Source organism: Microbacterium sp. MYb72 (assembly GCF_002979415.1).
GTDB lineage: Bacteria > Actinomycetota > Actinomycetes > Actinomycetales > Microbacteriaceae > Microbacterium > Microbacterium natoriense.
Genome location: NZ_PCOT01000003.1, coordinates 1 through 56,066, shown reverse-complemented (window position 1 = coordinate 56,066; position 56,066 = coordinate 1). Strand labels below are relative to the sequence as shown.

Annotated in this window: 53 protein-coding genes, 3 tRNA genes and 1 pseudogene (1 of these 57 running past the window's edge); 11 read left to right on the top strand and 46 right to left on the bottom strand. The window is 68.3% G+C overall.

Going from position 1 to position 56,066, the window contains the following annotated elements; translation table 11 throughout:
• A protein-coding gene (locus tag CQ047_RS02375) for an MBL fold metallo-hydrolase (protein WP_258132444.1) crosses the window boundary here: on the bottom strand, window positions 1-664 show its 5' portion. It extends 89 nt beyond the left edge of the window; 664 of the gene's 753 nt are visible here — the first part of the coding sequence; its start codon is at window positions 662-664; the stop codon falls past the left edge of the window.
• A gap of 70 nt (window positions 665-734) precedes the next feature.
• Between CQ047_RS02375 and CQ047_RS02370 the strand changes: the two genes are divergently transcribed.
• Window positions 735-1,694, top strand: coding sequence for a GlxA family transcriptional regulator (locus CQ047_RS02370; protein ID WP_105672674.1), 960 nt, complete (start codon window positions 735-737; stop codon window positions 1,692-1,694).
• Window positions 1,695-2,018: 324 nt separating this feature from the next.
• Here CQ047_RS02370 and CQ047_RS02365 read toward each other — a convergent pair whose 3' ends face one another.
• The 6 genes from CQ047_RS02365 to CQ047_RS02340 all read right to left on the bottom strand — a co-directional run bounded on the left by CQ047_RS02365 (window position 2,019) and on the right by CQ047_RS02340 (window position 7,116).
• On the bottom strand, window positions 2,019-2,687 hold the full coding sequence (locus CQ047_RS02365) for an endonuclease/exonuclease/phosphatase family protein (RefSeq protein WP_105672673.1): 669 nt from the start codon (window positions 2,685-2,687) through the stop codon (window positions 2,019-2,021).
• Window positions 2,688-2,730: 43 nt separating this feature from the next.
• Window positions 2,731-3,612: a hypothetical protein gene (locus tag CQ047_RS02360; RefSeq protein ID WP_105672672.1), complete on the bottom strand. Its 882-nt coding sequence runs from the start codon at window positions 3,610-3,612 to the stop codon at window positions 2,731-2,733.
• 173 nt (window positions 3,613-3,785) lie between these two features.
• Window positions 3,786-4,631: a tRNA pseudouridine(38-40) synthase TruA gene (gene truA, locus CQ047_RS02355; protein WP_105672671.1), complete on the bottom strand. Its 846-nt coding sequence runs from the start codon at window positions 4,629-4,631 to the stop codon at window positions 3,786-3,788.
• Window positions 4,632-4,640: 9 nt separating this feature from the next.
• Window positions 4,641-5,114 carry a ribonuclease E activity regulator RraA gene (gene rraA, locus CQ047_RS02350; protein WP_105672670.1) on the bottom strand — a complete coding sequence of 158 codons (474 nt, stop codon included), beginning with the start codon at window positions 5,112-5,114 and terminating at the stop codon, window positions 4,641-4,643.
• A complete protein-coding gene (locus CQ047_RS02345) occupies window positions 5,114-6,652 on the bottom strand; it encodes an APC family permease (protein WP_105672782.1) in 1,539 nt (512 codons plus the stop codon). Before CQ047_RS02345 ends, rraA begins: the two co-directional genes overlap by 1 nt.
• 98 nt (window positions 6,653-6,750) lie before the next feature.
• On the bottom strand, window positions 6,751-7,116 hold the full coding sequence (locus tag CQ047_RS02340) for a helix-turn-helix domain-containing protein (protein ID WP_105672669.1): 366 nt from the start codon (window positions 7,114-7,116) through the stop codon (window positions 6,751-6,753).
• Between the two features lie 94 nt (window positions 7,117-7,210).
• Here CQ047_RS02340 and CQ047_RS02335 point away from each other — a divergent pair, with 94 nt between their 5' ends.
• Window positions 7,211-8,056 carry an SDR family oxidoreductase gene (locus tag CQ047_RS02335; RefSeq protein WP_105672668.1) on the top strand — a complete coding sequence of 282 codons (846 nt, stop codon included), beginning with the start codon at window positions 7,211-7,213 and terminating at the stop codon, window positions 8,054-8,056.
• Between the two features lie 254 nt (window positions 8,057-8,310).
• Window positions 8,311-9,846: an APC family permease gene (locus CQ047_RS02330; protein ID WP_105672781.1), complete on the top strand. Its 1,536-nt coding sequence runs from the start codon at window positions 8,311-8,313 to the stop codon at window positions 9,844-9,846.
• A gap of 15 nt (window positions 9,847-9,861) precedes the next feature.
• Here CQ047_RS02330 and CQ047_RS02325 read toward each other — a convergent pair whose 3' ends face one another.
• The 25 genes and pseudogenes from CQ047_RS02325 to CQ047_RS02205 all read right to left on the bottom strand — a co-directional run bounded on the left by CQ047_RS02325 (window position 9,862) and on the right by CQ047_RS02205 (window position 25,293).
• Window positions 9,862-10,203 carry a hypothetical protein gene (locus CQ047_RS02325; RefSeq protein WP_105672667.1) on the bottom strand — a complete coding sequence of 114 codons (342 nt, stop codon included), beginning with the start codon at window positions 10,201-10,203 and terminating at the stop codon, window positions 9,862-9,864.
• Window positions 10,200-10,826 (bottom strand): Asp23/Gls24 family envelope stress response protein, encoded by a 627-nt coding sequence (locus tag CQ047_RS02320; protein ID WP_105672780.1) that lies wholly within the window; start codon window positions 10,824-10,826, stop codon window positions 10,200-10,202. Before CQ047_RS02320 ends, CQ047_RS02325 begins: the two co-directional genes overlap by 4 nt.
• A complete protein-coding gene (locus CQ047_RS02315) occupies window positions 10,823-11,389 on the bottom strand; it encodes an RNA polymerase sigma factor (RefSeq protein WP_105672666.1) in 567 nt (188 codons plus the stop codon). The genes CQ047_RS02320 and CQ047_RS02315 overlap by 4 nt, the downstream gene beginning before the upstream one ends.
• Window positions 11,390-11,500: 111 nt before the next feature.
• Entirely contained in the window at window positions 11,501-11,767 is a 267-nt protein-coding gene (locus CQ047_RS02310; RefSeq protein WP_105672665.1) for a GlsB/YeaQ/YmgE family stress response membrane protein, read from the bottom strand.
• 54 nt (window positions 11,768-11,821) lie between these two features.
• Window positions 11,822-11,995 carry a CsbD family protein gene (locus CQ047_RS02305; protein ID WP_105672664.1) on the bottom strand — a complete coding sequence of 58 codons (174 nt, stop codon included), beginning with the start codon at window positions 11,993-11,995 and terminating at the stop codon, window positions 11,822-11,824.
• Between the two features lie 61 nt (window positions 11,996-12,056).
• Window positions 12,057-12,278 (bottom strand): hypothetical protein, encoded by a 222-nt coding sequence (locus CQ047_RS02300; RefSeq protein ID WP_105672663.1) that lies wholly within the window; start codon window positions 12,276-12,278, stop codon window positions 12,057-12,059.
• Between the two features lie 24 nt (window positions 12,279-12,302).
• Window positions 12,303-12,917, bottom strand: a complete 615-nt coding sequence (locus CQ047_RS02295; RefSeq protein WP_105672662.1) for a hypothetical protein — start codon at window positions 12,915-12,917, stop codon at window positions 12,303-12,305.
• The gene (locus CQ047_RS02290; protein ID WP_105672661.1) at window positions 12,914-13,480 is read right to left on the bottom strand and encodes a DUF6286 domain-containing protein; all 567 of its coding nucleotides are present in this window, start codon (window positions 13,478-13,480) and stop codon (window positions 12,914-12,916) included. The genes CQ047_RS02295 and CQ047_RS02290 overlap by 4 nt, the downstream gene beginning before the upstream one ends.
• Window positions 13,477-13,824, bottom strand: coding sequence for a hypothetical protein (locus CQ047_RS02285; RefSeq protein WP_146114254.1), 348 nt, complete (start codon window positions 13,822-13,824; stop codon window positions 13,477-13,479). Before CQ047_RS02285 ends, CQ047_RS02290 begins: the two co-directional genes overlap by 4 nt.
• On the bottom strand, window positions 13,821-14,012 hold the full coding sequence (locus CQ047_RS02280; RefSeq protein ID WP_105672659.1) for a DUF2273 domain-containing protein: 192 nt from the start codon (window positions 14,010-14,012) through the stop codon (window positions 13,821-13,823). Before CQ047_RS02280 ends, CQ047_RS02285 begins: the two co-directional genes overlap by 4 nt.
• Entirely contained in the window at window positions 14,009-14,455 is a 447-nt protein-coding gene (locus tag CQ047_RS02275; protein WP_105672779.1) for an Asp23/Gls24 family envelope stress response protein, read from the bottom strand. The genes CQ047_RS02280 and CQ047_RS02275 overlap by 4 nt, the downstream gene beginning before the upstream one ends.
• A 662-nt stretch (window positions 14,456-15,117) precedes the next feature.
• Entirely contained in the window at window positions 15,118-16,029 is a 912-nt protein-coding gene (locus tag CQ047_RS18640; RefSeq protein ID WP_146114253.1) for a hypothetical protein, read from the bottom strand.
• Between the two features lie 49 nt (window positions 16,030-16,078).
• Window positions 16,079-16,687: a hypothetical protein gene (locus CQ047_RS02265; protein ID WP_105672657.1), complete on the bottom strand. Its 609-nt coding sequence runs from the start codon at window positions 16,685-16,687 to the stop codon at window positions 16,079-16,081.
• A gap of 704 nt (window positions 16,688-17,391) precedes the next feature.
• Window positions 17,392-18,352: pseudogene (locus tag CQ047_RS02260) on the bottom strand (IS481 family transposase).
• Between the two features lie 94 nt (window positions 18,353-18,446).
• Window positions 18,447-18,713: a hypothetical protein gene (locus CQ047_RS02255; RefSeq protein ID WP_146114252.1), complete on the bottom strand. Its 267-nt coding sequence runs from the start codon at window positions 18,711-18,713 to the stop codon at window positions 18,447-18,449.
• A 226-nt stretch (window positions 18,714-18,939) separates the two neighbouring features.
• A tRNA-Met gene (locus CQ047_RS02250) sits at window positions 18,940-19,013 on the bottom strand.
• Between the two features lie 34 nt (window positions 19,014-19,047).
• Window positions 19,048-19,119, bottom strand: a tRNA-Thr gene (locus CQ047_RS02245).
• Window positions 19,120-19,187: 68 nt separating this feature from the next.
• On the bottom strand, window positions 19,188-20,207 hold the full coding sequence (locus CQ047_RS02240) for a M23 family metallopeptidase (protein WP_258132442.1): 1,020 nt from the start codon (window positions 20,205-20,207) through the stop codon (window positions 19,188-19,190).
• Window positions 20,208-20,494: 287 nt separating this feature from the next.
• On the bottom strand, window positions 20,495-21,286 hold the full coding sequence (locus CQ047_RS02235) for an inositol monophosphatase family protein (protein WP_105672654.1): 792 nt from the start codon (window positions 21,284-21,286) through the stop codon (window positions 20,495-20,497).
• Entirely contained in the window at window positions 21,283-22,320 is a 1,038-nt protein-coding gene (locus tag CQ047_RS02230) for a hypothetical protein (RefSeq protein ID WP_146114251.1), read from the bottom strand. Before CQ047_RS02230 ends, CQ047_RS02235 begins: the two co-directional genes overlap by 4 nt.
• 70 nt (window positions 22,321-22,390) lie before the next feature.
• Complete coding sequence (locus CQ047_RS02225; RefSeq protein WP_105672653.1) at window positions 22,391-23,188, bottom strand: enoyl-CoA hydratase/isomerase family protein; 798 nt, start codon at window positions 23,186-23,188, stop codon at window positions 22,391-22,393.
• Between the two features lie 46 nt (window positions 23,189-23,234).
• Window positions 23,235-23,726, bottom strand: coding sequence for an FBP domain-containing protein (locus CQ047_RS02220; protein ID WP_105672652.1), 492 nt, complete (start codon window positions 23,724-23,726; stop codon window positions 23,235-23,237).
• 22 nt (window positions 23,727-23,748) lie between these two features.
• A complete protein-coding gene (locus tag CQ047_RS02215) occupies window positions 23,749-24,174 on the bottom strand; it encodes a hypothetical protein (protein ID WP_146114250.1) in 426 nt (141 codons plus the stop codon).
• A gap of 179 nt (window positions 24,175-24,353) precedes the next feature.
• Window positions 24,354-24,791 carry a hypothetical protein gene (locus CQ047_RS02210; protein WP_105672650.1) on the bottom strand — a complete coding sequence of 146 codons (438 nt, stop codon included), beginning with the start codon at window positions 24,789-24,791 and terminating at the stop codon, window positions 24,354-24,356.
• Between the two features lie 49 nt (window positions 24,792-24,840).
• Window positions 24,841-25,293: a hypothetical protein gene (locus CQ047_RS02205; RefSeq protein ID WP_105672649.1), complete on the bottom strand. Its 453-nt coding sequence runs from the start codon at window positions 25,291-25,293 to the stop codon at window positions 24,841-24,843.
• Between the two features lie 133 nt (window positions 25,294-25,426).
• Here CQ047_RS02205 and CQ047_RS02200 point away from each other — a divergent pair, with 133 nt between their 5' ends.
• Window positions 25,427-26,029 carry an HD domain-containing protein gene (locus CQ047_RS02200; protein ID WP_105672648.1) on the top strand — a complete coding sequence of 201 codons (603 nt, stop codon included), beginning with the start codon at window positions 25,427-25,429 and terminating at the stop codon, window positions 26,027-26,029.
• 136 nt (window positions 26,030-26,165) lie between these two features.
• Complete coding sequence (locus tag CQ047_RS02195; RefSeq protein ID WP_105672647.1) at window positions 26,166-26,429, top strand: hypothetical protein; 264 nt, start codon at window positions 26,166-26,168, stop codon at window positions 26,427-26,429.
• Window positions 26,430-26,456: 27 nt separating this feature from the next.
• Here the strand turns inward: CQ047_RS02195 and CQ047_RS02190 are convergent, their stop codons facing one another.
• The 7 genes from CQ047_RS02190 to amiA form a co-directional block, all read right to left on the bottom strand.
• Window positions 26,457-28,088 carry an ABC transporter ATP-binding protein gene (locus tag CQ047_RS02190; protein WP_105672646.1) on the bottom strand — a complete coding sequence of 544 codons (1,632 nt, stop codon included), beginning with the start codon at window positions 28,086-28,088 and terminating at the stop codon, window positions 26,457-26,459.
• The gene (locus CQ047_RS02185) at window positions 28,085-29,722 is read right to left on the bottom strand and encodes an ATP-binding cassette domain-containing protein (RefSeq protein WP_181155810.1); all 1,638 of its coding nucleotides are present in this window, start codon (window positions 29,720-29,722) and stop codon (window positions 28,085-28,087) included. Before CQ047_RS02185 ends, CQ047_RS02190 begins: the two co-directional genes overlap by 4 nt.
• Window positions 29,719-30,732: a hypothetical protein gene (locus CQ047_RS02180; protein WP_105672645.1), complete on the bottom strand. Its 1,014-nt coding sequence runs from the start codon at window positions 30,730-30,732 to the stop codon at window positions 29,719-29,721. The genes CQ047_RS02185 and CQ047_RS02180 overlap by 4 nt, the downstream gene beginning before the upstream one ends.
• A gap of 17 nt (window positions 30,733-30,749) precedes the next feature.
• Window positions 30,750-32,150 carry a YcaO-like family protein gene (locus CQ047_RS02175; RefSeq protein WP_105672644.1) on the bottom strand — a complete coding sequence of 467 codons (1,401 nt, stop codon included), beginning with the start codon at window positions 32,148-32,150 and terminating at the stop codon, window positions 30,750-30,752.
• Window positions 32,147-33,124: a CocE/NonD family hydrolase gene (locus CQ047_RS02170; protein ID WP_105672643.1), complete on the bottom strand. Its 978-nt coding sequence runs from the start codon at window positions 33,122-33,124 to the stop codon at window positions 32,147-32,149. Before CQ047_RS02170 ends, CQ047_RS02175 begins: the two co-directional genes overlap by 4 nt.
• Window positions 33,121-33,921: a hypothetical protein gene (locus tag CQ047_RS02165; RefSeq protein WP_105672642.1), complete on the bottom strand. Its 801-nt coding sequence runs from the start codon at window positions 33,919-33,921 to the stop codon at window positions 33,121-33,123. Before CQ047_RS02165 ends, CQ047_RS02170 begins: the two co-directional genes overlap by 4 nt.
• Before the next feature lie 85 nt (window positions 33,922-34,006).
• Window positions 34,007-34,105: a streptamidine family RiPP gene (gene amiA, locus CQ047_RS19030; protein ID WP_254408313.1), complete on the bottom strand. Its 99-nt coding sequence runs from the start codon at window positions 34,103-34,105 to the stop codon at window positions 34,007-34,009.
• A gap of 116 nt (window positions 34,106-34,221) precedes the next feature.
• On the opposite strand from amiA, the gene CQ047_RS02160 reads away from it, so the two are divergent.
• The 5 genes from CQ047_RS02160 to CQ047_RS02140 are packed head-to-tail and all read left to right on the top strand — an operon-like array spanning window position 34,222 to window position 40,104.
• On the top strand, window positions 34,222-35,427 hold the full coding sequence (locus CQ047_RS02160) for a hypothetical protein (RefSeq protein WP_105672641.1): 1,206 nt from the start codon (window positions 34,222-34,224) through the stop codon (window positions 35,425-35,427).
• Entirely contained in the window at window positions 35,424-37,133 is a 1,710-nt protein-coding gene (locus tag CQ047_RS02155) for a prolyl oligopeptidase family serine peptidase (RefSeq protein WP_105672640.1), read from the top strand. Before CQ047_RS02160 ends, CQ047_RS02155 begins: the two co-directional genes overlap by 4 nt.
• On the top strand, window positions 37,130-38,260 hold the full coding sequence (locus CQ047_RS02150; protein ID WP_258132441.1) for an iron ABC transporter permease: 1,131 nt from the start codon (window positions 37,130-37,132) through the stop codon (window positions 38,258-38,260). Before CQ047_RS02155 ends, CQ047_RS02150 begins: the two co-directional genes overlap by 4 nt.
• On the top strand, window positions 38,257-39,036 hold the full coding sequence (locus CQ047_RS02145; protein ID WP_105672639.1) for an ABC transporter ATP-binding protein: 780 nt from the start codon (window positions 38,257-38,259) through the stop codon (window positions 39,034-39,036). Before CQ047_RS02150 ends, CQ047_RS02145 begins: the two co-directional genes overlap by 4 nt.
• 39 nt (window positions 39,037-39,075) lie before the next feature.
• Window positions 39,076-40,104 (top strand): ABC transporter substrate-binding protein, encoded by a 1,029-nt coding sequence (locus tag CQ047_RS02140; protein WP_219844578.1) that lies wholly within the window; start codon window positions 39,076-39,078, stop codon window positions 40,102-40,104.
• A 124-nt stretch (window positions 40,105-40,228) separates the two neighbouring features.
• Here the strand turns inward: CQ047_RS02140 and CQ047_RS02135 are convergent.
• Window positions 40,229-40,313 (bottom strand) — tRNA-Tyr (locus tag CQ047_RS02135).
• Window positions 40,314-40,432: 119 nt separating this feature from the next.
• Window positions 40,433-41,350: a PfkB family carbohydrate kinase gene (locus CQ047_RS02130; protein ID WP_105672638.1), complete on the bottom strand. Its 918-nt coding sequence runs from the start codon at window positions 41,348-41,350 to the stop codon at window positions 40,433-40,435.
• Between the two features lie 83 nt (window positions 41,351-41,433).
• Between CQ047_RS02130 and CQ047_RS02125 the strand changes: the two genes are divergently transcribed.
• Entirely contained in the window at window positions 41,434-42,030 is a 597-nt protein-coding gene (locus tag CQ047_RS02125; RefSeq protein WP_105672637.1) for a hypothetical protein, read from the top strand.
• A 286-nt stretch (window positions 42,031-42,316) separates the two neighbouring features.
• Here the strand turns inward: CQ047_RS02125 and rpoC are convergent, their stop codons facing one another.
• The 5 genes from rpoC to CQ047_RS02100 form a co-directional block, all read right to left on the bottom strand.
• Window positions 42,317-46,192 (bottom strand): DNA-directed RNA polymerase subunit beta', encoded by a 3,876-nt coding sequence (gene rpoC / locus CQ047_RS02120; RefSeq protein ID WP_105672636.1) that lies wholly within the window; start codon window positions 46,190-46,192, stop codon window positions 42,317-42,319.
• 86 nt (window positions 46,193-46,278) lie between these two features.
• Window positions 46,279-49,779, bottom strand: a complete 3,501-nt coding sequence (locus tag CQ047_RS02115; protein ID WP_105672635.1) for a DNA-directed RNA polymerase subunit beta — start codon at window positions 49,777-49,779, stop codon at window positions 46,279-46,281.
• A 218-nt stretch (window positions 49,780-49,997) separates the two neighbouring features.
• Entirely contained in the window at window positions 49,998-50,606 is a 609-nt protein-coding gene (locus tag CQ047_RS02110) for a hypothetical protein (protein WP_105672634.1), read from the bottom strand.
• A 180-nt stretch (window positions 50,607-50,786) separates the two neighbouring features.
• Window positions 50,787-54,731 carry an NACHT domain-containing NTPase gene (locus tag CQ047_RS02105; protein ID WP_146114249.1) on the bottom strand — a complete coding sequence of 1,315 codons (3,945 nt, stop codon included), beginning with the start codon at window positions 54,729-54,731 and terminating at the stop codon, window positions 50,787-50,789.
• Between the two features lie 152 nt (window positions 54,732-54,883).
• The coding region (locus CQ047_RS02100) for an ABC transporter ATP-binding protein (RefSeq protein ID WP_105672632.1) at window positions 54,884-56,066 on the bottom strand (1,183 nt) is incomplete at its 5' end.

Genomic DNA, 56,066 nt, shown 5'->3' with positions numbered 1-56,066 from the left:
GGGTCTCCGAGAAGTGGAACCATCCCTCTGCGTGCACGGGCACGATGATCGCGCCGGCCAGCGCCTCGGCCGCTTCGAGCGCGGTGCGGGCGTTGAAGGTGAGGTCGACGTCGCCGAACCTGCCGACGTTGGCCGCACCGGTGAAGAGCACGGCGACCTCGATGCGCGGGAAGCGCTCGGCGATCTCGCGCACGAGGGCGACGGAGGCGTTGTCTCCCGACACGTACACGGTCGGCTCGCCCGCCGCCTCGAGGATGAAGCCGGTGACGACGCCGGTGAGCGCCTCGGCTCCCTCCGGACCGTGCAGCGCCGGCACCGCCGTGATCACGGCGTCGCCGACGCGGTGCTGCTGCCACGGGTCGAGACCGATGACGTGCGGGATGCGCTGGGCCGAGTCCGGTGTGCCGAGCACCAGGGGGACCTCGGCGAGCAGCGCGCGCCCCGCGGAGTCCAGGTTGTCCTCGTGCTGGTCGTGGGAGAGCAGCACGACGTCGACGGGGCCGAGATCCGCGGCGGCGACCGCGGGGCCGACGAGCTTGTGCAGCGTGATCGGACCGGGGTAGGCGCCGGGCTCGTCGAACGTCGGGTCCGTGAGGATCGAGAGTCCCGCATAGGTGAAGTGGAGCGTCGGGCCGCCGATCAGAAGGGCTGGGATCTGTGTCATGGCATCAGTCTTCGGCATCCGTCGCGGTCGATCCAGTGGCCTTGAGGAATCTCTTCGATAGGATCAGGCCATGAGGAGACGAACCGTCGCGGTGCTCGCATTCCCGCAGATCAGCCCCTTCCACCTGTCGGTGCCGACGCTCGTGTTCGGCGGCGCGGGGCTCGACGGCGTCGAGGGCCTCTACGACGTCGCCGTGTGCGCGGAGCACCCAGGGTCCATGCCCACCGGTGCGGGGTACGCGATCCAGGTGGACGCGGGGCTGGAGACGATGTCCGTCGCCGACCTCGTCGTCATCCCGAGCTGGCGCGAGGGCATGACGCCCTCCCCCGCCCTTCTCGACGCCGTCACGTCGGCCCACGCCCGCGGCGCCAGGGTGGTGGGGCTCTGCCTCGGGACGTTCGTCGTGTCGGCATCCGGCATCGCCGACGGCCGGGAGGTCTCCACGCACTGGGCCGCCGCGGCGAGGCTGACCTCGGAGCAGCCGCAGGTCGAGGTCCGCGACGACGTGCTGTGGACCGACCTGGGCGACGTCATCACGTCGGCCGGCGCCGCAGCCGCCCTGGACTGCTGCCTGCACATCGTGCGCTCCGACCACGGCGCCACAGCCGCGACCGCCCTGGCGAGGGCGCTCGTGCTGGCGCCGCACCGCACCGGCTCGCAAGCGCAGTACATCCCGGCGCCGGTGGTCGCGGCCTCCGCGGACGATCCGATCGGACGCGCGATGATCTGGGCGCGGGCCCGCCTCACCGAGGTCTTCGATCTCGACGAGTGGGCAGAGGCCGTGCACCTCTCGCGGAGGACGTTCACGCGGCGATTCCGCGAGCGCACGGGCACGAGCCCGCAGCAGTGGCTGCTGGATCAGCGGGTGGACGCCGCCCGCACCCTGCTCGAGAGCTCGGACGAGTCGGTCGACCGCATCGCGGAGCTCGCCGGATTCGGAAGCGCGGTGTCGCTGCGCCTGCACTTCCGTCAGCGCCTGGGTGTCAGCCCGGCGGCGCACCGCTCGACGTTCCGGGTCGGGGCCGCATGAACCGGGGCGTGTCTCACCGGCCTGCATCGGGCGTCTTTGCGAAGCTGGTGTCGTCTGCGCACCGAGGGAGGACTCGCCCATGAGGGAACGGCTGATCGTGACGGCGTGGTTGTACGGCGGACCGGCGCATGGAGACTCCATGGACGTGCCCACACCGCTGCCCGCGACCCTCGGCTCGGATCGTTGGGGCGATGGCGTGTATGCACGAATCGGTCCCGAACTCGATGAGCTCGGGCGTCATCAGACGACGTGGTGCTACCGCTGGAGAGATGATCTGGAACTCGACGCACCGCGCGAGTAGCGACGGTCCTCGTCCGATCCGCCTCAGTCGAGTCGTGCGGTCACCAGGATCGGGCGATGGTCGCTCATGCCCTGAGGCAGGGTCGTGACACGTTCGATCTCGAACCCCGAAGAGGTCGCGAAGTCGTAGTGCCCGCGGAACACGCGATACCGCGTGTACGTGTGATCGTCGCTGAGGGTGAGCGCGTAGCCGTGCTCACGCACGGCGTCGCCGAGGTTCTCCTTGAACACGGGGTAGTTGTAGTCGCCGACCATGAGCTGCGGGAGTCCGGCGCCGAGCGCGGCGAGCTGGGTGAGCGCGGCGCGGATCTGATGCCTCCGCAGCGAGTTCAGCGCCGTGAGCGGTGCCGCATGGAAGGACGCCACGATCAGCTCGCGTCCCTCGTCGATCTCGAGCAGTCTCACCCCGAGAACCCTCTCGTGGGCGGGTTTCGCGATGCGGTCGTGCAGCGACTTCTTCAGCTCGAGGGTCTTCACGCCCAGCACCCGGAACGTGCTCGCGCGGTAGTACAGGGCGAGGCCGAGGCGATTGCCCTGGGTCGCCTCGGCGAGCACGAGGTCTCCGATGCGCTCGGGGAGCTCCTGCACATCGCACTCCTGCAGGCAGAGGACGTCGGGATCGTGCACGCCGACCAGCTCGACGAGCTCGCTCGCGGCGCGATGCTTCTGGAGGTTGTAGGAGATGACCTTCATGACACTGACACGCTACCCGTCGGTGCTGAGCGGTCGCGATGAATCACCTGTCATAGCCCCAGCGGATGCCGAGCATCCCCGGGCCGAAGCCGTGCCTGGCGAGGTGCACCGACCCCGACCTCACCGCACGCGCCGTGGACACGTACTCCTCCCCCGTCTCGATGAACTCCTCGCACCAGCTCGGCACGGCATCAGGATGGAAGCGCACCCAGATCAGCGTCTCCCTCGCGGCCCTCGACGTCGCGTGCCAGACGGACTGCCGTGGCGGATGCCCTGGCGGATAGGTCTCGGTGAACTCGATGAGCGTCGTGCCGCCCGTGGTGATGGGCTCGTCGAGGGCGATCACCACCCCGGAGAGGAGACGCCCCGGATGCAGGTACTCGCGGTCGACCCAACCGCCGATGACGTCGGAGAACACCGACATGACGTCGCTCTCGACCGGGGTCGCGTCGATGAGGGGGATCTCGGTGATCGTGCCCTTGGTCGACTGCACGAGGGCCCTCGTGACCACGCGCTCGACGGCTCCGTCGCGACCGACGTGCGCGACGTACTGGGTGGACAGATCCCGCAGCGACTCCTGAGGAGCCGACCGCAGCGCGACGAGGGTCTCCTCCGCCTCGCGCTGCACCCTCTCCTCGTCGAACGGGAGCTTCGGGGGCGCCACCGTCCCGAGCCGCGCCGAGGGCCCGAGCAGGCTCGTCAGGTGGCCGCGGTCGAGGGCGAGGCGATCCTCGATGCCCTCGACGACGCTCAGCGACTGCGCGCCCTCGGGCTGCCGCGCCCCCGATCGCCAGTAGCTCAGCGTCGCCATCGACACCGGGTTGCCGTCGTCGTTCAGCAGCGCCTGCAGACGCGCGAGCGACATGCCGCGTTCAGAGATCGCGACGCGCAGTGCGGCCGCGAACGCCGATGTCCGATCCGTCACAGTTCTCCCTGCCGTCGTGTGAAGGAGCCTCGTCTACAGTCAGCATACGGATTCGCGCTCGCCTCCCCTCAGAGCGGCGGCCCGTCATCACCGTCAGACGGCTGGGGCCTTCGGGTGAAACGTCCGTTGCGGCTGCCCTTCTTTGGGGGAAGGACAGCCGCAACGGAGCCCCGTCAGTCGTCGGACGTGCGGCGTGCGCGCGTCTGCTCGGCCCGCGTCGACAGCAGCTCGTCGGCCGGATAGCCGACCTCGGTGAGGGTCAGGCCGCGCGCGGCGAGCACCTTGAACTCGCTCGTCCTGGCGAGGGCGTCGCGCAGCACGGCGACATCCGCCACGTCGAGTCGCCCCTCGCCGACCGCGGCGCACGCTCCGACGAGGGCGCGCACCATGCTGTGGCAGAACGCGTCGGCCTTGAGCTCCGCGACGAGCACGCCGTCGGCATCCCGCGCCCAGCGGTACTCGAGAAGGGTGCGGATCGTCGTGGCCTCTTCACGGGGCTTGCAGTACGCCGCGAAGTCGTGGAGGCCGATCAGCGTCTGCGCTGCGGCATCCATCGCCTGCTCGTCCAGGACGCCTCGATGGGTGGTCGTGTTCAGCCGGCGCAGCGGATCGTAGCCGGAGGCCTCGTCGGCGAGCCGGTATCGATACCGCCGCCACACCGCGGAGAAACGGGCGTCGAACCCGTCGGGCGCCGGCGAGGAGCGGGTCACCGTGACGTCCGGGTAGGCGCCGAGCACGCCGCGCATGCGACCGGCGAGGGAGCCGGCTGGATCGTGCGCCGCCTTCCCGTGCCGCGACTCGACGCGCGACCACTGCTCATCGTCGAGGTCGACGTGGACGACCTGGCCGGAGGCGTGCACGCCGGCATCCGTCCGCCCGGCGACCACGAACTGCACCGGAGAGCCGACGATGCGGGCCAGTGCGTCTTCCAGCGTGCCCTGCACGGTGCGCAGGCCCGGCTGCTTGGCCCACCCGCGGAAGTGAGTGCCGTCGTAAGCGATGTCGAGCCGGATGCGCACGCATCAAGACTAGGACAGGCGCTCGACCAGGATGCCGTCCTCATCGCTGTACAGGTGCGCGCCCACCGCGAACTCCACGCCGCCGAATGAGACCGTGACGTCGACCTCGCCCGCGCCGAGCTTCGCGCTCTTGCGCGGGTTGGTCCCGAGGGCCTTCACCCCGAGGTCGAGTCCGTCGATCGCGACGCTGTCGCGGATGCCGCCGTTGATCACGACACCCGCCCATCCGTTCTGAACGGCCGACGCGGCGATCAGATCGCCCATCAGTGCGGTGTTCAGCGATCCTCCCCCGTCGATCACGAGCACGGCGCCGTCACCCGGCGTGGCCAGGAGGGACTTCACGAGAGCGTTGTCCTCGAGGCAGCGCACCGTGCGGATGGGGCCGTCGAAAGCCCGCCGCCGCCCGAAGGAGCGCAGCTGCAGCGGAAGCGACTGGATGCCGTCGCCGAGCTCGTCGTACAGGTCGGCGGTGGCCACCGTCATCAGATGCCGCCGTCGATCGAGCGGATGAAGTCGCCCGGCTCGTCGGGCACCATGACCTCGGTCTCCATGTTCAGGCTCTCGCCGCGGAAGAACCGCTTCGACCGCGGGAAGAGGAACCAGATGAACATCAGCACGATGCCGATCGCGAGCGAGCCGATGCCGACGACGAACGTGCCGCCGATGCCGAGGAGCACGGTGTTGCCGTAGTCCACGTCCCACATGTCGATCGCCGACTGCACGAAGGCCGCCGCCAGCATGAGTCCGCCCAGCAGCGGGAACAGCCCCTTGAAGAAGAAGTCGCGCGGCGAGCGCATGAGGTCCTTGCGGAAGTACCAGACGCACGCGAACCCGGTGATCGAGTAGTAGAAGGCGATCGCGAGGCCGAGCGAGAGGATCGAGTCCTGCAGGATGTTGTCGCTGATGAGCGTCATCCCGACGTAGTACGCGATCGCGACGATGCCCATGATGATGGTCGAGAACGACGGGGTCTTGAAAGTCGGGTGCACGTCCTTGAACTTCGCCGGCAGCGCACGGTACACGCCCATCGCGAGGGTGCCGCGGGCGGTCGGGAGGATCGTCGTCTGCGTGGACGAGATGGCCGAGATGATGACCGCGACGACCAGCACCCAGCCGAACGGGCCCAGCAGACCGTCCTTGATGCCGAGGAAGAAGTCGTCGGCGTTCGCCTCGTTGCCCAGGCCCGTGCCCGACTCGCCGAGTCCCGCGTACATCATGGCGGCGATCGTCACGGCGACGTAGGTGAAGAGCAGGATGACGCAGGTGAGCACAGCGGCGCGACCGGGTATCCGCTTGGGGTCCTTGGTCTCCTCGTTCAGAGCGAGGCAGGTGTCCCACCCCCAGTAGATGAACAGCGCGAGCAGGATCGCCTCGGTGAAGCCCGACCACGATGTGAAGGCGAACGGGTTCATCCACTCCCACGAGAAGTCGATGGCGTCGGGAGCGTTGCCGCTGACGATCTGCCAGAAGACGGCGACGATGAAGACGACGAGAGCGAGGTACTGGATGCCGAGCAGGACGTTCTGGATGCGCTCGCCGATCTCGACCCCGCGCCAGCTGACCCAGGTCATCGCGGCGATGAAGAGCACCGCGACGACGATCACGCGCCAGTCGTTGTTCTCCAGGTCGACGCCGATCAATGACCAGAAGTAGACCGACGCGATCTGCGCGAGGTTGGCGAGCACCACCATGCCGGCCACCGCGACGCCCCAGCCGCCCATCCAGCCCACCCACGGGCCGAAGGCCTTGGTGCCCCACGTGAAGGTGGTGCCGCAGTCGGGCACGGCGTTGTTGAGCTCGCGGTACGCGAAGGCGATGAGCAGCATCGGCACGAAGGCGAGCACGAAGGCGATGGGCGCCTGCGCGCCGACGGCGATGACCACCCAGCCGAGCGAGGCGACCAGCGAGTACACGGGTGCCGTGGATGCCAGGCCGATGACGGTCGATCCCCAGAGCCCCAGTGTCCCCGCTGCCAGTCCCTTGCCGTCGGGTCGTTCCAGATGGATTGGCGTCGTTGACATGTTCAGATAGTAGGGCACCTACTGTTTTCGGGTCAACCACCTACGGATACCAATGGAATCCGTCACCACAGTCGTGCCAAACAACAGAATCCGAAGGTTCAGTTCCGTCCGAGCATCCCATCGGAGTGCTCAGCCACCCAGGCGACCAGAGGGAGCATCCTCTCCATCAGGTCACGCCCCAGCGGAGTGAGGCTGTACTCGACGTGCGGAGGGACCGCCGGCAGGGACTCCCGGTGCACGATGCCGTCCTCGGCGAGGGTGCGCAGAGTGGAGGCCAGCATCTTCTCGCTGATCCCGCCGACCTCTCGACGCAGCTCGCCCCAGCGGCGCGTCCCATCGGAGAGGCAGGAGAGCACCAGCACGCCCCACTTGCTCATGACGTGGTCGAGGATGACCCGCGTGCTGCAACCGGGGTCGAAGAGCATGGGAGACGATCCCTTTATCTGCGCAAAACTCACCGTCATGTAGGTACCTTACTTCAAAGTGGGTACCCGCACTCTGGAATGTAAGGCCTTCCCGAGCGGGTTGTGGCTGGTGTCACCTACGAAAGGACACCCCATGACCATCCTCGTCACCGGAGCAACCGGGAACCTCGGCCGCCTGATCATCGAGAGCCTGATCGAGCGCGGTGCGTCCGCCGATCAGATCGTCGCCGGAGCGCGCGACGTCGCGAAGGCCGCCGACCTCGGCGTCCGCGCCGTGCACCTCGACTACACCGACCCCGCCTCCGTCTCCGCCGCCCTCGACGGCGTCGACTCGGTGGTCCTGGTCTCCAGCTCCGAAGTGGGGCAGCGCTTCGCGCAGCACAAGGCCGTGATCGATGCCGCCGCCGCGGCGGGGGTGACGAAGTTCGTCTACACGAGCGCCCCGAAGGCCACCACGACCGATCTGATCCTGGCACCCGAGCACAAGGCCACGGAGGAGGCGATCGCCGCGTCCGGTCTTCCGTCGGTGATCCTGCGCAACAACTGGTACACCGAGAACTACGTGCGCGACCTCGCCACCGCGGCGGAGAGCGGCGTGCTCGCCGCCGGCGTCGGCGACGGTCGGGTGGCATCGGCCAGCCGCAAGGACTTCGCGGATGCCGCGGCGGTCGTCCTCCTCGAAGACGGCCACCTCGGCCAGGTCTACGAGCTCGGCGGCGACGTCGCGTGGAACTACGACGAGCTGGCTGCGGCGTTCGCCGAGATCACCGGCCGCGAGGTCTCGTACGTGCGTCTCGGCGCAGACGAGCAGGTCGCCGCACTCCGCGCCGCGGGTCTCGACGAGGGCACCGCAGGGTTCGTGGCCGCGCTCGACGCCGGCATCCGCGACGGTGCGCTCGCCGACACGGACGGCACGCTCGCGCGCCTCATCGGCCGGCCGACGACGCCGCTCGTCGACGGACTGCGCGCCGCGGCCTGACGCCGCGAGCACGGGTGGGCGGTGCGGTCGCGATCTCCCTCGCGATGAGCGCGCCGCCCGCCCGCAGGCGATCGTCGTCGGCCTGCGGCGATCCGCGAAGAGCTCTGCCGAGGGACGGGTGCGGTGAGAAAGTTGCCGTCATCCGAACGGAAGTGTGCTAAATATCTACAACAGGATCTTTAACTCGCACCCTGCCCATCGGAATCGATCCGCGAGGTCGAGCCACTCGTTCAATGATGATCGGAAGGCCGCAGATGAACACCCGTCCCACGACCCCGTCGGCTCTCGCTGACGGCGAGCACCTCAAAGTCCTCGGATACGACGACACCTTCGACCGGTCGATGAGCCTCTGGGCCAACTTCGCCCTCGGATTCACCTACCTGTCCCCGCTCGTGGGCGTGTACTCGCTCTTCGCCCTCGCCTTGAGCGTCGGAGGTCCGCCGTCGGTGTGGTGGATCTTCATCGTCGGCGCGGGTCAGCTCCTCGTGTCCCTCGTCTTCGGAGAGGTCGTCTCGCAGTATCCGATCCACGGCGGCATCTACCCCTGGGCGCGTCGGCTGTGGGGACGCCGGTACGCCTGGATGGCCGCGTGGGTCTACATCTGGGCGATGATCGTCACCGTGACGGCGGTCGCCGAGTTCGGCTCCGGATTCACCGCGAGCCTGTTCGGTCTGGAGCCGACCCCCACGACGACGCTGCTGCTCACACTCGCGCTGCTGCTTCTCGCTCTGCTCATCAACTTCTCCGGAACAAAGTGGCTGGGACGCGTCGCCCGCATCGGGCTCGCCGCCGAACTCGCCGGCGTCATCGGAGTGGGCCTGTACCTCCTGCTGTTCCAGCGCAAGCAGGAGTTCAGCGTCTTCTTCGACACGATGGGAGTCGAGGGCGACGGCAGCTACGCGACCGCGTTCTTCGGAGCCGCGCTCGCCGGGCTGTTCCTGTTCTACGGGTTCGAGGCCTGCGGCGACGTCGCGGAGGAAGTGTCCCAGCCCGCCCGTCGCATCCCGCGGGCGATGGTGCTGACGATCCTCGTCGGAGGCGTCTCCGCCCTGTTCTCGTTCGTCGGCTATGTGCTCGCGGCTCCCGATCTGCAGGCCATCGTCGCCGGCGAGAACGCCGATCCGATCCCCGGCATCCTCGAATCCGCACTCGGAACCGTCGGCGCCAAGATCTTCCTCGTCATCGCCGTCACCGCCTTCATCTCCTGCGTGCTCAGCCTCCAGGCCGCCGCCAGCCGTCTCCTGTTCTCGTTCGCACGCGACGGGATGCTGCCCGGCCATCGCTGGCTGTCGAAGATCTCGCCCCGGAACAAGGTGCCCACCAACGCGCTGATCGTCGCCTGCACGATTCCGGCGATCATCGCGGTGCTCGTGTGGATCAATCCGGACCTGCTGGTGGCCGTCACCGCGTTCGCCGTGCTCGGCATCTACGTCGCGTTCCAGATGGTCGTGCTCGGCGCCCTGCGCCAGCGTCTGCGCGGATGGCGACCGGCCGGTCCCTTCTCGCTCGGCGCCTGGGGAATCGTCGTCAATGCCCTCGCCCTCGCCTACGGCGTGTTCGCGATGGTGCTCCTCGCGCTCCCCGGCTCCTCCGGCGATGTCATCACCGACTGGATCGTCCTGATCGGGCTCGGCGTCGTCGTGGTCACGGGAATCGCGTACCTCCTCATCGCTCGCCCCGACGGGAAGTCCGACGCCCCCGAGGGCGACGCGATCACCGTCGCCGAGGAGATCCGACGCCGCACCGGCGCGATCCCCCTCCCTCAGACCTCTCAGCGCAGGCCGCGCTGACGGCGGGAGCCGCGGCTACTCGTGCACGTGCACGACGGTGAGCCGGATGCCCGACGCCTCCAGCCCCTCCGCCTCGAGCATCGCCGCGACCGCCCCGTGCACCGCGCGTACGGTGTCTGCGGCGCTCGCGGCGACCTCGACGGCGATCGAGACCTCGACGCCCACCCGGTCTCCGTCTCGGTCCACGACGACGAGCGGCTCGTCTCCGTCGCGCAGCCCCAGGGCCTCCGCCGCGCGGCCGACGAGGTTGGACGCGAGAGATCCGGAGCGGTACACGCTCTGTACGCCCGGAACCCGACGCACGACGGCCTCGATCTCGCCCGCGAGGGAGATGCGCTGCTCCTGCTCCTGCGTCATCGACCTGCCCCCTCTTCCCAGGATGCGACGTCTTGGATGTCGCGCACCGTGATGTCGATCCCCACCACGTTGAGCTCGGTGTGCCGTCGCAGCCGGTCTGCGACCTCGGCGCGCAGCCTCTCGACGAGGTTCGGGATGGGTTCCCCGTAGGGAACGCTGGCGTCGATGTCGATGCGGATCGGGGCACCGGGCTGCTCGGCGTCGCCGTCGAGCCGGCACCGGCCGACGAGCACGCCCGGGACGCTGCCCTCCGCCGCGCGCACGAGTCCGCGGACCGCGCCCTCGGTGATTCCGAGGTCGGCGCCGCCGACCTCGGACGCGATCGGCACGCGTCGTCCGGAGCGGGCGTCCAGGACGATCCCGCTGAGGATGCGGTCCACCCAGCTGTCGTCCACCTCCTGCTCCTCCGCCGCGTCGGCGGCGATGAGCTGTCCGGTCAAGGCGCGCAGGCGAACCAGCGCATCGAGGGCGAGCTGGCATCCCGCGGATCCGTCGATGGACGGGTTCGCCGGAGTCCGATCGGCATCGAGGTAGTCGGTGAGCTCGTCGATCGTGTGACCGTCGAGATCCGCCGGTTCCAGCCCGAGTCGGCGCAGTTCAGGCGCGTCGTGTTCGTCGCTCATCGCCACTCCTCCATCCGTACGATGATGTACTTCCGGGCGCGGGCCAGCAGGCCGCGCGCCGTGGTGACGGGAATGTCGAGCTCCTCGGCGATCTCGTCATAGGAATATCCGCCGATCTCGCGGAGCACCCAGCACTCGCGCTGTCCGTCGGGCAGTTCGCGCAGTGCGGCGGCGAGTGCCTCGACCTCCGCGCGTGTCTCGGCGATGCGCGGAGGCGACGCGTGCGACGGCGCCGGGTGCTCGACGTCGTCGATGTCGAGCACCGGCCGCTGCGCGCGCAGGCGGTCGACCGCCTTGCGGCTGACGATCCGCATGAGCCAGCTCTTCACCTTCACCGGCTCGTCCAGCTCAGGGAGCCGCTGCCACGCCGTCACGAACGCGTCCTGCACGATGTCATCCACGTCGGAGGAGGCGTTCAGCATCCGCTGGGTGTACGCCCTCATCATCGGCGTGTACCTGCGCACGAGAACGGCGAACGCCGCGACGTCTCCGTCCATCGCACGTCCGGCGACGATGCCGTCGTCGGCGCGCTCAAGGGCGCTGCCCGAACGCCTGTCGTCCATTCCCCGCCCTTCCCCCACCTGACCGTCGGCCGGTCCGGGCCGGTGTCGCCACCGCCCCGGACCCAGCATCTCCCTGCAACGGGCATGCCTCGCCGAACTCTGTCTGCTTCCTCACGCCTTCGCGCGGCGTCCGACGAGCAATCCGTAGATCAGCAACACGATGAGCGAACCGCCGATCGCGAGCACCCACGTGGAGAGCGAGAAGAACGAGTCGAGGCTCACGTTGAAGAGGAGCCCGCCCAGCCAGCCGCCGAGCATTGCGCCGACGATGCCGAGCAGGAGCGTGACGAACCATCCACCCGCCTGCTTTCCGGGCATGAGGAGTTTCGCGATCGCTCCGGCGATCAGTCCGAGGAGGAGGAATCCGAAGAAGCCCATGGTGTGTCCTTTCGATGAGATGGAGGCGGGGCCGTGTCGGCCCCGCCCGGTCCGCTACTTCTTGAACGCGTCCTTCACGTCCTCCGCGGCGTCCCTGATCTCGCCCTTGGCCTGCTCGGCCTTGCCCTCGGCGACGAGCTTGTCGTCGTTCACGACGTGCCCGACGGTCTCCTTGGCCTTGCCTGCGACCTTCTCGGCTGCGGCCTTGATCTTGTCCTGAGCGCTCATGGCGTCTCCCTTCCGTGAACGGCCCCGGATCTCGGGGCCGAGTCCTTGTCTGCCCTGCGCCTCAGCGCACGGCCTTCTGCAGCTTCCGCTGCGCGTCCTGGATCGACCGGCGCGCCTTCTTGGCCATCCGGGCGCGTGACTTCCGCGCGTCGGGGTTCGTCCACAGGCGCTCCAGCTGATGCCGGATGTCCTCGTAGTCCTTGCCCCGTGCCTTCGCCGTCTCCGCGCCCACGATGTAGGCCGCGATGGCGATGATCGCCACGATGATGATGTTCTTGCGCATGTCGTCCCTTCCTCGTCGTCGTACTCAGCGCACGCGTGTGCGCCGCTTCAGCCCGTCGCGCCAGCTCCGATCGGACAGGTGCAGCAGGATCGGACCGCGGGTGCCCAGCAGTGCGTCCCAGTCATCGACCGCGGCCTCGGCGGCGGTCACGACCCTCCGGAGAGAGGCGCCGCGCTGGACCGTCACCGCGAGCTCGATCGTCCGCGCCCGACGGACGAGGTACGCGTTGGTGCGCGCGGCGAGGACGTCGGGCCGTTCACCCAGAGTCCCGGCGAGCACCGCCTCCGCGACGTTGCGATCGACGACGGTGCTCCCGTCGGCGGCCTCGGCGCGCAGGACGTTCCTCGTCCTTCCTCCGCCCCGTGTGAAGACGAAGAGGATCAGCAGGATCGTCAGCAGCAGCGCGATGCCCAGCGCGACCGGCAGCATCCCCGGAACGGACCCCGCCCCTGGAACGTCGACGCTCCACGAGCCGAACCGCGCCGAGAGGCCGTCGACGATCGCCGACGCTCGCTCCTGCCACGGGGTCAGCCACGGAGCCCCGATGCCGGCCGCGAGCGCAGCCGCTCCCGCAACGAGGAGGATCAGCCCGAACACGAGCAGCAGCGCGCGGTTGAGCGCCCTGTTGGTGGAGGTCATGCGACCACCCCCCTCTCCGAGATGTAGACCTTCGGCGTCACGACGAATCCCAGGTCGGACACGGTGTCGACCGCCGTCTCCGCAACAGCGGATTCGTCGATGCGGATGCCGCTGGTCGGCGTCACCCGCACCGTCACGCGACGACGGGCGAGCGTGACCGAGACCTGTCTGCGGTCGATGCCGCACCGGGCCGCGACGGCATCCGCCACCGCATCCGCGAGCACCCCGTCGTCGACGAGGAGGGCGACCCGCTCCGTCGTGCGCGCCCTACGCGCTCGACGCCCCGGGAGGACGGCGAGCAGCAGCAGGATCAGCGCGACGACGACGGCCACCGCTCCCGAGACGATGAGCGACACCCGGCCCGCATCGGGCGATGTCAGCTCTGCGATGCGAGCGGATGCCGCGTCGCCGAAACGCCGATCGAGCAGACTCCACACGCCTCCGACGAGCAGGGCGAGCAGCAGCACGACCGCGACGGATGCCGCGACCACCGCCGCGACGGACCGCGAAGAGTGCGTCTCCCGGCGCAGCACGCGCCGATACGCTGCCTGTTCGGTGGTCATGCGACCCTCGTCTCTGCGATCTTCCTGACACCCGAGTAGCGGATGTCGACGGTCCCTACGGTTCGCCCGGCCAGCTCCTGCATCCCGCTGATCAGTCCGTGGCGGAGTGCGGCGCCGCTGTCGACGACGGATTCGCGCCGCGACCCCTGCAGGGCGACGGGAACCGTCACCGACACCCGGAGAGAACCCCGGTCGTCGGCCAGCGCGACCGAGACGTCGCGACGCGGAACGCGTGCGAGGTCTCGCGCGAGGCCGACGGCCAGGTGCTCGAGGGCACGGGCGCTGACTGTCGTCCGCCCCGGAGCGCCCCCCGGCGCCGGTGCGGTGCGATCGTCGATCATCATGATGATGAACGCCGTCCCCTGAACGCATCGGCGAGCGCTCGTACATCGAGCCGCCCGTCGACGATCCGGCCGATGATCGCGCCGACGAGCATCGCCACGGCCACCAGGACGAACGCCCAGAACCCGAGGACGACCCAGGTCAGCGCGAGCGCTGCCCCTGCGGCGGCGCCGATCACCGAAGTGCTCACTGGACTCGCGCCTCCTGCGGCTGCTCGGCGCCGTCGTCGTCGGAGGGGATGTGGACGTCGTTGACGGTGACGTTGACCTCGGCGACCTCCATGCCCACGAGCTCGACCATGGCGTGCACGATCGCCGCGCGGACGTCGTCGGCCACCTTCTGCAGCGAGACGGGGTACTCGGCGACGATCGTGACGTCGACCGCGACCTGCGTCTCCCCGACCTCGACGCTGATGCCCTGCGCGAGATCCGTCGTGTTCAGCGCGTCGCGGATGGCCCCAACCATGCGCGCGGCGCCTCCGCCGAGCGCGTACACGCCGCTGACGTCGCGTGCGGCGATGCCTGCGATCTTCGCGACCACGCCATCCTCGATCGTCGTCTTCCCGGCCGCCGACGCCTGCGGCGCCGAAACGACCTGAGCCTTGGGCTGGGTGCCACCAGTCACATTCGCCATCATGAGCTCCTTCTCCGTGTGTCCGCGGCCGTTCCCGGCAGCGGGTCGCAATCGTGCGACACCACTAGGACGGATGCCGGAGTCGAAACGTCACAGATTCGTCGGAAAAAGATCTTCGCGGGGACATGACGGCAGGGCCGACCGGCATCCGATCGCCACGATGCCGACGGAGTCCGGTCTCGTCCTCGGTCGCGGCCTGTGCCATGCTCTTGGCATGAACTCCCCTGACGGCAAACCCTCCCGCCGCGGCGCCGTCATCGGTCTGCTGTTCTTCGTGATCGGCATACCGATCGCCGTGTCGCTGCTCATACTGTTGCTCTGACGCTCCGTCACCGCCGGTCGGGGTGTTCGCCTCCTCGGCGGAACCTGCGCCGCGGATCCACTCGACGCGGTGCTCGGCATCCGAATCTGCGGAGTCTCTTCGGAGCGGGTGAACCCAGAATGCAAAAAGCCCCGGACGTACCCGGGGCTGATCTGGTGTTTCTGTAGCAGGAGCGGGGCTTGATCCAGCGACCTCACAATTATGAGTTAGATGCGGTGGGCTAACAGGTGCCAGTTGGACACTGTTTTCCGCGTGATTTCGCCGCTGTTGTCATCGTTGGGCTCGGCTGGTTGAGGGTGGTTTCAGCGAAGCTACCGGCACAGGACCGGCACACGATGCATTAGTCGCGAGGAGGTTCGTCGCCCAACAGCGACAGCACGTTGTTCCGTGCGGCAAGCCGGAGAGCCGACCGACCGCCGTTCTGCCATTCCTCGTCATTGCTGTGAGCCTCACGAAGCTCCGGGAGAACTATGGTCCAGAGATCCTCCGTGAGAATCAGAGCTTGTTGCCCACCCGAGAAATCGCGATTCTCGTAGTTGCTTCGCCGGTAGGGTTGGAAGCCGCCGTCCGGGTAGAGCTCAAACTGGAACTCCGCATCCGGATTGGTTGCGAGCGCCGTGATCTTCGCAGGCCCAAACGCCTTCGTCCCGATCGCGACCAGGGCTGCCAACTCGACTCGGTCCACCGTCGCCTCGTCCTGAAACCGCGCCCCGCGAAGGCTGCGATCGAGCGAGTTGATCTCCTGAATCCCCGCCAGATATAGGTTTGCCGAAAGCTGCTGCTGCCACTGAAGGCGGTAGAGGAGCCACAAGAACAGGTCCTCTGTGATCGCTTCGGGAATCGCGTCCGTAACCACGGTTGCGTGCTCATCGCACTCGACAGCCAGGTCGCGAAGTGCAGACCGCAGTATTCCGAACTGATGGTCGTCGCGGACCGTAACGACTGCAGATACGCCATTCTCTGCAGGAAAGAGGATGACGTCGGCAGCGTTAAGGCGGTGGATCAGAGCTGGGTCGGCGGCTAATCCGTGCTGTCGGGCAGCCCTGTTGTCGAGCTGCCACCAGTAGTGACGAAGTGCAGTTGCTCCGGGAGTCCGAAGACCCGCGATCTGGTCACTCGCCGATGTAACGTCGAACCCAAAGGGCGAGGCTCCAAGCGCGTATGTGGGGTCTTCGATCGATCCCCAACCGACGTGGGATCCTGACTGGTCCTGGCTATCGTAGATCAGGGCCGCGGCAGCGTCTCTAAGCATTTGAGGCGATGCAGACGTCTGGATTCGAAGTGGGCGAACCGCAACTTGGTTACTCTGAAGCACTGCCAAGTGAATCTGCCTCCAATCGAACTCGCTGGACGTTTCCGTCCGCCACGATAGCGCGGTTCTTGGTTTTGACCGCGTAGGGCAGGGTGTTCTTGACGAGCGTCGTCGAGAAAGAGACCTCATCCTTCGACTCGGGGTGTCTCGGGAGAAGGTCAAACTGCAAGCGCGACTGGCTCTGGTCGCGGCTTCCGCGCACCTTCTCGGCTGTCGTGAGAGGGAGTGTGAGGTACTGGCGGGTTACGACGCGAGTTCCCTGGGCCTCATCGACTTTCTTGCACTCCGCGTTGCCTCTGTCGGAGCGTCCGGGTCGAATATCCGCTACGCCGACAGGAAGTAGCTCGATCCGAAGCTCGGCCCCTTGGCTCACCAGCTTTCTTAGAGTGCGTTCCGCCCAAAGAGATCGGCTGACTGTGGCGAGTTCAACGCTAAAGGCAACCTCCGGCACAGCAGGAGAGGTCGGAGTAGTCCGGCACCTGGCGGTACAGTCGCCGATCACCGACTTGCCGTCGATCTCCCAGCGAAGCACATACTTGGGGCCGCCCCAGACAAACACCGACAGGGCGACGGCAAGGCCCAATCCAACAAGCGGCATGACCCATCGAAGTAGCGCGGGTCCACCGTCCCAGGCGACGGCGATGCTCAGCGGAATCCCAAATAGTAAGCAGCTGACAATCGCTTCGCCGGCACGGTCTAGCCGCTCGCGAAGTTCAAGAGATCCCCGAATCAATGACCTGGCTCACCACCAAGTCAACAACACTCGAACTGTTGTCCGAGACGCTGATGCCACCGTCTTGCGTAATACGGACCGACGCGGGCGTGGGCTGTCTCCGGACAAGGTTGAGTGCGAGTAGACGGTGAATATGCCGCTCATCCATCAATGCGAGGACTTCCGAAGTCGACTTTCCGCTATTGAGATCAGCAAGCACAGCATCGACTGCTTCGGTGTCATCGAGACGTTCCCCGGACGCGGTGGCGAGCGTTGCGTCCGATGCCCTGAACCCGCTAGTCCGCATCCTGGACGCCAACTTAAGCAGACCATCGATGCCGAGGTACAGCGCTCGACGACCGTCCCCCACAACCTGTGGAGGTGGCAATTGGCGAGGGTTGGCGATAGCGGTCGTTCCCACAGATCCATCGCCTAGCACCGCTCGCGCTAGCTGGAGCTCTGGCATGAAGCCAGTATGAACCATGCGTCTGACGTTCGCATCCAGAGGCTGGGGCGCGGCGAGGAGCGCCCGGACCGCAGCGAAGCGAGGGCCGGACGCACCGCAGTGGCGCCCCACCCTCAGGAGGCCGCTAGGTGTACTGACCTCGACCGTTGTTGATTCGGTCGATGGGAGCGTGGCCTCCGATGCCGAGGTGGTGCCTGTCTAGGTTGTAGTGGTCGAGCCAGGCCGTCAACCCTGCTCTGCGGTCATCGTTTGAGGTCCAAGGGTGGGCGTAGGCCCACTCGTTCGCGAGGGTTCGGTTGAGGCGTTCGACTTTCCCGTTGGTCCAGGGGCAGTGCGGGCGGATGAACTTCTGTGTGATGCCGTGTGCGTTGATCACGGTCCGGAACGCGGTGGAGTGTCGGTAGGCGAACGCGTTGTCGCTGATAACCCGCTCGACCCTGACCCCGAGGGTGGCGTAGAACGCGATCGCTCGTTCCAGGACGCCTGCGGCAGTGGTGCCCTTCTCGTCGTCGTGGATCTCGGCGTAGGCGACGCGGGAGTGGTCGTCGATGACGGTGTGGACGTAGTCGTAACCCGCGCCGCGATGCCGATTCGGGCGTTCGCCACGGCCATGCAGACGCCACCCGCCGCCATCGGGGATCCGGCCGAGCTTCTTCACGTCGACGTGGATCAGAGACCCCGGATGGTCGTGCTCGTAACGCTGTGCGGACCGGCGGGTCGCACGGATCAGCGTCCCAGTGACCGGGTCCAGCTCGCGCAGCAGCGGCACCTCATGGCGATGCAGCACACGCCCGACCGTCGAGGCCTGCAGCCCGAGCTTGCCGGCGATGAACACCGGGCCACGGCATGATCCGTACCCGCATCTCCACGCACACCGCCGTCCGGTGAGGGTGCGAGTGAGCGACGCTCGACCGGTCCACCAGACCCGCCAGGCCGTGCTCCCTGAACCGTCTCCACCACCGCCACGCCGTCGTGCGAGAGACACCCATCTCCGCCGCGACATGCGCGACGGCACGCCCCGACTGGATGCGTTGAAACATGATCAGTCTGCCGGCTGGAGTCAGCCGGGCATTAGCGTGGGACACGAGAAGCCTCCGTGTGTTCGAGCTGCAGAACTAGACAGCTCCAACTCGACACCGGAGGCTTCTCCTACGTCAACAACGATCCGGGTCAGGACACCTAGCGCTCCCCGGCCGCCATACAGCTCATCCAATAGCTCCGTGTCGCAGCAGCAAGTGTCTCGGCGGTCTCATGCTCTGTTGCCATCGTGCCCACCTGAGTGCGAGGGTCTTCAGGGACGTGCGCGATCAGCCAGAGTTCAAACGAACGCATCAACACACTCACAAGCTCGGCACGGTCTGATCTAGCGGACAGAGCCTCCAAAGTCTCGTTCAGCGCGTCAACGGCCGAAGCGAATCGAGTCGGGACCATTTCGGCTTCATCCATGCGCCCACGCTAACAGGCGAGTTGCAGAGCAACCAGCGGCGTACATCACGAAGTAGGGTGGGTCGTCGCGAACCGCGAAACGTTGCCATTGGTCTTCACACCCGCAGTTCGCGAGTGCGTTTCCGGACCTTCGACCGGCACAAAACCGGCACAACCCTCCCCCACGCCACTCCGGACGGTCTCCCAAATACGACAAAACCCCCAGAATTCCGGGGGTTTGAATCTGTAGCAGGAGCGGGGCTTGAACCCGCGACCTCACGATTATGAGTCGTGCGCTCTGACCAGCTGAGCTACCCTGCCGCACTGCATCCGCATCGCAGATACGAACACTGTGAGCCCCGAGTCAGGATTGAACTGACGACCCCTTCCTTACCATGGAAGTGCTCTGCCACTGAGCTATCGGGGCGTGCTGCCCCTCGCGGGGCAACCACACGAGAATACCATCACAGTGGCGTTCTCATGAAATCGAGGCGGTCAGTCCAGCGTGTACCGGCCCGCGTTCGCCTTGAGCCAGGGAAGCGGGTCGATCGTCTTGCCGTTGACGATGATCTCGAAGTGCAGATGGGCGCCGAAGGAGTGGCCGGTGTTGCCGGTCAGCCCCACGATGTCGCCGACCTTGACGGTCTGTCCGGCCTTGACCTTCAGCGAGCCGTACTGCATGTGCGAGTAGTGGCTCGTGATGACCTGACCGTCGATGACGTGGTCGATGTAGACGGTCACGCCGTAGCCGCCGCCCTGCTCCGTCGCGATGCGCACGGTGCCGTCGGCGATCGCCTGGATCGGGGCGCCCTCTCCCGGCACGAAGTCGATGCCCTCGTGCATGCGGCCCCAGCGGGGTCCGTATCCCGAGCTCATGCCGACGCCGACGAGGAACGGCCACTGGATGGCCGCCTCGGGGTCGTTGGTGAAGACGGTGTCGGAGAACTTGATGCCCTGCTCGGACGCGAGGTCGACGAGAGAGACGGTCGAGAAGTCCTCGGCGCTGGCGAGCGTCTCGTTCTGCACGTCCGACGAGGTCACGAATGCCTGGATCGGAGTGTCGGACTTCTCCGCGCCGGCGGAGGCGGCGACGAGTGAGGTCGAGGCGACGCCGTTCGAACCGACGGCGGCCACCGCCTCAGCCGGCAGCGTCATCGAGACGGCGAGTAGTCCGGCGAGGCTCATCACGCCGACGGTCGCACCGACGGCCAGGAACTTGCGGGCGCTCGGACGGCGACGGGCCACGTGCTCGACGGTCGGAGCGTCCGCGACAGCGGGCTCCTCGTCGATCGGAGCGGATGCCGCGGCGTCCGCGACATCGCCGGAGACGGAGCGGAACGTGCGGGCAGCCTGCTCGAACGGATCGGCGGAGGTCTGCTCCCCCACCGTCGGCGTCTCGACGAAGGGCTCGGCAGCGGATTCTGCTGCGACAGGCTCGGCGGGTGCGGCTGCGATGTCGGGAGTCTTGTCGGCGGTGAGTGCGGCGACCATGGCGACCGCTTCGGCGACGGTCACGCTCCGGCGAACGGTGCGGCGCGTCATCGGCGCCGATGACACCGGTGCGCTGCCTTCGGAGACAGCTGCCGTCGCTCCTGCCGCGGGGGCCTCGGAGGCCGCAGTGCGGATGCGGCTGGAGCGGCGCGTGGGCGCAGGGGCAGCCTGGGGATTCTCGAAGGGCAAAACGATTCTCTCGGGTCAGACGTCAAGCAGGGGGGATGCTTGCACCCTCATCGCCTCGGGAACGACGAAGGTAACGATCGGATAAACAGTACCCTGAGCCGCCTGAGAAAGCCATGAGTTCGTCATGAATCCTCCAGAAGCTCCAGGAGCCGGGCGTGCACATCGATGCCGCCCGCGACGATCATCGGACGCGCCGACTCCACGTCGAGACGTGTGACCGCGCCGCCGGCCTCCTCGACGATCAGGGCCCCGGCAGCGAAGTCCCAGGGCTTGAGGCCCCGTTCGAAGTAGCCGTCGAGACGCCCCGCGGCGACGTACGAGAGGTCGAGGGCCGCCGACCCCGCACGGCGGAGGTCGCGCGCCATGGTCATCACGCGGCGCACCGTGGCCAGGTCGCCGTCGTGCGTCGAGGGGTCGTAGCCGAACCCGGTCGCCAGCAGCGCACCCGCGGGGGTCTCCGTCGTGACGGACAGACGCCGCTCCCCCAGCCACGCACCGCCGCCCCGACTCGCGATGAACAGCTCTCCCACCGCGGGGGCGAAGACGGCCGCGGCGAGAGCATCCCAGTCCTGCGGGTCGGCGCTTCCGCGCACGGCGGCGATGCTCACGCAGTACGCGGGGATGCCGTAGGCGTAGTTCACGGTGCCGTCGATCGGATCGACGACCCAGGTGATGCCGGTCACACCGGGATCGGCATCCGACTCCTCCCCGAGGAAGCCGTCGCCGGGGCGGGCCTCGCGGAGTCGCGTGCGGATGAGCTCCTCGACCTCGCGATCCGCGTCGGTGACGATGTCGGCCAGGCTGCTCTTGGTGGCTGCGAGATGCACACCTTCGTCTCGGCGACGACGTGCGAGCTCACCGGCTTCGCGAGCGATCTCCGCGGCGAGATCGACGAGTTCGAGGTCGGCGCTCACTGCGGCGGCAGCGGCGGCGCGGGCGGGAACGCCGTGGCGTTGGGAGCCGGCGGCGACTCCGGAGCGGCCGGAGCCGGAGGAGCGGCCTGCACCGGAGGAGCCGTGGGCGCGGGAGGACCCGCGGGAGCCGGTGGCGTCGCGGGGACCTGCGGCGCCGCCTGCGGAGCCGAGAAGTCCGGGATGGCGGGAAGCTGCGGAGCCGCGTACTGCGCGGCCGGAGCGGCGAGCTGCGGCTGCTGTGCGGAGGGGTGACCGGTGTAGTAGGCGTTCCAGTCGGGGGTGCCGTCGGGCAGCACGGGCAGCGGCGTGGCCCCGTCGGCATAGGTGGGCCAGGCCGGAGCCACCGGTGCGTACGCGTGTGCGACGACGGGCTTCTTCGGCGCGAACAGCGCGTTCAGCAACGGGATCAGCGTGGTGCCGACCGCGGTGAGGATGGTCAGCGCCACGAGGATGCGACCGTACAGGTCGCCGAACTCGAAGTTGTGCGTGAACGTGAGGAAGAAGACGAGCATCCCCACGAGGCCGACCAGGAACACGATCGTCGCGATGTAGATCACGCGGGTGAACGACGTGACGTAGCGGTTGGCGGCCGGAGTGAACAGCCGCACATGCAACAGCGCGAGCTGCAGGATGCCGACGACGAGCAGCAGCTGGAAGAAGCGCTCCCCGCCGCTGAACACCTGGCCGTCTTCAGGGAGCCAGATCTTGAACGCGCCGACGATGAGGGCCACGATCCACGTGACCATGCTCGCGAGAGCGAGCCAGTCGGGGCGGTTCGGCGCCAGTCCCGCCTCCAGGATCGCGATTCCCGCGAAGCCCGCGAGCAGCAGGATCGTGAGGAACGCGCGCCCGATCAGGCCGTCCTGATCGCCGATCAGCACCCAGACCACGCACACCAGAGCGGCGGCGATGAGCGCGCCGATGGCGATCCAGATCGATCCCCTGATCAGAAGGGACATGTTCTTCTTCGGTTCGGCCTGCACGGACTCCGGCTGCGACATGACGGTCCTCTCGACGAGCGGCGGTGTGTTCATCCTCGCATGCGGGGTCGCGGATGCCGCGAGCATCCGTGGCCCTGTGGAAACTTCAGGTCACCGATGCGCGTCAGACGGCCTTCTTCGTCGACGCCGCCGCGAAGGCCGCGATGCGCGCCTGAGCGTCGGGCGTCTCCATCGCCGCGCCGATCGAGCGCGCCTCCTCGCTCAGCTGCTCGACGAACGTGCGCTCGGGCTGAGAGCGGACGAGGCGCTTCGCCTGGCCGTAGGCCGCGGCGGCGCCGGCGAGCCAGAACCGCGCGACCTCCTCCGCCCTGGCGCGAACCAGGTCGGCCTCGGCGGCGGCATCCGCTCCCTCGACGGCCTCGGCGACGAGACCCCACTCGACGGCCTCCTGCGACGTGAGGAGGCGATCCTGCAGCACGAGCTGCAGCGCCCGTCGCTGGCCGATCGCGCGAGCGAGCTGTGCGGAGACCGAGAGGTCGGGGGTCAGCCCGATGTTGGCGTAGAGGCTGCCCAGCTTGGAGCGCGCGCCGACGACCGCGTAGTCGGAGCAGAGCAGGATGCCGAGCCCTCCACCAGCCGTGGCGCCGTGCGCTGCGGCGACGACGGGAACGGCCGATCCGGTGAGCGACCGGATGCCCGCGTTGATGACCTCGGCGAGCGCGGTGATGTCGTCGCCGGATCCCATCGTCATCGACATCTCGATCACGTCGCCGCCCGCGCAGAAGGCGGGACCGGCCGCATCCAGGAGGATCGCTCTGACGTCATCACGGCTCGTGACCTCTGCCGTCGCGTCACGCCAGGCGTAGGCGAGTTCGGCGTTGAAGGCGTTCAGCCGCGACGGACGGTTCAGCGTGAGCCGAGCCAGCCCCTCATCGACGGACAACAGGATGGCATCGCTCATGGCGTCTCCTTCGAGCACAGGACGGATGCCTCCAGGGTAATCGCGATCAGGACCGCTCCCACACCCGCGCGACGAAGGCCTCCATGCGGCGACGGGTGCCGTCGAGGCGGTAGTCGACCTGCCCCGGGGCCCGCACCTCGTTCGGCGCGAGCGGATGAGCCAGCCGGACGCTCTCGTGACAGGAGAGATCGGCGCAGATGTAGGTGCCGACCGAATCGCCCCGCTCGCCCTCGTCGCCCGCACGCCGAGCGGAGAACATCGCGACCTGGTTGCCCGGCTGCATCGTGTGGCAGATGTTGCACATCCCGGAGCGTGCGCGCCCCGGCTCGGAGACGCGCAGCACGACGCCCCTGATCTGACCTTCGTGCTGGATCAGCACGTACCCGCGCTTGCCGGCGCTCGGGTCGCGCCAGGCGAAGAAGTCGAGGTAGTCCCAGTCGACGAGCACGAAATCGTGCGGCATCTCCATGACCCGCAGCTCGTCGGCATCCGCATTGACGAACGAGGAGCGGACTTCTGCCTCGGTGAGCGCTCGCATCGCACCAGTCTAGGCAGAGCGATCAGAGCCGGATGCCGTCGATCTCCGACTGCCGGAGAGCGCGCAGCAGCTCTCGCGGAGGGTGCTCGGAGTCGGGCAGCGCGGAGATCTGCATGATCGCCGCGACACCGGCGACGGTCGGCCGGACGCGGCCGTCCTCTCGGCGCGCCAGACTCTGGGAGATCAGCGTCTCGAGCCTGCGAGCCTTCCGCGTGGAGGGGAAGGGACCGCCGATCGGCTCGTTCTCGAGGAACTCCTTCTCGGTGAGCGGCTCTGCGGTCGCCAGTTCGTGCTCGACCAGAGCGGAGAGCGTGAGACGCAGCGCATCGGAGAGCTCGGCCCCGCGCAGCTCACCGCGCAGGAGCTCGTCGTCGATGCTCACATCGAGGGCGGCACGGCGACGCAGCGGCGCCGCCCCGCTCTGCGGGAGCGGGGTGGTTTCGGGCACGCCGGGTAGGCGCCGATCGTCGGCGTTCATACTTGCAAGACGCGCGAGAACGCGTTCCATTACGCGGAATCGGTCGGAGAGTCGTCGGACGGCACCGGATCCGCGCGCAGATCACGCACCGATTCGCGCGTGATGAGCGGCATCGGAACCACGCCCGCAGGCGGAGGAGCTGGCCGCCGCTACTGCGTGAGGACGCGGGGCTCGGAGTCGTCGAAGCCGCTCTTGAGCACGACCGTGGTCCACGGCACAGGCGCGTCCGCGAAGATCGGCTCGAGGATCTCCCACATCCGCTCGGCGTCTCCCCCGGTGAAGTAGAGCGCGTACTCGCCGTCTCCGACGTCGTTGCCGTCGATCGCGCCGGCCTCGGCGGCGGCGAGCGCCTCATCGGCGGCGAGCTCCGTGGCGAGCATCTTGTCCATGAGGTCGAGGTCGAACCGCTCGTCGCGGCTCTCGAACTTCACGACGACCCAGCCTTCACCCGCCGCCTCGGACTCCACAGCCGGTGCGCCGGCATCCGGCTCCTCTGCCACCGGCGACGCGTTCGTCGAGCAGCCGGTCGTGAGCAGCAGCAGGACACCCGCGGCGAGCGCCGCCGACCAGAACCGTGAGGCAGACATGCGCCCGATGCTAGCGGGTCGCTCCCCGACCGCGATCGCCAGCGCCGGGTCAGCGACGCTGACGGGCGAGCTCGGCCTGACGGAGGACGCGCAGCAGCTCGCGCGGCAGACGCGGCCCCTCCAGCGACGACGGCCGCAGCACCGCGGAGATGCCGGCGACCGTGGCGTGCAGGCCGCGGCCCTCGCGGCGGACGAGGTTCATGCCAGCGAGAGCATCGAGCCGGCGACGGTAGCGCCCCGCTCCGAACAGACGGCGCGTGCGCACGGTGGCGAGCAGCTCGGCCTCGGTGAGCGGCTCCTCCTGCTTGAGCTCGTGCTCGACGACCAGCACCAGCGCCGAACGCAACGGCTCCTCGAGAGTGGCCCCCCGCAGGTCTCCGCGCACGATCTCCTCGTCGATGCTCAGGTCGAGCATCGCCCGTCGCTGCAGACGAGTCCCGACCGCGATGAAGGCGGCATCCGACTCAGGATCACGGAACAGGCGCGGCTCGATGATGCTCATACCGATGAGATGCAGAGAGGGGCCGTTTCATTACGCGAATCCGATCGATCTCATGCCGGACCCGGCATGCAGGCGGGGAGCGCCGACCGCGCGGCTACACTGGGCGCACTCGATCGCGACCCACCGGAGAAACATGCGCCTCACCGACTTCACGCCACCGGACACCGCGGCCGCACGAGGCGCGCTGGCTCTGCTCGACGACTTCCACACGCCGGCGATCGCGAACCATGTGGTGCGCTCGTGGCTCTGGGCCGAGGCCTTCGCGATCATCGAGGGCCGCACCGACGTCGATCACGAGCTGCTCTACACCGCTGCGATCCTCCACGACATCGGCCTGGTGCCCGCCTACGACAACCACGCTCTCGGCTACGAGGAGGCCGGCGGCTTCGTCGGCGAAGCCCTCACCGCGGGGGCCGGGTGGTCGCCCGACCGGCGCCGGCGAGTGAACGAGGTCATCGTGCGCCACAACTGGCCCGAAGTCGACCCCGACGAGGATGTCGAGGGCTACCTGCTGGAGATCGCGACCGGCCTCGACATCTCGGGGCGACGCGACGAGGAGATACCCCTCGACTTCCGCCGCGAGGTGCTCAACGCCTACCCGCGGCTCACGCTCGCCGAGGAGTTCGGCACGTGCGTGCTCGACCAATCGGCGCGGAAGCCCCGCAGCGCCGCGCGGCGCCTCGTCGACGGCGGCCTCATCCGCAAGCTGGCGGAGAATCCGCTCGAGAGCGTGTGAGCGGAAAGGCAGCGCGTGCGTCGACTCCGACCGGCCGTTGCGGGATCCTCCTGGGCATGCGAGCCTGGTGGCACTGGTGTGGACAGGGTCGTCGAGTGGAGTGAATGTGAGCGTTCCGGAACAGCGAGTCGAGCGCATGATCGAGCCTCGGCAGGTGACGGCCCGCCTGTCCCCCGCCGCTTTCGCCGCCGCACTGGTGCTCTTCGCCGGTGTCGCGACCGCAGCGGGGCTCCCCGACATCACCATCCGCTACGTGAGCTTCGCGGCGATGATCGCCGCGATCGTCTCCGGCGTGGTCGCGGTGCGATACGGCCCGGCGTGGGTCCGGGCGGTCAGCGCCGTCGTCGCCGTGATCGCCCTCATGCTCGGGTCCACGTTCTTCGGACTGACCTACTCCTGACGCTCGGCGCTGCAGCGCGGACGGTGATCAGCCGACTCTGACGACGCGAGCGAAGGCCCCCAGTGTCTCCCTTCGGTGCGATGCGGCGATGACCGTGCCGGGGAAAGCTCCGAGCACGTCGGAGATGATGCGCTCGGACTCCGCGTCCAGGCTCGCCGTGATCTCATCGACGATGAGGATGCGGGGCTCCCGGCAGAGCGCCCGCGCGAGCGCCAGCCGCGCCCGCTGACCCCCGGAGAGGCGCACTCCGTGCTCTCCGAGTTCGTCGTCGAGGGCGATCCAGTCGTCGGCGCCGACCCTGGTGAGGGCGTCCCGCAGCTCGCCGTCGCTGCGGATGCCGTCGCCGCGCAGCAGGTTCTCGCGCACGGTGCCGTGGAAGAGCCTGGCGTCCTGCTCCACGACGGCGACGACGCGTCGGAGGTCGGCGTCGCGGACACGGCCCAGCGGATACGCCGCCCCCGACTCGTCGGTGAGCGCGACCGCGCCGGCATCCGGATCCCACAGACGAGCCGCGAGGGCGATGACCGTGCTCTTGCCCGCGCCCGACGGGCCCGCCAGCCCGACGTGCTCGCCCGGTGCGACGTCGAGAGACCAGTCGTGCACCACCTCGGACCGATCGTCGTAGGAGAACGAGACCCTGCCGAACCGCACACCCAGCGGTCCGTCCGGCAGGGGGATCGGATCGTCGACCGGCGCGACGACCGGCGGACGACGGAGTCCGGCGCCCACGCGGTCGGCGCTCGCGATCAGCGGATGCAGCTCCGACACGGTGCGCGCGGCATCCGCGACCGCGGCGACCCCCGTGACGGCCAGCGCGACGAGCGCAGGGAGCAGCGCCGCGTGGGCGTCGTCCGTGCCGCGCTGCACGAGAGCCACCGCGATCACACCGATCACGACGACGGCCAGGATCAGCTCGCGCGTCCCGTCGACGAGGTGCGAGATGGCCTCCCGGCGACGGCTGATGCGCGCCGACCGCCGCGTTCCCGCGACCGCCTCCCGTACGACGCGGTCCTGCAGACCGTAGGCGAGGATCTCGCGCAGCGCGCCGAGCGCGTCCACCAGCCGCTCGGACTGCGTCTCCCGTTCCCGCTGCTCCTGGGCCCCGACGCGACGCGCGGGACCCGCTCCCGCCCAGGCCGTGAGCGCGACGGCGAGGGCTCCGCCGAGCATCACGAGCCCCACTGCCGGCATCACCGCGACGGCGCACACCAGCGCCCCGACGAACAGGGTGAGCGCCGCGCCGATCTGCGCGACCGTGTGCGCGTAGAAGAACTCCAGCTTCTCGATGTCGGTCAGCGCCACGGATGCCGCGCGCCCTGAGTGCTCCCTGCGGCGGCCGGGCACACTGCGCGAGTAGGCGTCGAACAGCGCCATCCGGAGTCGAGCGAGGACCCGATACGCGAGAGCGTGCGAGACATCCATCTCCCGCCAGGTGAGGACCGTGCGCACGAGCACGAGAGCGCCGAGAGCGATCCACCACGCCGCAGGCGGCCAGGATCCGTGCACCACCGCCCCGCCGACGCCCAGGGCGGTGAGCACGCCGATCGCCGCGAGGGCGCACAGACTCGCCGTGGCGATCGCGTAGCTGCCGACGATCCTCCGCCATTCCGGCCTCAGGGGCGGGAGCAGGCGGGCGAGCACGACGACGGCGGAGGTCACGATGCCTCCCTCACGAGCATCCCGTCGCGCAGGACGCGCACGTCGGCGACCCGCGCGAGGGCCTCGGGGCGGTGGCTGATCATGAGCACGATCCTCTCTGCGGCGACACGCTCCAGCGTCTCCGCGACGGTCAGGGCGCTGCGGTCGTCGAGGGCGCTGGTCGGCTCGTCGACGAGGAGCACGGGGCGGCGCGCGAGCAGCGCCCTCGCGAGGGCGAGCCGCTGTCTCTGCCCGCCGGAGAGGCTCGTCCCCGCCTCCGCCACCATCGCGTCGAACCCCTCGGGGATCGCTCTGATCTCGTCGAGCACGCCGGCGGCTGCGCAGGCCCGTTCGAGCGCTTCCTGCCCCGCACCGAACAGATCGACGTTCTCCCTGATGGTTCCCGCGAACAGGACGGGTCGCTGCGAGACCACGGCGACGTCGGAGGCGCGGAGCGGACGTCCGTCGAGCTCCACCGTGCCCGATGACGCCGGGAGGAACCCGAGGACCACGTCGAACAGCGTGGACTTGCCCGCACCGGAAGGCCCGGCGATCGCGTGCACCTCCCCCCGCTCGGCACGGAGGTCGACGCCCCGGAGGACGTCGGCGGCGGCGCCGGGGTAGCGATACGAGAGACCCGTGATGCGCAGCACCTCCCCCGCGGGTGCCGCGGGGTGGGCCTCGACGGGAGACCGCTCGACGTCGGGGCGTCGGAACGCCCCCAGCGCGACCAGCCCCGGCACGGCCGTGAGCCCGAGGAACCCCGCATGCCAGTGCCGCGAGAGCTCGCGCACCGGGCGGAACGCCTCCGACGAGAGCAGGAGCAGCGCGTAGACCTCGACGGCAGGGGGATGCCCCGTCATCACGGAGACGACGGCGAGGCCGGCCGCGACGACCACCCCGGCCTGCACGGCGAGATCGGTGATGGCCGTCTCCGCGAGAGACGATCGCATGACCCGCTCGGTGGCGAGGCGGAGGGCTTCGGATCTCGCATCCAGTCGGGAGCGCGTCGCGGGCACGTCGCCCAGCGCACGCAGCGTCGACATGCCGCGGAGCGATTCGAGCAGGTCGCCGCTGAGCGCTTCGTAGCTGTCCCAGTGCGCGAATCCGCGCCGCGCGAGCATCCTCTTCCAGAGCAGCGGACCGAGCACGGCGAGCAGGATGCCGAGCGACACGCACAGCGCGGCCAGGGGCGACAGCATCCCCACCAGTGCGACGGCGATCACGCTGCCGACGGCGAGCTGCACCACGGCGGGGATGTACTTCGACACGTAGGCGTCGGTCCCGTCGATCCCGTCGCCGATGGTGAGCTGGGTGGACCCGTCCCGGAGCGCCGCGTCGTGCAGGCGCCACGGCACGAGCACCGCCCTGACGGCGGCATCCCGCAGATCCTCCCTGACCCGCGCACCGAGTCGCGCGGCGACGTCGCCCTGAGCGAGCGTGAGCAGCACCCGGGTCGCGCCGATCGCGACGATCGCGCCGATGCCGGCCAGCGCCCCTGCCACGTCCGCACGCACGAACGCCGCGAGCGCCCAGGCGAGGGAGAGCGCCTGCAGGAGGTGCGTGGCGAACACCAGGAGCAGGAGCACGACGCTTCCGCCGAGCAGCCACGGATGCCGTCGCGCTTCGCGCCACAGCGGGGGGACGATCATCATCGTGGACCTCCAGGGGTGTCGAGGAGGGCGACGGCGTGGAGGATCCAGCGGTCGCCGGTCGAGGGGAAGCCGGAGACGGGACGGGCGCCCGCGTCTCCGGAGAGCGAGACCTCGTAGCAGAGGCGTGCGGCGGAGAGGTGAGACTCCCAGAGCGCGGCGGCGACGGCATCCGGAGCGGCATCCACCGGCACCGCCCAGGAGGAGATCGCCGATGCGCCGCGCACCCACGCCTGCCCCGCGGCGCGCGCGATGCGCTCCGCGTCGGGCCGAGGCGCCGGTCCGATGCGTGCGGAGAACTCCTCGATCGATGGTGAACGGCGGCCGGCGAGCGCCGCGCGGCGGGCGGGGAGCGACGCCGGGTCATCGGCGATCTCGACGGCGGCGAGAGGGATCTCCGGCGCGAGCCCGAGCGCGAGCCACGCCTCCGCGTCGGCTGCCCGCGGAACCCCCAGCATCCCGCGCAGGCGGTCGGACGGGCCGAGCTCGACCTGTCCGGTCTGCGCGCCCAGCAGGAACTGCACGGCAGCGAGTGCGTAGGCGGCGTCCGCGATCCACAGGGGCCAGGCCCGGTGACGATAGCGCCCGAACGATCGGCCCGGCTGCACGGTGAACACCAGCCTCGTTCCCGCGGTGCCCCGCTCCGACGCGGGCCACCCGGAGGCACCCTCCGCCTCGGCATCCCGCCGGAGGATGACTCCGCGCTCGTGGTCGAACACGCGTCTCGCACCCGTCCCGTCGATCACGTGCGTCTGCACCGGATAGCAGGCCCCCGCCGAGGGAACGGGTCGGCGGGGTATGCGGGTCGGCGTGCCGTCCGCTGCCCGATGGAGGGGCCCGGGGTGCCACAGGTCGTCGAGGAGATCCCGCACACCCTGCGACGGACCGTCGACGATGGCGCCCGCGGCGGCCCAGTCGTTCACCCTCGGTCCGGGCGGAAGCGGACCCGCCGGCGCGCGCGACGACATCGCCTCGGCGAGCGGACCGAGGATGCCGCGGCGCGCCTGTCTCATGACACTCACCGCGGCCCTCACATGTGCGGGGCCGGGAGGAGCGTGAAGTCCTCCGGTCCCCCGGTCCAGGTCGTGCGCCAGCCGCGCTCCTCCGCGGCGGCCCTGAACCGCGGCATCCCGAGATAGGAGAACGCGGCGGGCGCGTTGGGCACGAACCCCGTGACGATCGAGCGCACCACCCGCAGGTGCGTGCGCCGTACGTCGGAGGTGGTGAGGTCGCGCGTGAGCACCCGATGCCCCCGCTCGCGCAGTCGCCGATAGACCTCGTCCATCGTCACCGCAGACATCGCGCTCAGCGGGCGCACTCCCTGCACGGGCGCCTGGAACCGGCGCGCCTCGCCGTGCACGGCGGGATCGAGCCACACCTGCACGTGCGCGCCGAGATCGATCACGTTCTCGTACTGCGGGCCCGCCGCGGTCGTGTAGTCCGCGTCGGGGCGGTGGTCGAGCGTGAGGCCCTTCGCCATCAGCCCCTCGGCGACAGCACGGAACACCCACCCGTCGGCCGCAGTGCAGCCCTGCGTGTAGATCCACGTGTGCACGGCCTCCAGCACCGCCTTGCGTGCGGCGCGCTCCGGCTCGAGGGCTGCGGAGAACCCGGCCGCGTACAGGCCGCGCTCCTCGTCGTGCACGAGCGCACCGATCGCGGGGGCGAACTCCGACGGCATCGCGACGAGCCACACGCGCAGGCTGCTGCCCCGCAGGTCGTCGAGCAGACCGGGGACGGTGGCGGGGTCGATGCCGAATGCGGGGCCGTCGAGGTGCCACCAGACCTCCAGCGCATCGCGCTCCACGACCTCGAGCACTCCCCTGTCGCGCGCATCGTCGACCCCGTCGCCGGTGGCGATACCGGCGTAGTTCAGGTGGTGCGTCCGGGGCAGCGCGCGGAACCGGGACTGCCGCCAGTTCAGGTGCACGAGGGCGTCCGGCACCCAGACGGATCCGCCGCCGAGCTCGTCGCACCTCGCCCACAGCGTCGGGGTGTCGGGGAGCAGCCGCTGATACGGGAAGCCCGGCCGATCGAGCTGCCAGTCGGCGAACCGGGGCAGCGCGGACTCGTCGAGGACCGCCTCCCCTTGTGCTCGCAGCTCCTGCGCCGTGGTGACGCGCAGCTCGCCGGGTGGAAGGACATCCGGCAGCCAGTTGCCGCAGTACCGCTCGACGCCCTCGCCGATGGCGGCGATGCGCGCCTGAGCGCGGTCTCCGAAGGACGTGCCGAGTGAGACGCGGTCGGCCGGCCACTCGCCGAGGATGCGCGCGTCGGCGACGGATGCCGTGAGCGCGAGGTATCGGTCCGGTGCACCGGACGGATGCGGGACCTCCCGCACGGAGCGGATGATCCCGGTCTCAGGGTCGACCAGGACCTCGGCCGTCAGGGTGGGTCGCCCGGGGGTGCGGTGCAGGGTGTCGCTGGTCATGCTGTCCTCTCGTGTCGCCAACGACCGGCGTCGGCGTCGAAGGCGGATCGGGTGCGGCGGGCCCGATGCCCGTCAGGGGCGGCGGGAGCGGGAGACGCCGAGGGCAGGCCGTTCTCGGCCAACCAGTCGTCGAGCACGCCGCCGATCCCCCCGGCGCTGCGCAGCCGGGATCGCACGTCGTCGTCGACGATGTCGTCGGCCAGCCGATGCCCCCAGGGGCCGTCGACCACGCGGATGCGGGCACTCCACGCGTCGGCGAGTCGACCGGCGTCGGCGAAGAAGAAGTCGTGGTCGCCGCGGATGAGGAGCAGGGGCGCCCGGATCGCACCGTAGGCGCGAGCCAGGTCGACCGGAGGGGCGGACCAGAGGCGCCGCCATCCCGACAGGACGTCGTGCGTCCATCCCCATTCCTCGGCGGCGCGATGCACGCCCACCTCTCTCGCCCTGTTCACGCGCGCGGCGAGCTCCTCGTCGGCGAGCGGCGGCAGAGACCGGGATCCGCGCCCGTGCTGGTGCCACCACCCGATGCGGTGGAGGAGCTGCGGCTCTCCGTGTTCATCCCACGCGGTCTCGGCGAGGCCGAGCGCGGGGACGAGGAGCACCAGCGCGTCGACATCGACGACCCTGGCCGCTTCGAGCGCGGTGTGCGCGGCATATGAACCGCCGGACAGCACGACGGGGAGCCCCGGCTCGTCGCTTCTGATCGCCTCGACGACGGCTCGGCCGTCGCCGCGTTCGGCGAGATAGGGGTGCCAGTCCCCCTCGGAGGAGTGGCGGCCGCGGACGTCGTGGATGACGCAGCCGTAGCCCCGTCGCGTCCAGGCCTTCGCGGTGGCGCCGTGCCGCCAGGCACCGTACGGCGTGCGGATGAGCACCGTCCCCCTCGGCTCCTCCGGCTCCCAGACCCATCCGCGCAGGAGCACGCCGTCTGGGGCGACCACGTCGTGCCTGCGGGCGTCGCGCGGCGGCGTCATCGGATCACGCGCTCAGGGGCCGCGGGATACGCGAGCACCGTGTGCTCGGTGACGGCGCCGAGCGCGGGCACCAGCTTCCACAGGGTCGTGCGCAGCCGGTCGAGCGAGGGGTCGTCCTGCGCCCACGCGGCCGCGATCTGCAGCAGTCGCCCCAGCACGAGCACCCGCGTGGCGTCATCGACGGGTGCACTCGCCGTCGGCGCCGCCCGGTGCCAGGCCTCAGTCGCGGTCGGCGCGCTGCTCGCCGCCACGCGTCTCGTGGCGACCTGCACGGAGGTGGGGTCGTCGCCGTCGAGGGCGAGAGGTTCGATGAGGACGCATTCGCCGTCGCGGTGCGCGCGAAGCCAGGCCACGCCGCGCCGCGGCAGCAGGTCGTGATGCGGCCACCGCCGGCGACCCCGCGCGTCGTCGGCGTACGCGATCACGAGGGCCGCGTCCTGCGGGGGCTCCTCATCGGCGTCGAGACGGGTGACCGCCGCTCCCCAGGTGGCGAGGGCGCCACCCAGTTCATCCAGGATCGGGTCGGAACCGAGGAGGCAGACGGCACGACGCGCGGTCGGCCAGCGGCGGCTGGCGTCTTCAGCTTCCCGCGTGCGCACCTCCTCGGTCAGTCGATGGAGGTAGTCCGCAGCGTCTCCGTCCGGCCCGCTCTCGATGGCGGCGACCAGTCCGTCGGGCGGCGCATCGAGAAGCGTGAGACGCCCGGTGCGCAGCCTGACCCGGTGTCGGCCGTCGGCGCCCGAGACGAGGTGCGCCCCGGTGCCGGGGAGCGGATGGATGCGGGATTCGGCGGTCATGGATCCTCTCGAGGGTGGGCCCGGCCGGGCGAGGACGCCCGGCCGGGGTTGAGTGCGCTCGGAAGCGCGGCGGAAGGATCCGCGGTCAGTCGAAGGGGTTCTCGACCAGTGCGTTCGAGTGCGTCGCCGACAGGTGCGCCAGCTGCTCGGACTCTTCGATCTCTGCGAGGATCTGCTTTTCCATTTCGTGCTCCTTCTGTGAGGTGGTCCGCTCCGCGATCTGCGGGGCGGGGTTCACGGTGTGTGAACACTGACGACCCTAAATGATAATGATTCTCAATATCTACTAGGCTGACCCCCATGTCCTCTTCGCTCCCCCTCCTCGCCGCTGATCACCGGGCCGGAATCGTCTACGAGATCCAGAACGGCTCTCGGCGTGTCGTCGTCGCCGACGCCTGGCTCGCCGAGCACGCGGGTTTCCTCCGACTCCCCGCCGTCGCATCGGGAAGATGGGCCTTCGCGGACGATCGCGGAGGCGCCCTCGTCGTCGGAGGCGCCGGGGAGGTCCGCCGCATCCCGATCGCCATCCCCGCCGAACACCTCACCTGCGACGCATCGGGTCGGCACGTCGTGGTCACATCGGGCCTGGGGATGAACGAGGCCGCATGGAGCGACCTCGTGTCGGTCGTCGACCTCGCGGCCGGATCCTCTGCGCGATTCCGCGTCCGCACCGGCGAGCCGGGCGTCGTCATCGCGCCGGACCAGGCATCGGGCGACGCGATGATCGTGCTCCGCCACCGCGAGCCCGGCGCCGTCGAGGCGCTGCCGCTGGCCTCGGCGCTCGACGTGGGGCCGCACGCGCCGGTGCTCCGCGGAGCGATCCTCGACGACCTCGCTCCCGACGGTCACGGCGATGTCGTCGACCCCGTGTCAGGTGTCGTCGGCGTCGCGACCGGCCGCGGCCTCGAACGCTTCATCGTCGACCGCGGGGCGCCCCGGGCGATCGGCATCGTCCCCTGGCCCGTCGAGGGTCGCGCGTTCTACCTGCGCCTCGCCGGCGACACCGGGCGCGTCACGGGCATCGTGCGCGGTGGGCCGGCGTCGCCAGGAGCGTGGCCCGAATGGACCAACACCTTCGTCGAGATCGACCTCGCATCCGGAGCATCCACGGCGGTCGCCCTTCCGCCGGGGCTCGCGTTCCGGTTCGCCCTCGCCGCGGGTGTCGCCGCCGTCGCCGTCATCCACCCCGACGGCGACGCGATGGTCGTGATCGATCGGCAGCAGGCGCGCATCTCCCGGATCGTCCCGCTCCCCCCGATGACGGACCCGCCACAGGCCGGACGGATGCCGTGGGACGGCGTCGACGGACAGGCGGCGCAACGCCGATCGATCGCGATCGATCCGCTGACCGGCGCCATCGCGGTCACCAGCGGCGGCGACGGCATGATCCACCTGATCGACGATCACGAGATCACCACGATCGCGGTCCCCACCCCCCTCGACGAGGGCGGTCACCTCCTGTGGGCGGGCGACGACGACCGCGTGAACGATCTGGTCGGCCGATGAGCGCACACCGTGCGGTGCTCGACGCCGCCCTGTCCCGCGCCGAGCACCACGGTCGGCCGGGGCTCCCCATCGGAGGCTTCGTGCTGGGCCGCCGAGACGGCAGCCCTCGACGCGGCATCCATCGGCTCGACGGCACCCCGGTGATCGAGCCAGACGGCCACCTGCAGCGGATCCACCCCTCGCCCGACGGCCGCCTCATCGCCGTCGAGTGGGCTCCCTCCGCCGACGAGAACGCCGTCCTCGGCATCGTGGACGCGTCCTCCGGCACGATGCATCCGCACCCCGGCATCCGTCTCCGCTACGACACCGTGCTGTGGACACCGGACTCGCGCTCCCTCGACGTCGTCGCGAGCCGAGACGACGCTCTCGTCTCCCTCGACGTCGAGACCGGTGCGGTGCAGTCGACTGCCCTCGCCCCCGGGACGCGCGTGCGGCTGTTCCCCGGCGGCACGCGCGGCCTGCTCGCCCGCAGCCTCGCCGGGGGCACGAGGCTCAGCGACCGCGCGACGGAGACGACTCTGGGCCGATGGCCGGCGCTGCGGCGCGCATGGCCGCTCGCCGACGCGGTGCTGGTGCATCACGACGGAGGGCTCGACGCCGTGGGTCTCGACGGAACCGCGCTCTGGCGCTGGAGCGATCCGCTGGTGCAGGTCATCGACGCCACGGTGCACGGCGACCGGGTCGTCGTGCTCGCGGTCGCTCAGGGGTGCAGCGTGCTCATCGACCTCCACGACGGCGTCGAGGTCGGTCGCACGGAGGCCGCATCGTCGGCCGCCGACGCCCTCACCGTCACGGAGATCGGCGTCGACGACGGCGTGCTGCGCCTCTCGGTCGAGGGCCCGCTCACCCCGCCACGGATCGTGGAGCGGATGCCGCAGGGCGGTACGAGCCTCCCCGCTGTCGCCGCGTTGCCCGGGACCACCACCCGGTACGACCTCCCCGCCGACGACGGTGGGACCCTGTCGGTCCATGTCACCGTCCCGTCGGGCGCGGAGGGCCCGCTGCCGCTGCTCCTCACCTGCTACGGCGGCTTCGGCATCCCCCATCTCCCGGTCTACGAGCCCACCGTCTCCGCCTGGATCGCGCACGGGGGTGCGTATGCGACGGCGCAGCTCCGGGGCGGTGGAGAGCACGGAGCGGCCTGGCGCGACGCGGGCCACGGCGCCCGCAAGACGCGAACGGTCGCCGATCTCGCCGACGTCGCGCGCGGGCTCATCCGCAGCGGTGTCACCCGCCCCGATCTTCTCGTCCTCGTCGGAGCCTCGCTGGGCGGTGTCGTCGCGGCCTCGTGCGCGCTGCGGCATCCCGACCTGTGCAAAGGATTCGCGACCACGGCTGCTCCGCTCGATCTGCTCGCCCTCGACGAGCATCCGCTCGGGTCGCGCTGGCGAGCGGAGTTCGGCGACGACGGCGCCGCGGAAGCCCGCGAGCGGCTCCGTGCGCTCTCGCCCCTCGCCCGAGCCGAGGCGCTGCAGATCGGCGCGACGGTTCCGGCGTACCTGGGGATCGTGCTCGGACAGGACACGAGAGTCCTCGCCCGCGACACGCATCGGATGACCGCGGCGCTGCGACGCGCGGGCGGATCCGCCCGGACCTGGACGGCGGCGGATGCCGGGCACGGGGCGAACGAGCAGACCGTGCTGCACGAGCTGGGCCTCGCCGTGCTCGAGTTCGCCGCCGACGTCACGACAGGAGACTCACGATGACCGCATCTCCCGGCACCACGATGGAGAGCGCCGGTCGGAGCAGCCCGTCCTCCCGCCCTGAGCCGAGACGGCGTCGTCGCGGTCGGACGCTCCCCGTCGGCGCGACGGTGACGACGACCGCCCTGCTCTCCCTGCTCGTCCTCGTGCTCTCCGCGGCCGTCGGCCCCGTCTCCGTCTCCCCCGTCGACGCCGCGAAGATCGTGATCGGCCATCTCCTCCCCGGCATGCCGTGGATGACCGACGGCACGCTCACGCCGCTGCAGGATCAGGCGGTGTGGCAGTTCCGGCTGCCGCGCTCGCTCCTCGCCGGGCTCTCGGGCGCTGGGCTCGCCCTCGCCGGGGCGATGATGCAGGCGGTGGTGCGCAACCCGCTCGCCGAGCCGTACATCCTCGGCGTCTCCTCCGGGGCGAGCGTCGGCGCCGTGCTGGTGATCGTCTCCGGCGGCGCCACCTTCCTCGGCCTCACGATGAGCGGAGCGGCCTTCGTGGGCGCGGTCGTCGCGTGCCTGCTCGTCGCCGCCCTCGCCCGCATCCGCGGGGAGCTGTCGCCGACGAGGATGATCCTCGCGGGCGTCGCGCTCGGCTCGCTGCTGAGCGCCGTGACGAGCTACCTCACGCTGACCACCGATGCCCAGAACGTCGTCAGCGTCATGTTCTTCCTCCTCGGCAGCGTCTCCGCCGCCGACATGTCGTCGCTGGCGATCCCCGCCGCCGCCCTCGCCGTCGCCGTCATCGCGGCGCTCGGACTGTCGCGGTCGATGAACGCGCTTCTCGCGGGCGACGAGTCGGCCCTGGCCGTCGGCGTGCGGACCACACGGGTGCGCGGGCTGCTGCTGATCTTCGCGTCGCTCCTGACCGGCGCGATCGTCGCGGTGAGCGGGGGCATCGGCTTCGTCGGTCTCGTCGTGCCGCACATGGCCCGCCTCCTGGTCGGCTCCGACCATCGTCGGATGCTCCCGGTCACGATCCTCGGCGGCGCGCTGTTCCTCATGGTGGCCGATCTGCTCGCCCGCACGGTGGCGGCGCCGACGGAGATCCCTCTCGGCATCCTCACCGCGTTCGTCGGGGCGCCCTTCTTCCTCTGGCTGATGCGGAGCGGCGGCGAGCGGGCGGGGTTCGACCGATGACCGTCCTCTTCGACGACGTCAGCGTGGTGCGCGGCGGCCGCACGGTGCTCCACGGGATCGACCTCGAGGTCGGCACCGGACGCATCGTGGGGCTCCTCGGTCCGAACGGCAGCGGCAAGTCGACCCTTCTGCGCACCCTGTTCAGCGGGCGGCGTCCGCACCGCGGGCGGGTCGAGATCGACGGCGCCGACGTCTCGCTCATGGCCCCTCGGGCGCTCGCCCGCACCGTGTCGGTCATGCTGCAGGATTCGCCCTCCGAGTTCGATCTGACCGTGCGGGAGACCGTCCTCGTCGGACGCTCGCCGCACCGGCCGCCGTTCAGCCGCGACACTCCTGACGACCTGCGCATCGTCGACGACGCCCTCCGCACGGCCGACGTGCACGAACTCGGCGACCGCCTCGTGCGCCGGCTCTCCGGAGGCCAGCGCCAGCGGGTCATGCTCGCGCGCGCGCTCGCTCAGAGCGGAGAGATCCTCGTGCTGGACGAGCCGACCAACCACCTCGACATCGCGCACCAGCTCGACCTCATGCGCGTCGTCAGCGGGCTCGGCACCACGGTCATCGCGGCGCTCCACGACCTCAACATCGCCGCGGCGTTCTGCGATGACGTCGCGGTGCTCGACGAGGGAAGGATCGTGGCCTTCGGCCCTCCGGATGCCGTGCTCACCCCCGCCCTGGTCGACGAGGTGTTCCACGTCACCGCGCGCATCGCCGTCGAGGTCGACACCGGCGCCAGGGCGATGACCTTCCACCCCCGCGGGCCCGGCGACCGCTGAACCCGCATCCGACCCCCCTCAGAAGGAGAAGAAGAGAGAATGACACCCCGAACCCGAAGCATCCGCCTGCTCGCCGCCGTCGCGGTGGGAGCAGGATCCCTCGCACTCGCCGCATGCGGCACCGGCGTGACGTCGGGAGCCGCGCCGACCACGTCGACGGATGCCGTCACGATCGAGAACTGCGGCCGCACGGTCGAGATCCCGTCGACGCCCACGGCGGTCGTGGGACTGCACCCGTCGCAGACGGAGCTGCTGCTGAGGCTCGGCCTCGCCGATCGCCTCGTCGGCCAGGCCCAGGCCACGGCGCAGGAGCTGCCCGACGACGTCGCCGGCCTGGCGGCCGATGTGCCCGTCATCGGCGGAGACACCCCGCCGAGCCGCGAGGAGCTGCTCGCCGTCCAGCCCGACTTCGTGTACTCGCCGACCACGTACGAGTTCACCGCCGAACAGGGCTTCGCCAGCATCGAGCAGCTGACCCAGGCCGGCGTCGCCGCCTACACGGCCACCGGAGGATGCTTCGACCGCCGCATGGAGGGCACGGTCGACGACCTCTTCACCGACCTGAAGAACCTCGGCACGATCTTCCACGTCGAGGGCGAGGCCGACGACCTCATCGCCTCGTCCCGGGCCGAGCTCGCCGCGGTGGATGCCGCGATCGACGGCCGCGACCGGCCGCGCGTGGCGCAGGTCTTCGTCGAGGGCACCACCCTGACGGCCATCGGTGCCGGCATCGAGTACGACATCCTGCACCGCGCAGGGGCCGACAACGTGTTCACCCCCGACGACCCCGCATTCTCGGACTTCTTCGCCGCCGAGATCACGCCGGAGTCGCTCGCCGCCGAGGCCCCCGACGCTCTCGTCTTCGCGGTGTCGGACCCCGCGCACGAGTCGGCGGTCCGCGCGTACCTCGCGGCGACCTTCCCCGACATGCCAGCGGTGCGCGACGGACGACTCATCGCCGTCTCCGCCACGGACATGTTCCCCGGCACGCTCGGCAACGTCTCCGCGGTCAGGCAGATCGCCGAGGGCCTCTACCCCGACGCGGCCTTCGAGACGCCAGCGCCGTAGGTGATCCCGTGCGGCGCTCCCCGGCGGGGCGCCGCGCGGTGAGGGTGGGGGCGATGCGGGATAGCTCGCTGCTCGGTCCGCCCTACGCATGAATGAAGGGCCCCGCTTCGCGAGGCCCTTCATGTGGTGGCGAGTGAGGGATTCGAACCCCCGAATGCAGTGCAGTCTGATTTACAGTCAGATCCCTTTGGCCGCTTGGGTAACTCGCCATTGCGCACCCGTCCAACTTCGACAGCCAACCGGGGGCACGAGTGTCAATCATACCGGTCGGAACGTGGGGAGAGAAATCGAGAATCGAGGCAGGTCCCCGGTCGTCCGAGCCGGCGCTTCAGCTCCCGTACACGCCGCGGTCGGCGTCGCCCAGAGACTCCGGAGTGCGCAGCAGCCCGCCCTCCATGCGGCAGGTCGCAGCGGCCACGTCCATCGCTCTGCGCAGCAGCGCAGCCCAGTCGGATTCTCCCGCCACGAGACCAGCGGCCACTGCGGCGAGGGTGGCATCGCCCGCCCCCACGGTGTCGACGACCCGACCGGGTAGCGTCGAGATCGGGGCGCTGACGACGCCGGCATCCGACTCGATCACCGCGCCCTGAGACCCCGCCGTCGCGAGCACCGCCCGCGTGCCGAGACCTCGCAGTCTCGCACGCAGCGCATCGAGGTCGCCGTCGTACAGCAGGGCTGCGTCATCCGCCCCGACCTTCACGATCGCGGCGTCGGCGGCGACGCGCTCGAATCCGCGCACGAACTCGTCCCGGTCGCTCAGCATGCCCGCTCGGGGGTTCGGGTCGACGGCGAGACGCGCGCCCGTGACCGCCTCCACGAACGCGTCGGTCTCCGCCGGCACGTCGAACGGGAAGCAGCTGACCACCACGAGATCGGCCTGGGAGATCGCCTCCCTGGCCTCGTCGGAGTAACGGATGCTGCGCTGCTGCGCCGCCTCGTTGAAGACGTACTGCGGTTCGCCCTCAGCCGAGCGGGTGACGATCGCCCGGGAGGACCCGTGCGGCGCGGTGCTCGCGATCAGTCGCACGTCGTGGTCGGCGAGGTACTCGCGGATATGCGCTCCCGGCTCGTCATCGCCGACCATCGCGATCAGCGTCGTCGGCACCCCCAACCGGCGCAGCCCCACCGCCACGTTCAACGCGGCCCCTCCGACCAGTTCGCGGACGTTGCCGCCATCGCGGATCTCGTCGATCAGCGCATCGCCGATGACGACGACGCGTCCTTCAGCCGCAGAATCAGTGCTCATCCCGCCGACATTACCGCGCCGTCCTCCGACGCACACGCTGTGTCCCGTATCGCTCCGGCGACTCCTGACGGTACGGTGAGCGCATGAACGCTCGAATCGCCGCAGGAGCCGCCGCGCTGCTCTTCATCTCCGTCCTCGCCGGATGCGGACCCGCGGCGTCCAGCGGCGGCGGAGCGAGCGGCAGCCCGAAGCCGTCCTCCTCCGCAGAGGAGTCCGGAAAGCCGTCGCCCACGGCATCCCCCTCCCCGACCGCGACGACGAAATCCGTCGCCCTGCCCACCGACTGCCGGGCGATCCTGTCGGCGGACGTGCTCGCCCAGCTCGACGGCGTGCCGCTCAACGACGCGGCGTTCGGCCCGTCCGGCGTCGGATCCAACGGCACCCTCACCTGCATCTGGGCCGACCCGGGCGCCGACACGACGAGCCTGGTCACCACGATCTCCCGCATGAACCGCGGCCCCGCGCTCGACCTGCTCAACGGCCTCGTGTCCGACGAGGGCTTCAGCTGCTTCACGCCCGACGACGGCACCCGCTGTGAGAAGACCTGGCCCAACGCGCAGTACCCGGTCACCGACGGTCGCACGCTGTTCTGGCGCGACGACGTGCTCATCGACACCCGGTACTCGAACCTCGCTCCCAGCGGCTACACGTCCAGCATCATCGCGAAGCTCTTCGACTGAGTCCCGCTCGCTTCCGCCCGTCGCCTGCTCCAGCGCCGGTCGATCTCCCGCGCCGCTCGCGCTCGCGCGGCCGATCCGCCCTGAGGAGTCAGAGAAAGCCGGATCGGGGGCACGTGAGGCGACGATTCTCGGCCCCTCACGGTGCGACTCAGAGCACGAAGAAGGCCCCGGGCGAATCGCCCGGGGCCTTCTCACTCACTCAGCACGTCAGTTGCTTCGCGACTCCGTCGCTCGACAACCTCAATCGGCTCGGCCGGACGAGCAAGCTCGCCGGCTCTCGCCTCAATCAGTTGTACGTGCCCGGCGTGATGTCGTCCGTCGAGAACGCGTCGAAGTCGACGTAGCCGAAGTCGCCGTCCGCGTACGCGCCGTCGGATGCGAAGATCCGGTTCGGGTAGCGCTCGCTCTTGGCTTCCTCGGTGGCCTCGACCGTGACGTCGCGGTACTTCGAGAGACCAGTTCCGGCGGGGATGAGCTTACCGATGATGACGTTCTCCTTGAGACCGACCAGCGGGTCGCGCTTGCCCTCCATGGCGGCCTGCGTGAGCACGCGGGTCGTCTCCTGGAAGGATGCGGCCGACAGCCACGACTCCGTCGCGAGCGACGCCTTCGTGATACCCATCAGCTCCGGACGGCCCGACGCGGGGCGCTTGCCCTCTGCCACGGCCTCGCGGTTGATCGCCTGGTAGCGCTTGAGGTCGACCATCTCACCCGGCAGCAGGGTCGTGTCGGCGTGATCGACGACGGTGACCTTGCGGAGCATCTGACGGACGATGACCTCGATGTGCTTGTCGTGGATCGGCACACCCTGCGAGCGGTACACACCCTGGACGCCGTTGACGAGGTAACGCTGCACCTCGCGGGCACCCATGACGCGCATGACCTCCTTGGGGTCGAGCGTGCCCACCAGGATCGGCTGACCGACCGTGACGTGCTGCCCGTCCTCGACGAGGAGGGTCGCGCGGCGCAGGACCGGGTAGACCACTGCCTCGTCGCCGTTGTCGGGCGTGAGGATGACCTTCTTGGCCTTGTCGGTCTCGTCGATCGTGATGCGTCCATCGGCCTCGGCGATCGGCGACGCACCCTTGGGGGTACGAGCCTCGAAGAGCTCCTGGACACGGGGCAGACCCTGGGTGATGTCATCCGCCGATGCCGAACCACCGGTGTGGAACGTACGCATCGTCAGCTGGGTACCGGGCTCACCGATCGACTGGGCCGCGATGATGCCGACGGCCTCGCCGATGTCGACGGTCTTGCCGGTCGCGAGCGAGCGGCCGTAGCACTGCGCGCAGACACCGACAGCGGAGTCGCAGGTCAGGACCGAGCGCACCTTGATGGTCTCGACACCCGCCGCGACCAGCTTGTCGATGAGCACGTCGCCCACGTCGTCGCCAGCGGAGGCGAGGACCTCGCCGGCCGCGTTCACGACGTCGGAGGCCAGCGTGCGGGCGAACACCGAGTTCTCGACGTTCGCGTCGCGCACCAGCTCACCCTGCGAGTTGGCAGCCGCGATCGGGAGCTCGAGGCCCTTCGACGTGCCGCAGTCCTCTTCGCGGATGATGACGTCCTGCGAGACGTCCACCAGACGACGGGTCAGGTAACCCGAGTCGGCGGTACGCAGAGCGGTGTCGGCCAGACCCTTACGGGTACCGTGCGTCGCGATGAAGTACTCCGCCACCGACAGACCCTCGCGGTACGAGGAGATGATCGGACGCGGGATGATCTCACCCTTGGGGTTGTTCACCAGGCCTCGCATACCCGCGATGTTGCGGATCTGCAGCCAGTTACCACGGGCGCCCGAGGACACCATGCGGTTGATGGTGTTGTCCTCAGGGAAGTTCGCCTTCATCGCGGCCTGGACCTCGTCGGTCGCCTCAGTCCAGATCTTGATGAGCTCCTGGCGACGCTCCGAGTCGGTCGTGAGACCCTTCTCGTACTGCGACTGGACCTTCGCGGCCTGCTTCTCGTAGCCCGCGACGATCTCCGCCTTGTTCGGCGGCGTGAGGATGTCGCTCAGGGCGACGGTCACACCGGAGCGCGTGGCCCAGTAGAAGCCGGCGTCCTTGATGCGGTCCAGCGACGCAGCCGTCTCGACCTTGGGGTACTCCTCGGCCAGCTTGTTGACGATCTGCGACAGCTTGTTCTTGTCAGCCTGCTCGCGGACGAACGGGTAGCCCTTGGGCAGCGTGTCGTTGAAGATCGCCTGACCCAGCGAGGCGTCGACGAGACCGTGACGCTCGTAGCCCTCGGGAGCGTCGCCCTCGAGGAACGTCAGACCGGGGATGCGGATGCGGACCTTGGCCTGCAGGTCGAGGGTGCCCTCGTCCTTCGCCAGGATCGCCTCGCCCACCGAACCGAATGCACGACCCTCACCGGCTGCGCCCTCCTTGACCGTGGTCAGGTGGTGCAGACCGATGATCATGTCCTGCGAAGGCAGGGTCACCGGGCGGCCGTCGGACGGCTTCAGGATGTTGTTCGACGCGAGCATCAGCACGCGGGCCTCGGCCTGAGCCTCGACCGACAGCGGCAGGTGCACAGCCATCTGGTCACCGTCGAAGTCGGCGTTGAACGCCGCGCAGACGAGCGGGTGCAGCTGGATGGCCTTGCCCTCGACGAGCTGAGGCTCGAACGCCTGGATGCCGAGACGGTGCAGGGTGGGTGCACGGTTGAGCAGCACCGGACGCTCGCGGATGATCTCCTCGAGCACGTCCCAGACCTCGGGACGGGTGCGCTCGACGGCGCGCTTGGCAGCCTTGATGTTCTGCGAGTGACCGAGGTCGATCAGGCGCTTGATCACGAACGGCTTGAAGAGCTCCAGAGCCATCTGCTTGGGCAGACCGCACTGGTGCAGCTTCAACTGCGGGCCGACGATGATGACCGAACGGCCGGAGTAGTCGACGCGCTTGCCGAGCAGGTTCTGGCGGAAGCGACCCTGCTTGCCCTTCAGCATGTCGCTGAGGGACTTCAGGGCGCGGTTGCCAGTACCCGTGACCGGGCGACCACGGCGACCGTTGTCGAACAGTGCGTCGACGGCCTCCTGCAGCATCCGCTTCTCGTTGTTGACGATGATCTCGGGGGCGCCGAGGTCGATCAGACGACGAAGACGGTTGTTGCGGTTGATCACACGACGGTAGAGGTCGTTGAGGTCGGAGGTCGCGAAGCGGCCACCGTCGAGCTGCACCATCGGGCGCAGCTCCGGCGGGATCACCGGGACGACGTCGAGGACCATGGCGGCCGGGCTCATGCCGGTCTCCAGGAACGAGTTGACGACCTTCAGGCGCTTGATCGCGCGGATCTTGCGCTGACCCTTGCCCTCGGAGATCTGCAGGTGCAGGTTCTCAGCCTCGGCCGCGAGGTCGAAGGCCGCCAGGCGGCGCTGGATCGACTCGGCGCCCATGTAGGCCTCGAAGTACTGGCCGAAGCGGTCCTGCAGCTCGTGGAAGACGTCGTCCTCGGGGCGGAGTGCGCCGACCTCGAGCGTGCGGAAGTCCTCCCACACGCGCTCGAGCTTGGCGATCGCCTCGTCGGCACCCTTGCGGATGAGCGACATCTCCTTCTCGGCGGCGTCCTTGACCTTCTTCTTGACGTCGGCCTTGGCGCCCTCCGCCTCGAGAGCGGCGAGCTCCTCCTCCAGCTTCGCAAGGCGCTCCGCGATCTTCGAGTCGCGGCGGTCGCCGAGCGTCTTCAGCTCGAGGCGGATGTTGTTCTCCTGCGTGCCCAGGTCGCGGTGACGAGCATCCTCGTCGACCGAGATGACCATGTAGGCGGCGAAGTAGATGACCTTCTCGAGGTCCTTCGGCGCCATGTCGAGCAGGTAGCCGAGACGCGAGGGCACACCCTTGAAGTACCAGATGTGCGTGACGGGCGCGGCGAGCTCGATGTGGCCCATGCGCTCACGACGGACGGAGCTCTTGGTGACCTCCACGCCGCAGCGCTCGCAGACGATGCCCTTGAAGCGGACGCGCTTGTACTTGCCGCAGGCGCACTCCCAGTCGCGGGAGGGGCCGAAGATCTGCTCTCCGAAGAGACCGTCCTTCTCCGGCTTCAGGGTGCGGTAGTTGATGGTTTCGGGCTTCTTGACCTCACCGTACGACCACGCGCGGATGTGGTCCGCAGTGGCCAGGCCGATGCGAAGCTCGTCGAAAGTGTTTGACTCGAGCACAAATTCTCCTGTGTAGGAATTCTTCTGAAGAAATCGGGGAGGTGGGCCGCTGCCCTGGCGTGACGCTCAGGGCAGCGGCCAGAACCTTAGATCTCGTCGATCGAGGCGGCCTCGAAGCGGCTGGAGATGTTGATTCCGAGCTCCTCCGCTGCGCGGAAGGCCTCGTCGTCGGTGTCGCGGAGGTTGACAGCCGTGCCGTCCGCCGAGAGGACCTCGACGTTCAGGCAGAGCGACTGCATCTCCTTCATGAGCACCTTGAAGGACTCGGGGATGCCGGGCTCCTGGATGTTCTCGCCCTTGACGATCGCCTCGTACACCTTGACTCGGCCGAGGATGTCGTCGGACTTGATCGTGAGGAGCTCCTGGAGCGCGTACGCGGCGCCGTAGGCCTCGAGGGCCCACACCTCCATCTCACCGAAGCGCTGTCCACCGAACTGCGCCTTACCACCGAGCGGCTGCTGGGTGATCATCGAGTACGGACCCGTCGAACGCGCGTGGATCTTGTCGTCGACCAGGTGGTGGAGCTTCAGGATGTACATGTAGCCCACCGAGATCGGCGCCGGGAACGGCTCGCCGGAGCGACCGTCGAACAGCTGCGTCTTGCCGCTCGAGTCGATCAGGCGCACGCCGTCGCGGGTCGGGGTGGTCGCGTCGAGAAGACCTGCGATCTCCTCCTCGCTCGCACCGTCGAACACCGGGGTGGCGACCTTGGTGCCGGGGGCGGCCTCGAACGCGTCCTTCGGGAGCTTCACAGCCCACTCCGGAGTGCCCTCGACCTTCCAGCCCTGCTTCGCGATCCAGCCGAGGTGGGTCTCCAGGACCTGGCCGAAGTTCATTCGACCGGGGATGCCCAGCGGGTTCAGGACGATGTCGACGGGAGTTCCGTCCGCGAGGAACGGCATGTCCTCGATCGGGAGGATCTTCGCGATGACGCCCTTGTTGCCGTGACGGCCGGCGAGCTTGTCACCCTCGGTGATCTTGCGCTTCTGGGCGATGTAGACCACGACGCGACGGTTGACGCCGGAGCCGAGCTCGTCGTCGCCGTCCTCGGCGTTGAACTCCTTGACGGCGATGATCGTGCCCTGCTCGCCGTGGGGCACCTTCAGGGAGGTGTCACGGACTTCGCGGCTCTTCTCGTTGAAGATCGCGCGGAGCAGACGCTCCTCGGCCGACAGCTCGGTCTCGCCCTTCGGCGTGACCTTGCCGACGAGGATGTCGCCGGGGCGGACCTCGGCGCCGATGCGGATGATGCCGCGCTCGTCGAGGTCCTTCAGGAGCTCGGGGCTGACGTTGGGGAGGTCACGGGTGATCTCCTCCTTGCCGAGCTTCGTGTCGCGGGCGTCGACCTCGTACTCCTCGATGTGGATCGAGGAGAGGGTGTCGTCCTTCACCAGGTCCTGGCTGAGGATGATCGCGTCCTCGAAGTTGTAGCCCTCCCACGTCATGAACGCGACGAGGAGGTTCTTTCCGAGTGCCAGCTCACCGTTCTCGGTGGCGGGGCCATCGGCGATGACCTCTCCGACCTCGACGCGCTCACCGGCGTTGACGACGACCTTCTGGTTGTACGACGTGCCCTGGTTGGAGCGGTCGAACTTGCGCAGGTGGTACTCCTGCGTTCCGCCCTCGTCGAGCATGACGACGACGCGGTCCGCGGAGACCTCGGTGACGACACCGGCCTTCTCGGCGGTGAGCACGTCACCGGCGTCGATGGCCGTGTAGCCCTCCATACCGGTTCCGACGAGCGGCGAGTCGCTGCGGAGCAGCGGCACAGCCTGACGCTGCATGTTGGCGCCCATGAGTGCGCGCTGTGCGTCGTCGTGCTCGAGGAAGGGCACGAGCGAGGTCGCGACCGACACCATCTGGCGCGGCGAGACGTCGATGTAGCCGATCTCCTCGGGCAGGAAGAGGTCCACCTCGCCCGAGCCGCCCTTGGGGCGTGCGAGGACGTGGCTCTCGCGGAAGCGGCCGTTCTTGTCGAGCGGGGCGTTCGCCTGCGCGATGTTGAAGTCGACCTCTTCGGATGCCGTGAGGTAGTCGATGCGATCGGTGACGACGCCGCCCTCGACCTTGCGGTACGGGGTCTCGATGAACCCGAACGAGTTGATGCGCGCGAACGTCGCGAGAGCACCGATCAGACCGATGTTCGGGCCTTCAGGGGTCTCGATGGGGCACATGCGGCCGTAGTGCGACGGGTGGACGTCACGGACCTCGACGCCTGCGCGGTCACGGCTCAGACCACCGGGGCCGAGAGCCGAGAGACGGCGCTTGTTGGTCAGACCCGCGAGCGGGTTGTTCTGGTCCATGAACTGCGACAGCTGCGAGGTTCCGAAGAACTCCTTGATCGCGGCGACGACGGGGCGCACGTTGATCAGGGTCTGCGGCGTGATGGCCTCGATGTCCTGCGTGGTCATGCGCTCGCGGACGACGCGCTCCATGCGGGACAGACCCGTGCGGACCTGGTTCTGGATCAGCTCGCCGACCGCGCGGATGCGACGGTTGCCGAAGTTGTCGATGTCGTCGGTGGCGATGCGGATCTCGGCCTGCTTGCCGCCGCGGATGCCGTCGAAGCTCTCGACGCCTGCGTGGATGCGCACCAGGTACTTGATCGTCGCGACGATGTCGGCGACGGTCAGCACCGAGTCGGTGAGCGGAGCGTCGAGACCCAGCTTGTGGTTGATCTTGTAGCGACCCACCTTGGCCAGGTCGTAGCGCTTCGGGTTGAAGTAGAAGTTGTCCAGGAGCGCGCGGGCGGCCTCGGCGGCGACCTGCTCGCCCGGACGGAGCTTCCGGTAGATGTCGCGGAGCGCGTCTTCCTTGGTGACGATGGTGTCCTTCGCCAGGGTCTCCTCGATGGAGGGGAAGCCGGCGAACTCGGCGAGGATCTCCTCGCTGGTGAGGCCCAGGGCCTTGAGGAAGACGGTGACCGACTGCTTGCGCTTGCGGTCGATGCGGACGCCGACCTGGTCGCGCTTGTCGATCTCGAACTCGAGCCATGCACCACGGCTCGGGATCACGCGCGCAGACACGATGTCCTTGTCGGACGTCTTGTCGGGGGTCTTGTCGAAGTAGACACCGGGCGAACGGACGAGCTGCGACACGACGACGCGCTCGGAGCCGTTGATGATGAACGTGCCCTTGTCGGTCTGCAGCGGGAAGTCGCCCATGAAGACCGTCTGGGTCTTGATCTCACCCGTGAGGTGGTTCATGAACTCGGCCTCGACGTACAGCGGGGCGGCATACGTCTTGCCGCGCTCCTTGCACTCCTCGATCGAGTACTTCTCCGGCTCGAGGTACGGGTTCGTGAACGAGAGCTGCATCGTCTCGCCGAGGTCCTCGATCGGGGAGATCTCCTCGAAGATCTCTCCGAGGCCCGAGATCTCGTTGACGTCGGTGCGCCCCTCGGCCTTCGCCTCGGCGACGCGCGCCTTCCAGGCGTCGTTGCCGACGAGCCATCCGAACGACTCCGTCTGCAGAGCGAGCAGGTCGGGGACAGTCAGCGTGTCGGAGATCTTGGCGAACGAGAGGCGGGATGCTCCGCGTCCGTTCTTGGTGGTGGTGGATGTGGATGCGTTGCGAGCAGCAGCCAAGGGAATAACCTCCGTGAGCCCCGCAGGGCTTCTCGATTCCTTTGTCGTCAGGTGGAGTTCGCGCTCTGAAGCTCAACGAATGCCGACCACCATATGAGGGCACGGAGAAGCGAGCGCAACTACCAACTATACGTGCGATTCCACGACATGGCAAGTCAAATCCTTGACCAATTCAGGATGCTGCGGTATTGGCATCCGCTCCCCTGCTCAGGCGAGGGTCAGGACCACTTCCACGAGGCGAGCACCGACTCGGCGAGCGCGACCCGATCGGCCTGGGCGACCGTGCTGTTGAACGAGAACGTGACGACGAAGGTCGCCTCGTCGTTGCTCAGGTAGTACTGCTCCATGGCTGCGGTCACGCCGCCGCCGGACATCTCCGCCGACAGGTGCGCGGCCTCGGAGCCCGCGATGGTCTGACGGGGGTTCACCGTCACGTTCGATGCGCCCGCCGCCTTCAGCTCGGCGACGCCCGCGGACTCGACCTGGTCGGCGGTGACCACACCGGCCGGCGACTTCACGACGTTCATGTTGTCGGCGAAGCCGTCGGCATCCGCCACGTCGGCGACGATGCTGTCCGGCGTGAAGTTGGGGATCTCCTGCGTGGGCACCGACCACCCCTCAGGGGCGTTGAACGTGTACGCGGATCCCGTGATGACGGGGCCGGTCGACGGCGTGGCGCTCAGCTCGGAGGCCCCTGAGCCCGAGGACTCGGATGCCGACGCCGACGGCTTGTCAGAACCCGCAGGGGCGGGGATGGCCGACGAGCACCCCGTGAGCGCGAGCGACGCGGCGAGCAGGACGGCGGCGGAACGGAGCTGGGTGCGCATGCCGCTCAGCCTATCCACAGGATCCGACATCCGGGTCAGCCTCTTCCGCTGGGGTCCGCCAGTGCACCGGCAGACCCCAGCAAGAGAGTTTCGACCGGGGGGCGTCAGGACGCGAGGTTCACCTCGTTCCCCCCCCGGATCAAGCAGAGCCGACCGAAGGAACGAACTCCGAATCCCGCGTTATGCCAGGGCGCTTGACCACAAGAGATCGTCCAGATCCGTTGCACGCCACGGAGCGTAATCAGACGCCGCTGTCGCCACCGCCAGGAACCCGGGCGATCTGTGATTCACCTTGATCTGCTGACTCAACCAAGCGAAGTCGAAGCCACTGCTCTCACCCATGACCTTGCTCAACACCGCGTCCAGACCACCCCTCGCACTGTCGCGACTGTCGAGTGCTTGTGCGATCGAGAACGCAGTTCTAAGTTCAACTGCTCTCGGCTCTTCATCAGACACTGAAGTCAACAGACTCGCTGCGCCAAGTGCGGCAAGCGGGTCGTGCAGCGCAACGAGCCGCAAGATCCCCCAATGTCTAGGGCTACTCTCGAAGATTCTGAGTAGCTCAAGCACTGGAAGTTCGGCACGCGAGTCGCGTCCGATAGCCCACCGAGACAACCCCAGATTGTGGATCGCATCTAGATCGGCCGGAGTGACGCCACGCAAGCGGAAACACTTAGCGAGCCAAATCGCCCAGCGGTGCACGCTTTCAGGCTGCGCCACGAGTGATCGCAGTAGCCATTCTAGAGACGCGCTGCCGAGTTCATCGAGACCCTCTTCCTCCGACATGCCTCGCAGATACTGAGACAAGATGAACTCGAAGAGATGCCGGACGTCAGGAGAGAGCCGCTCACTGTCCGAACTCGTCTCCGTCACTGCTGTCGCAAGCAGCTTGAGTTTGGCCCATCCAGCATTTGGCTCCACGCTCGACCGAATCTCGCCTTGAAACTGGAACCCGGTTCCAACCACAGGAACGCCTGTGATTGCACACTTGCCGTCGAACGGCCTGTCGCGCCTCTCTGAAGCTGCCCACTGCTCGATGTGGCCCAGCTCTAGCGGACTTTGGGGCGGAGTCACCGACTCAGCAGCGACCCAGTCTTCGAATGACCCGAGTCCCCCCACTTCCGCCAGTTCCGACAGCGAATTGAGGGTCCCGGCCCAATCACCTCCGGGCCCGCTGTCTTCACCCGAGCGCGACTTCGCAAAGCGAATGCAAGCGCTGAGCACCCAAGGCATTCCTCGAAAGTTCACAATGAGCTCTTCATCCACCAAAGCCAGGAGACGTAGCGCCGTTGAGAGCGTGGACTGACTGGGCCGAAGCGCAAACGATGCGATCGCACGAAGCTCGGGCACCGACTGTGGACATGTCTGTTCGATCCAGCGCCATGCGTCGGCCTCGGATCCGAGCGGTGTCAAGGAAAACGTGATTGCGCTGCTTTGCAGTTCTTCGCGCCACACCCCGCTGCGATACGAAGTCAGGGCACTGAAGTGCTGAACCCAAAGCGGGCGCTGATCATCTTGGGCCGATCCAACTCGACGATACGAGCCATGACCGTTTATGCTTAGCAGGTCCCATGGCGCTTCATCCCAGATGAAGGGGCTACAGACTTCGGCAATTCGGGAGTTCCCTTCGACCCACGAGTAGTAGATCAGATCCCGCACTAGCTCGGGACTTGCTTGACCCACAAGATTGACTAGGTATTCGCCGCTGTCAGCGCGCTCCTCTTCAAGAAGGGAAAGCAATAAAGCGCGGTTCAACCAAGTGCGCCTATCTGTCGGAGTCATCGATCTTGCGCGGTCTCTAACCACCTGTTCGGAATAAGTATCGCGCAGTACCGCGAGCTTCCTTAACCTTTGCCCAGCCCGCGCGGAAACAATCTCGGCCGCGGTGTCTGCAAGATCTCGGGCGTACTTTGGGATAGACGCGCAACTCCCATCCGCAAGGATATCGGCGGCCAGATCCGCTCCGACCAGAACGCCGGTTTCCACTTCGCTTTCGCGATTCAAAGTGGCACAGAGCAGGGTTACCTCGGCTCGTAGATGCTCCTTCTTGGCGAATATTCCACCCACGGCGAAGAGCACCACGTTGCGCCAATGTGAGCTGCTGGCAAGCTTGTGGAGCGCTTCAGGGACTGAAGCTTCGGCGAAATTTATCACGTGTTCCGCAGCCATGAACTCCTGAAGACTGCGAAGTTCGAAACCTAACTTATCCGCCGTTCCGTAAGTCAAGAAGACAAGACGATCAGTGACCAACTGAGTAAAGTCGGACATCAGCGCGTTAACCGCAACCTCGTCGTGCCCTTGCGCGGCGAATCGGTCTCGCGCAATGGTTTCAAATTCGGTCCTAGTCAAGGCGGATGATGTTTCGCCGGGTTCCGAGCTACGCTGCTGCAATTCGTATCCGACTATTCGGTGAATGGCCGCGATGTCCGACTCGTAGCGCTGCAAGAGTTCGCTCAGCCCACCGGACTTCTCCTGCTCGCGACTAAGGATGATGTCGTAGTACGCGGAGAACAGTCTCCAACGATCTCCGGGAGCCTTACCCAGCTTTTCGAGCAGAATGGTCAGAATGGTCACCTGAAGCGGCGACGTGAACAACCTCAAGGTGCTGTCGTCCTCCGATGCCTTCTCAAGACGACTCATCACACGAGCCACAGTTGCGTGGGCTCCGACAAATCGCACTTCGAGCAGCGCGTGAGCACATTTGAGTGCGGTCGTGACGTCGAGCGGCGCAAGCTGCACGTGAGCGTAAGAGTCGACATGAAACTCGTTGGCGTAGCCCTGAGGTCTCGTCGTGGCAACGATGGAGACATCACCCCCCACTGTTGATGCGTCCACGAGGAATTCCTTGATAGCACGAACGACTTGCGCCCGGTTGCTCGACGCAGGTACCTCATCCAGCCCGTCGATGAAAACCACCCATGGATAGCGCTCGAGCCAGCGAATGAGATCCATGGTATCGATATGAACCGCGCTCCCGATGTTGATTTGGTCAGCGATAAAGTGAAGAAGTGATGCACCGTCATTCGCCGCGATAAAGTCGGCGAACTCTGTCAAGACAACCCGTGTCGGCCAGCGTCTCGACCGCAGCGATGGCATCCCCACCTCTGTGGCCCGACTCCGCACCTCCGCGATCAGAGGCGCGATGTCGCCGTTCTTTTCGAGCTCACTCCCCGAGAGAAAGGCGACCCTGTAAAGTTGCGCCAGCCACTGTGTAATGGTGCTCTTCCCCTGTCCAGGACCACCGACGAGAACAGTGTGTATCGGTCGGTTATGATCAGTCCCCGCAGAGCGAGATACGTTAAGAGACTCGACGATGAAACTTGCCGCACCCGGATCGACCGAGGCTACGCCGCTCCCTTCATTCCACAGCGAGCCGACGTTCGTTGCCTCTCCGTCGTACTCACTCAGATCCCAATCGAACCCTGCGGCCTCGAATGGGAGGTCAACGAAGACATCGGCAATTGTTACTCGAGTATCGTCCATCGCACCTGCTTGAGTCAGACCAATGTGCGCGTCCTCCATGAGCGAACGCCCCGCCGCTGATCGTAACGCTCTTGACGTCTCCCGATCACTCGCACTTGCAGCATCGAGCATCTGTGATAAAACGTCTCCCGCTGTGACGAAGGCCGCATACCTTCGGCGGATGTCGGACGAATCATCAAGTAGCCTAGAGATGTCATCAAAGTCCCAAACCCGAAAGTCCCTTATCGGCAGTTGCAATTCCTTGATCGTCTCCGTCAAAGAGTCGCGGATAGCATCCTTTCCTCCACCAGGGGAAGGAGAAAGTCGAACGTTTGTCGCAAACAACATGAAGTCTGGCTTTCGAATTCGAGCGTTTCCCTCTTTCGCCCAGTCTCGCAACTCTTTAGAAAGCGCCTTCTCAATCCAGTCATAATTTGCGGCAGGGGCAGCCGGAAACTCAGAATACTTGGCTTGTACTACCCCAAAGCCAGTCCAATCAGGTGCAACCCCAAGGGAAGCTGCCTCGCCATCCCAGGTCGCCTCTCGGCCACCATCGGCCCCAGCACCGAACGACGAGACGCGCGGGCCGATTGCCTTGGTCGCCAGAGCCTGCACCATGTGCTCAAATTCTTTCCAGCCCAGATTATCCAGATCGTAGGTCACACTGCCGATCGTGGCGGTGATCCCCCCAGTAGTCAAACTGCGCCTGCGATTCGATCCGCTGAACTCGCCGACGCCGCCGGCTGAGCTCTGTCGGCCGTAGGTCGCCCGCTGCAGTTGGATCGTCGGACCGGACCGGACCGGCCCGCGCCCCTTCAGGACGCGATGTTCAGCTCGTTGCCCGGGATGGACGCGAGCAGGCGCCGCGTGTACGGATCGCGAGGGTTGGTGAAGATCTCCTCCGAGGAGGCCGCCTCCACGAGCGAGCCGTCCTTCATCACGCACACGTAGTCGCTGATGAGCCGCACCACCGCGAGGTCGTGCGAGATGAACAGATAGCTCAGGCCGTACTCGCTCTGGAGGTCGCGCAGCAGCGTGAGCACCTGGTCCTGCACCAGCACGTCCAGCGCCGACACCGGCTCGTCGCACACGATGAGATCCGGAGAGAGCGCGAGCGCCCTCGCGATCGCGACGCGTTGACGCTGACCGCCCGAGAGCTCCGACGGGTACCGCCGCAGCATCGACTGCGGCAGCGCCACGTCGTCGAGGAGCTGACGGACGCGCTTGCGGCGATCGGCGCCGCTGCCCCTCCGGTAGAAGTCGAGGGGCTCGGCGATCAGACGCTCGATCGTGAACATCGGGTTCAGGCTCGAGTACGGGTCCTGGAAGATCGGCTGCACCCGCTGGCGGAAGTCGCGCGTCTCCGCCTTGCTCAGAGACGACACGTCCTTTCCCTCGAATCGGATCAGGCCGCTCGTCGGCTCGATCACCTTCAGCAGCATCCTCGCCGTCGTCGTCTTGCCCGACCCCGACTCGCCCACGATGGCGACCGTCTCCCCCCGCGGGATCGCGAGCGAGACGTCGTTCACCGCCACGAAGTCCTCGCCCCGACCGCGGACGGGGTAGACCTTCGTGAGGTTCTCGATCTCGACGATGTTGTCCACGGGAGCGGATTCCGCCTCGGCCTCCTCCTCGCGCTCCTTCGCGGCGGACACGAAGGCCTCCGGCCGCAGCCGCGCCGCGGCCACGGAGGGCGCGGCCTTCACCAGGGACTGCGTGTACGGATGCTGGGGATCCTCGAGGATCTGCCGCGCCGGACCCTGCTCGACGACCCGGCCCCTGTGCATCACGACGACCCGCTCCGCCCGCTCGGCCGCGAGGCCGAGGTCGTGCGTGATGAGCAGCACGGCGGTGCCGAGCTCGCGCGTCATCGCCCCGATCTGGTCGAGGATCGTCTGCTGCACCGTCACGTCGAGGGCGCTGGTCGGTTCGTCGGCGATCGTGTAGCCCGCGACGGTCGCGGCGACGCTGATGTCGTTCGACGAGCGCGTCGCCGCG

Excerpts from the sequence above, each read along its gene's own strand:
- CQ047_RS02225 (WP_105672653.1), bottom strand. The coding sequence starts at position 23,188 with ATGAGCGATGCCATCCTGTTGTCCGTCGATGAGGGGCTGGCTCGGCTC.
- CQ047_RS02155 (WP_105672640.1), top strand. The coding sequence starts at position 35,424 with ATGAGCGCACACCGTGCGGTGCTCGACGCCGCCCTGTCCCGCGCCGAG.
- CQ047_RS02185 (WP_181155810.1), bottom strand. The coding sequence starts at position 29,722 with ATGATGATCGTCCCCCCGCTGTGGCGCGAAGCGCGACGGCATCCGTGG.
- CQ047_RS02110 (WP_105672634.1), bottom strand. The coding sequence starts at position 50,606 with ATGCGCACCCAGCTCCGTTCCGCCGCCGTCCTGCTCGCCGCGTCGCTC.
- CQ047_RS02365 (WP_105672673.1), bottom strand. The coding sequence starts at position 2,687 with ATGAAGGTCATCTCCTACAACCTCCAGAAGCATCGCGCCGCGAGCGAG.
- CQ047_RS02285 (WP_146114254.1), bottom strand. The coding sequence starts at position 13,824 with ATGATGATCGACGATCGCACCGCACCGGCGCCGGGGGGCGCTCCGGGG.
- CQ047_RS02335 (WP_105672668.1), top strand. The coding sequence starts at position 7,211 with ATGACCATCCTCGTCACCGGAGCAACCGGGAACCTCGGCCGCCTGATC.
- CQ047_RS18640 (WP_146114253.1), bottom strand. The coding sequence starts at position 16,029 with ATGCTTAGAGACGCTGCCGCGGCCCTGATCTACGATAGCCAGGACCAG.
- amiA (WP_254408313.1), bottom strand. The coding sequence starts at position 34,105 with ATGGAAAAGCAGATCCTCGCAGAGATCGAAGAGTCCGAGCAGCTGGCG.
- CQ047_RS02325 (WP_105672667.1), bottom strand. The coding sequence starts at position 10,203 with ATGACGCAGGAGCAGGAGCAGCGCATCTCCCTCGCGGGCGAGATCGAG.
- CQ047_RS02145 (WP_105672639.1), top strand. The coding sequence starts at position 38,257 with ATGACCGTCCTCTTCGACGACGTCAGCGTGGTGCGCGGCGGCCGCACG.
- CQ047_RS02370 (WP_105672674.1), top strand. The coding sequence starts at position 735 with ATGAGGAGACGAACCGTCGCGGTGCTCGCATTCCCGCAGATCAGCCCC.
- CQ047_RS02140 (WP_219844578.1), top strand. The coding sequence starts at position 39,076 with ATGACACCCCGAACCCGAAGCATCCGCCTGCTCGCCGCCGTCGCGGTG.
- CQ047_RS02320 (WP_105672780.1), bottom strand. The coding sequence starts at position 10,826 with ATGAGCGACGAACACGACGCGCCTGAACTGCGCCGACTCGGGCTGGAA.
- CQ047_RS02220 (WP_105672652.1), bottom strand. The coding sequence starts at position 23,726 with ATGCGAGCGCTCACCGAGGCAGAAGTCCGCTCCTCGTTCGTCAATGCG.
- CQ047_RS02170 (WP_105672643.1), bottom strand. The coding sequence starts at position 33,124 with ATGACGCCGCCGCGCGACGCCCGCAGGCACGACGTGGTCGCCCCAGAC.
- CQ047_RS02345 (WP_105672782.1), bottom strand. The coding sequence starts at position 6,652 with ATGTCAACGACGCCAATCCATCTGGAACGACCCGACGGCAAGGGACTG.
- CQ047_RS02275 (WP_105672779.1), bottom strand. The coding sequence starts at position 14,455 with ATGGCGAATGTGACTGGTGGCACCCAGCCCAAGGCTCAGGTCGTTTCG.
- CQ047_RS02160 (WP_105672641.1), top strand. The coding sequence starts at position 34,222 with ATGTCCTCTTCGCTCCCCCTCCTCGCCGCTGATCACCGGGCCGGAATC.
- CQ047_RS02315 (WP_105672666.1), bottom strand. The coding sequence starts at position 11,389 with ATGGACGACAGGCGTTCGGGCAGCGCCCTTGAGCGCGCCGACGACGGC.
- CQ047_RS02210 (WP_105672650.1), bottom strand. The coding sequence starts at position 24,791 with ATGTCTGCCTCACGGTTCTGGTCGGCGGCGCTCGCCGCGGGTGTCCTG.
- CQ047_RS02150 (WP_258132441.1), top strand. The coding sequence starts at position 37,130 with ATGACCGCATCTCCCGGCACCACGATGGAGAGCGCCGGTCGGAGCAGC.
- CQ047_RS02340 (WP_105672669.1), bottom strand. The coding sequence starts at position 7,116 with ATGACGGTGAGTTTTGCGCAGATAAAGGGATCGTCTCCCATGCTCTTC.
- CQ047_RS02330 (WP_105672781.1), top strand. The coding sequence starts at position 8,311 with ATGAACACCCGTCCCACGACCCCGTCGGCTCTCGCTGACGGCGAGCAC.
- rraA (WP_105672670.1), bottom strand. The coding sequence starts at position 5,114 with ATGACGGTGGCCACCGCCGACCTGTACGACGAGCTCGGCGACGGCATC.
- CQ047_RS02180 (WP_105672645.1), bottom strand. The coding sequence starts at position 30,732 with ATGAGACAGGCGCGCCGCGGCATCCTCGGTCCGCTCGCCGAGGCGATG.
- CQ047_RS02175 (WP_105672644.1), bottom strand. The coding sequence starts at position 32,150 with ATGACCAGCGACACCCTGCACCGCACCCCCGGGCGACCCACCCTGACG.
- CQ047_RS02290 (WP_105672661.1), bottom strand. The coding sequence starts at position 13,480 with ATGACCACCGAACAGGCAGCGTATCGGCGCGTGCTGCGCCGGGAGACG.
- CQ047_RS02300 (WP_105672663.1), bottom strand. The coding sequence starts at position 12,278 with ATGCGCAAGAACATCATCATCGTGGCGATCATCGCCATCGCGGCCTAC.
- CQ047_RS02125 (WP_105672637.1), top strand. The coding sequence starts at position 41,434 with ATGAACGCTCGAATCGCCGCAGGAGCCGCCGCGCTGCTCTTCATCTCC.
- CQ047_RS02310 (WP_105672665.1), bottom strand. The coding sequence starts at position 11,767 with ATGGGCTTCTTCGGATTCCTCCTCCTCGGACTGATCGCCGGAGCGATC.
- CQ047_RS02130 (WP_105672638.1), bottom strand. The coding sequence starts at position 41,350 with ATGAGCACTGATTCTGCGGCTGAAGGACGCGTCGTCGTCATCGGCGAT.
- CQ047_RS02195 (WP_105672647.1), top strand. The coding sequence starts at position 26,166 with ATGATCGAGCCTCGGCAGGTGACGGCCCGCCTGTCCCCCGCCGCTTTC.
- CQ047_RS02305 (WP_105672664.1), bottom strand. The coding sequence starts at position 11,995 with ATGAGCGCTCAGGACAAGATCAAGGCCGCAGCCGAGAAGGTCGCAGGC.
- CQ047_RS02165 (WP_105672642.1), bottom strand. The coding sequence starts at position 33,921 with ATGACCGCCGAATCCCGCATCCATCCGCTCCCCGGCACCGGGGCGCAC.
- CQ047_RS02265 (WP_105672657.1), bottom strand. The coding sequence starts at position 16,687 with ATGCCGCTTGTTGGATTGGGCCTTGCCGTCGCCCTGTCGGTGTTTGTC.
- CQ047_RS02295 (WP_105672662.1), bottom strand. The coding sequence starts at position 12,917 with ATGACCTCCACCAACAGGGCGCTCAACCGCGCGCTGCTGCTCGTGTTC.
- CQ047_RS02205 (WP_105672649.1), bottom strand. The coding sequence starts at position 25,293 with ATGAGCATCATCGAGCCGCGCCTGTTCCGTGATCCTGAGTCGGATGCC.
- CQ047_RS02230 (WP_146114251.1), bottom strand. The coding sequence starts at position 22,320 with ATGAACACACCGCCGCTCGTCGAGAGGACCGTCATGTCGCAGCCGGAG.
- CQ047_RS02200 (WP_105672648.1), top strand. The coding sequence starts at position 25,427 with ATGCGCCTCACCGACTTCACGCCACCGGACACCGCGGCCGCACGAGGC.
- CQ047_RS02255 (WP_146114252.1), bottom strand. The coding sequence starts at position 18,713 with ATGGATGAAGCCGAAATGGTCCCGACTCGATTCGCTTCGGCCGTTGAC.